Below are 55,802 nucleotides of genomic sequence, written 5' to 3' on the forward strand. Positions count from 1 at the left end.
CGCCGGCGAGCAGGGCGGCCAGGGTCGCGCCCGTCACGGCGTACCGGCGGCGCAGGCGGTGGGGCCGCGGCCCGGCGGCGGCAGGCGGGGTCTCGGGCTCGGCGGCGCGCAGCAGGCGGCGGCGCGTCTCGGCGGCGTCGATGCGCGCGGCGGGATCCTTCTGGAGCAGCCCGTCGAGCACCGGGCGCAGCGCTCCGGCACGCACGGGCGGATCCGGCTCCTCGGTGGCGAGGGCGGTGAGCGTGGCCATGGCGTTGGGCCGCTGGTACGGCGGACGGCCCTCCACGGCGGCGTAGAGCGTCGCGCCCAGCGACCACAGGTCCGACGCCTCGAGCGCCTTGCCGTCCTTGGCCCGCTCCGGCGACATGTAGCTGGGCGAGCCGAGCACCGGCTCGTGGCTGGTCGTGATGACGCTGTCGCCCTCGATCGACGCGATGCCGAAGTCGGTGAGCACGACCCGGCCGTCGTCGCCGAGCAGCACGTTGGCGGGCTTGACGTCGCGGTGCCGTACGCCGGCGCGGTGGGCCGCCTCGAGCGCGCCGAGCACCTCCAGGCCCAGCACGGCCACGTCGCGCGGGTCGAGCGGCCCGTCGGTGCGGATCGCCTCCTGCAGCGAGCGCGACGGCACGTACTCCATGACGATCCACGCGCGCCCGTCGTCCTCGATGACGTCGTAGACCTGGGCGACGTTCGGATGGCTCAGCTGCGCGGCGGCGCGGGCCTCCTGCACGGTCCGCCGGTGCACCGAGTCCCGCTCGCCCTCGACCAGGTCGGGCGGCAGCAGGATCTCCTTGACGGCGACGTCCCGCTGCAGGATCCCGTCCCGCGCCACCCACACCCGGCCCATGCCACCGGCACCGAGCGTCTCTCCCAGCCGGTAGCGCCCGGCGACCTCGACGGGTCCCGCAGTCATAGCGGCCGATATACCCCGCCGCTCCCCTTTCTAGTCGGGGAGTCTCAGTACGCGCGTCCGGTCAGGCAGATGAGTCGCACGGCCGGGTCGTCGCTGGTGGTGGGCACGGGCGGGGCGATGATGCCGAGACCGTCCCAGCGGGTGACGTTGGCTTGGGCGTACGCCAGGGCACGCTCCACCGCCTCCGGGTCGAACGCCTCGTCCTGGCCGGTGGCGCGGGCGAGATCCCAGCCGTGGACGGTCAGGTCGACGAGCATCTGGTCGGCGTACTCGGTCAGCGGAGCCTCCCCGAACGAGAAGCGAGCCGTGCCGGACAGGTCCGCCTTCTCCCACGCCGGGCGGGAGCGCGCGGCGGCCCGGTCCCAGGCCCCGGCCGGGTCGGACCCGACGAGGTCGCCGTCGTAGCGGTCGCCCACCTGCTCGATGGTCTCGCCGGCCAGCAGGTGCGGCGCCCACGCGTGCTCGCTCACGAGATGGTTGACGAGGTCCCGGACCGTCCACTGGCTGCACGGGGTCGGCGCGTCCCACAGGTCCGCCGGAACCCCGTGCACCAGCGCACCGAAACGATCGATGGCGACGGGGATGCGCGTGATCATCCCGCCACGCTAGCGCGGGGAAAGGCCGGCCAGCCGTTCCGCCTCCTCGCCGCCGATCGCCTCGCCGCGGGCCACCATGCCCGCGACGCCGGACAACGGGATCTCCTTGAGAAGGAGCGCGAGAACGAACGCGACCACCATGAAGGGGATCAGATACCAGAACACCGGTGCGAGCGCGTCGGCATAGGCCGCCACGATGCCCTCGCGGACGTCGGCGGGGAGCCCGCCGAGGACGGCCGGGTCGATGGTCGCCGTCGCCCGGGCCGCCTGGTCCGCGCCGGCGCCGGCGTTCGTGAACACCGCGGTGAGGTTCTCGCTGAGCCGGGAGGTGAAGATCGTGCCGAACACGGCGATGCCCACCGCACCGCCGACCTCGCGGAAGTAGTTGGTGGTCGCCGTGGCGGTGCCGATGTCGTGCGGCGAGACGGCGTTCTGCACCACCAGGACCACGACCTGCAGGATCAGGCCGAGCCCGGCGCCCAGCACCAGGAGGTACGCGCAGATCAGCCAGATCGGCGTCGAGGCGGCCAGGGTGGTCATCGCCGCCATCGCGCCGCCGGTGACGAGGGTGCCCAGGACGGGAGGGATGCGGTAGCGCCCGGTGCGGGTGATCAGGAGGCCGGCCGCGACGGAGGCGCCGAGCAGGCCCACGATCATCGGCAGCATGAGCAGTCCGGAGGCCGCGGCCGAGGTGCCGGCGGACATCTGCAGGAAGGTCGGGATGAAGGCGAGGGCGGAGAACATGCCGATGCCCAGCGCCAGGCCGATCGCCGTCGCGTTGACGAAGACCGGGTTCCGGAACATTGACGGCGGCATGATCGGATCGGCGGCCCGCGCCTCGGTGACGACGAACAGGCTCGCGGAGACGGCGAGCCCGGCGGCCCACGCCCAGGTGCTCCAGGCGGCCCACCCGTGGCCTGCCGAGCCGCCGAAGTCCGCGAGGAAGACGAGGCAGGTGGTCGCGGCGGACAGGAACAGCACGCCCGGCCAGTCGATCGGTTTCCCGCGCTTCTTGTCCGGCAGGGTGAGGGCGAGCATCGCGACCAGGAACGCGGCGATCCCGATGGGAATGTTGATGTAGAAGGCCCACTGCCAGGTGAGGTGGTCGACGAAGAACCCGCCGAGCAGGGGGCCGCCCACGGCGGCCACGCCGAAGATGCCGCCGAGCGGGCCGAGGTACTTCCCGCGCTCGGCGGCGGGCACGATGTCGGCGATGATCGCCTGGGAAAGGATCATCAGGCCGCCGCCGCCCAGTCCCTGAGCGGCCCGGAAGACCACGAAGGTCCAGAAGTCCGGGGCGAGCGCGCAGCCGGCGGAGGCGGTCGTGAAGACGGCGATCGCGAGGAGGAACAGGCGCCGCCGCCCGAGCACGTCGCCGAACTTGCCGTAGACCGGCATCACGATCGTGGTGGCGAGGATGTAGGCCGTGGTGATCCAGGCTTGGGACGAGACGCCGCCCAGCTCCCCGACGATGGTCGGCATCGCGGTCGAGACGATGGTCTGGTCGAGGCTGGCGAGCAGCATGCCGGCGACCAGCGCGGCGAAGATCAGCCATATCCGGCGCTTCGTCAGCAGGATCGGGGCGTTCCTGTCGGTGCCGGTCATCGCCGCTTCCCTCCTTCGAGAACACTGTTCGCGAACACTGTATGCGAAGGGTAGGCTGGTGCAACGGAAGAGGGGTGACATGGACACGGTGCCGGTGTGGCTCCGGACGCAGCGCACGGGCGTGGGCCGGCCCGCCGAGCGGACCCGGGCCGAGGTGACCGCCGCGGCGATCGCCGTCGCCGACCGGGAGGGCCTGGCCGCGGTCTCGATGCGCCGCGTCGCCGCCGAGCTGGGCACCGGCGCGGCCTCGCTCTACCGCTACGTCGGCAGCCGGGACGACCTGCTCGACCTCATGGTCGACGAGGTGGCCGGCGCCTACGAGCTGCCGGAGCCGGGTGGCCCCTGGCTGCCCGGGCTGCTGGAGGTGTGCCGACAGGCGCAGGCGCTGATGCTGCGGCACCGCTGGCTGCCGGAGCTGCTGCTCAACAGCCCGGCGCTCGGCCCGCACGGCACCGACCTGCTGGAGCACGTGCTGGCCGTGCTCGCCGGGCATCCCGCGGACGCGGGCCGCAAGCTGGAGGCATTCGCCGTGATGACCACGCTCACGGCCGCCTTCGTCCTCAACGAGCTCGCCGGCGGCTCGGAGACCCGGCAGCGGCAGGGCGCCTACCTCGCCCACGTGGTCGCGCAGGGCCGGCACACCCATCTGACGGCGGCGCTGACCGGGGGCGGTCCGATGCCGGCGCCGCGCCTCGAGGACACCATGACGCGGGTCCTGCGCGGCCTGCTCGGCGAGTGATCGGCCGGGGGCCGCGCGTCAGGCGGTCAGGGCGGCGATCACGGCGTCGGGGTCGTGGCCGGGGCGCAGCGCCGCGCGCAGGGCGACCGTCGGGTCGGGGTCGAGGAAGCCGCGCAGGGCGGTGGTGAACGCCCCGTAGGTCTCCGGCTCGGCCAGCCAGCTCAGCACCTGCTTGCCGAGGGGTGACTCCGGGGTGATCGGGCCGGCGGCACCGTCGAGCACCGCGGCGAGGCCGGGCGCGCCGGCGACGCCGAGCGAGGCGGCCAGGCGGCGCAGGTGGTCGGCGGCGACGGCCCGGCGGCGCTCGGCGGTGGCCCGCTGGGCGGCCTTGAGCAGCGGGGCGGTGCGCAGGCCGCGGCTGAGCAGGTCGCCGGGGCGCACCCCGCCGACGAACCACGGCTCGAGCCGCGCCGAGAGCCGGGGCCGGGTCAGCGCGTCGGCGGGCACCCGGGCGTTGGTCAGGCGCTGCGCGAGGACCAGGGCCTTCGCCTCGGGGTCGCGCCAGGTCTCGTCGTCCTCGCCGGCCGGCTCGCGCAGCCCGAGGGCCTGCATGAGGTGGCGCAGCAGCTCGGGCTCGGCGCCCCAGGTCAGCTCGGGCGACGGATAGGAGGGGTCGAAGGCGACCGCGGTGACGCCGTCCTTCGCGTACGTGAACCGGGGCGCCGCCGACGCGTCCCGGAACACCGAGACGGCCTCGCTGCCGGCGGACACCGCCTCGAGGAGCACGTGGTCGCCGCCGGAGCCGCCGTCGGGCTCGGCCACGAGCGTCCAGCGGCCGAGGCTCAGCGCTGCGGCGTACGCCCCAGGGGTGTCTCTGACCTGGACCGTGCCGGGCAGCGCGCCCATCCGGGTCAGCGCCTCCTGCTCGGACACGTCCTTGACGAAGGTCAGGCAGAAGCGCGCACCGAGGTCGGCAACGCGGCCGCGGGCGTAGTCGAGATCGTCCACCACAGGAAGCACGACCGAGAGTCTAAACGGGTTGGCGAAAATTGTATAAGTGCTGTTACGTTCCCGGCATGGACCTCCTCGACAGCAACCACTGGTCCGACGTCCACCGCCTCCTGGGCGAGCTGGACCGGGACATCGCCGCGCTCTACACCGAGGCCGGCATCCACGGCATCCGCACCCGGTTCGTCGGCCCGCTGATCGCGCTCGGACGCTTCGGGCCGCTGACCATCCGCGAGCTCGCCGAGCGCCGCAGCGTCAGCCACTCCGCGATGAGCCAGACCGTCACGGCGATGCGGCAGGCCGGGCTGGTCGAGAGCGCGCCGGGCCCCGACGCCCGGACCCGGCTGGTGCAGCTGACCCAGCGCGCCCGCGACGCCGTGCCGTTCATGGAGGCGGAGTGGCGGGCGACGGAGGCGACCACGCGCCAGCTCGACGAGGAACTGCCCTACTCGCTGACCCGGGTCGTCGCCGACATCCGCGCCGCCCTCGAGCGCCGGTCCTTCACCGCCCGCCTCCAGGACAACTTCGCATGAGGGCGCTCGCCGACCTGCGGCCGCTGCGCGAGAGCCCGGCGTTCCGCCGGCTGTGGCTGGGCACGACCGCGTCCGGCTTCGGCGGCCAGATGAGCACGTTCGCCGTGCTCTACTACGTCTGGGAGAGCACCCGCGACGCGGCCGCCGTCGGGCTCGTGGGGCTCGCGGCGGGCGTACCCGTGATCGTCCTGGCGCTGGCCGGGACCGCCTTCCTGGACCACGTCGACCGCAAGCGCCTGGCCCTGGCCTGCTCGGGCATCCCGATCGTGGTGACCTCGCTGATGGCGGTGGTGGCGTTCACCGGCCTCGGCGGCGTGCCCGCCATGCTCACGCTCGTCGCCGTCAACGCGGCGTGCGGGGCGCTGGGCTCACCCGCCCGCCGCACGTTCCTGCCGGCGATCCTGTCCGGCGACCGCCTCGCCGCCGGGCTCGCCCTCAACCACCTGTCCTTCCAGCTCGCGATGCTCGCCGGGCCCGCGCTGGCCGGCCTGCTCACCGCGGCCGCCGGGGTGGCCTGGTGCTTCGTCGCCGACGCGGTGACGTTCGTCGCGGCCCTCGCGGGCATCCGCGGCCTCCCCGGCGGGGTCGCGCCCGGCAGCGGCCGTCCCGGTCCCGCGGCGGTCCTCGCCGGCATCACGTACGCCGTGAGCACCCCCGAAGTCCGCGGCGCCCTCCTCGCCGACCTCGCCGCCACCCTGCTGTCCATGCCGGTCGCGCTGTTCCCGGTCCTCAACGCCGAACGCTTCGACGGCCGCCCCGAGGTACTGGGCCTCTTCACGTCCGCCCTCGCCGTCGGAGGCGTCGTCGCATCGGCGTTCTCGGGCCTCGCCAGCCGCGCCGGCCGCGCCGGCATCATCATGCTGGCCAGTGGCGCGGTGTGGGCCGTGACCCTGGGCGCCGCCGGCCTCGTCACGGCCCTGCCCGCCGTCCTGGCCCTGGTAGCCGTCGCCGGAGCGGCCGACACGTGGTCGGTCGTCGCCCGCGGCACGGTGGTCCAGACGGTGACCCCTCCGGAGTATCAGGGCCGCGTGGCAGCGCTGGAGCACGTGGTCGGCGTCGCCGGCCCCGACCTCGGCAACGTCCGCGCCGGCCTGGTCGCCTCGGCCACCTCGGCGGGCGCCTCCCTGGCGATCGGCGGCGCGGCGGCCCTCGTCGCGACGGGCCTGATCGCGCTGAGCACGCCGGCGCTGCGCCGCTTCCGCACGCTCGCTGCCGCCGAGCGATGATCGCGGTGCCAATCCGTACCCGGCGCCGCCTGGGGAACCGCTCGCCGACGTCCCCGGCCGGAGACGCCGGGACGGCGATCGAGGCTCAGTGGCTGTCTCTCTCCCTGTTTCCCGGCTCTCTCCCCGCCGTCACAGTGACGCCGATTCGCCGCACCGCGCGTTGACGATCCCGGTCAAGTCGGTGGGCGGATCCGCCGAACTGCAGGTAGTGGGCCGGGGGCCGCGCTTCCGTCATAGGTCCACTGCCGCGGCCCCTCCTGCCGGCCGAACCGCCGCTGCCGTGGCAGTGTCCCCTCGCATGACGCACGCATGTGCCGCGATCCCCGCATCCACGGAATGACGGTAGCCCGACGTCAGGCGTGAGCTGTCGCGCCGTCGATGACCGGCTCACGACGGTGACGCCCGGTGCTCCTGACGTTCGCGACGAGAAGGGTGTCGAGGTCTGTCGTGACAATCAGATCTCGACACCCTTGACTGCATCCTCCTAGTCGAAATCGATGAATGCATCGTCCGCGTACGCGTACTCATGACAGTAAGCGCGCGAATAATTGGGAGCCCTCACGACGGGTCCGTTCGCGAAATAGATGTTGCCGTCGTTCTCGTTGCACCGGGCTATCGCGTGGTAGCGGTAGCCGGCGTTGTTGCACCATGCGACGCCGGTCCGCGGAGCCTCCACCCAGGTGCTGCAGGCTGCCTGCGCCGGCCCGGTCAAGGTGACGAGCGCTGCGCCGGTGAGTGTCACCGTGGCGAGCACGATCGAGAGCGCCCTTCGCAGCACTGGACGATTCGTCATCATTCCTCCCCGTTGCTGGAACCCTGATTCCTCCCCTTGCCTGGGGCCCCGACCGTACCGTCCGGCGAGGCGAGTGAATGGCGATCAGCGGCAGGTCTCCGGTGGACGAGTCTTTCCACATATCGACCTCCGACGTTGCGTAAAAGCATTCATCCAGGCAGTTCACGCCTGGACCATGACGGCGGCGATCGCAATCTTCTCGTCGAGGTCGCGCCCGGGCAGACGCGGGCGGCGGCAGGTCACCGAGCCGCTCGGGCTCTGACGGCGGCGGCCGGGCGGGTGGTGGCGCCGGCGGCGGCTGCGGTCACCAGGATCAGGGCGGCGATGGGGAGGGTGCCGAGGCGCTGGCCGAGCAGGAGCAGGCCGGCGAGCGCCGCCGCGGCCGGCTGGAGGCTCATCAGGATGCCGAAGACGCGGGTGGACATGCGGCGCAGGGCGATCAACTCCATCGCGTACGGCACCACCGACGACAGGACGGCCACCACCACCGCCCCGGCGAGCAGCAGCGGGTCCCGCAGGGCCCGGCCCGCGCCCGCCGCACCGAAGGGCAGCACCAGTGCCGCGGCGACCATGAAGGACACCGCGAGGCCGCCGAAGCCGGGCAGCACCCCGCCGAGCCGCGCACTGCACCAGATGTAGCCGGCGCCGCACCCGCCCGCGGCCAGCGCCGCCAGCAGCCCGGCGACCGGCACGTCGACGCCGGTGCGCAGGCCGAGCAGCGCCACCCCGGCGCCCGCTGTCACCGCCCACGCCAGGTCCACCGGCCGCCGGGTCTGGACCAGCGCCAGCACCAGCGGCCCGGCGAACGACGCCGTCACCACGACCCCCTGCGGCGCGACGTCCAGGGCCACGTAGCTCAGCCCGTTGAGCCCGGCCGAGCACACCCCGAGCAGCACCGCCGCCCGCCACGCCGCCGGCGGCCACCCCCGGACCCGCGGCCGCACGGCAAGCCCGAACACCAGCGCCGCGACGGTCAGGCGCAGCAGGAGCACCCCGGCGGGCCCGGCCGGGTCGAACATCAGCCGGGCGACCGCACCACCGGACTGCGCACAAGCGACCGACCCCAGAACGCACAGCGTCGCTCTCTCCACACCGGCAACCTACGAGCGCCGCCGGCACCGGTGGTGCGGACCCGTACCACCGGTCGTGCGGTCAGGGAACCGGCTCGGGCGAGGGTGCGGCCGAGGCCGCGGCGATGATCTCGCGGTCCTCGTCGCGGTTGCGGCGGTACTGCTGGATCGAGTACGCCAGGGCCGCCACCCACACCACGTAGATCACCGCGTAGACGGGGTAGCGGACCGGGTCGGCGGCGTCGATCCAGTCGCTGCGCAGCAGGGTGCGGACGTTGGTGAGGATGATGACGCCGCCGACCGCGGCGCCCAGGACGCGGGGTGGGACGTGGCGGACCAGCCAGGCGGCGATCGGGGCGGCGATGATGCCGCCGGCCAGCAGGGCGATCGCCCAGCCGGCGTCGACGCCCTCGCCGCCCAGGCCGACGAGGAAGCCGAGGCTGGCGGCCACGGCGACCAGGAACTCGCTGGTGTCGATGGAGCCGATCGTCTTGCGGGGCTCCAGGCGGCCGCTCGCGAGGATCGCCGGGGTGCCGACCGGGCCCCAGCCCCCGCCGCCGCTGGCGTCGACGAAGCCGGCGACGATGCCCAGCGGGGCGAGGAAGCGGGCGTACAACGGCTTGCCGAGGTTGCCCTTGGGCAGGCCCTGGAAGGTGAAGCGCACGAACACGTAGAGGCCCAGGGCGAGCAGGATGAGCGACATCAGCGGGGCGGCGGCCTCGGTGGACAGGCTGGACAGGAAGGTCGCGCCGGCGAAGGCGCCGAGGGCGCCGGGTACGCCGATCTTGAGGACGACCTTCCAGTCGACGTTGCCGAAGCGCCAGTGCGACAGGCCGCTGACCAGGGTGGTGCCGATCTCGGCCAGGTGCACGGTGGCGGAGGCCGCGGCGGGGTTGGTGCCGATGGCCAGCAGCAGGGTGGTGGAGGTGACGCCGTAGGCCATGCCGAGGCTGCCGTCGACCAGCTGCGCGCCGAGGCCGACCAGGGCCAGCAGGATCAGCTTACGCATCGGTGGGCCCCTGCGGGACGTCGCCGCGCAGCGTGATGCGGTGCATGACGCGGCGGTCCGTACCGTAGTCGCGGTTGGCGTAGTGGGCGGTGCTGCGGTTGTCCCACATGGCCACGTCGCCCGGGCGCCAGCGGTGGCGCACGATGTGCTCGGGCTTGGTCAGATGCGCGTACAGAAGGCTGAGGATGGCCTCGCTCTCGAAGGCGGAGACCCCCTCGATGTGCGAGGTGAAGCCCGGGTTGACGAAGAGCCCGCGCCGGCCGGTCTCGGGATGCACCCGGACCACGGGGTGGGACACCGGGTCGAGGCGGGTGACGATCTCGCCGTCCCACTCGTTGCCCTGCCCGCCCCGGCGCTGCGCCAGGTAGTAGCCGAACTCGCGGGTCCCGTCGTGCACGGCGGTCAGCCCGTCGACGAGCGTACGGACGGCGGGGGCCAGGGACTCGTACGCCAGCTGGCTGTCCGCCCAGTTGGTGTCCCCGCCGGTCGGGGGCAGCGTGACCGCGCGCAGGATCGTGCCGAGCGGCGGCCGGCGCATGAACGTCACGTCGGTGTGCCACACGTCGGCGAAGCCGTTGTCGGTGCTGTCGAGGGCGTACACCTCGGGGTGGGCCGCGTCGACGCCGCCGATCACCGGGTGCGAGGCGGTGAGCTCGCCGATGCGCCGGCCGAGCTCGACCTGGCTGTCGTCGTCGAGGCTCTGGTCGCGGAAGAACAGCACCTTGCGGTCCACGAGCGCGGCGCGGACGGCGGCGATCTCGGCGTCGGAGGCGGCGGCCAGGTCGAGGCCGTGCACGATCGAGCCGAAGTGCCGGCCGAGCGGTTCGAGGGTGAGATCGACAGCGGTCGAGGTCATGCGAACTCCTTGTCAGCGGCGGCGGAGCGGACGGCCTGGCCGATCTCGGCCCGGTAGGCGGCGAAGGCGGGGAGGGAGCGGACGTCGCCGGTGCGCGGCAGGTCCACCGGGAGGTCCAGGGCGATGCGGCCGGGCCGGGCGGTCAGGACGACCACGCGGCTGCCGAGGAAGACGGCCTCCTCGACGCTGTGGGTGACGAAGACGCACGTACGGCCGGTGCGCGCCGACACCTCGCGCAGGTCCTCCTGCAGCCGCTCGCGGGTCAGCGCGTCCAGTGCCGCGAACGGCTCGTCGAGCAGGAGCAGCGGGTTGTCCACGGCGAGCGCCCGCGCGATCGCGACGCGCTGCTGCTGGCCGCCGGAGATCTGCCACGTGCGCCGGTGGGCGACGTCGTGCAGCCCGACCGAGGCGAGCAGCTCGCCGACGCGGTCGGTGGGCAGGCCGGCGTACTTGAGGGCGAGCGCGACGTTGCCGCCCACCGTGCGCCACGGGAACAGCCGGGGCTGCTGGAAGACGAGCCCCGCACCGCGCCCGGGCACGGGAGCCTCTCCGGCGGTCCGGATCGTCCCGTGCGTCGGCTGCTCGAACCCGGCGATCAGGCGCAGCAGCGTGCTCTTGCCGCACCCGGACGCACCCACCAGGACCAGAAACTCACCCGGGGGTACGACAAGGTCGACGGGACCGACGGCGGTGACGTCACCGTAGTCGTGGCGCACACCGTCCAGCGTGATGGCGTCAGCCGAGGACATCGGGCAGGCCCTTCACGTAGACGGACTTCTGCACGGTGGCCAGGTCGGGCACAGCGTCGATCTTCTGCTGGTCCTTGAGGAACTGCGCGGCGCTGACCAGGTTCTCGGCGAGCTTGCCCACCTTGGCCTCGGTGCCCAGCCACTCGTCGGAGGCGAGGTCCGCGGGCTTGAGGAAGACGCCCTGGCTCAGCTGGTGTTCCGCGTCGGACGGGCTGATGTTGAGCTCCTGGCCGACGGCCTTCGCGGCGGCGGCCCGGTCGGTGGCGATGAGGTCGAGCGCCTGCGCCTCGGCCTTGCGCCACGCGTCGACCGCCTCGGGGTGCGCCTGGGCGAAGGCGGTGGAGACGACGCCGAGGTCGAGGGTGGGCTTGCCGGCCGTGGCGAGCTGCCGGCTGGCGATGAGCACCTTGCCGGTCTTGCGCAGGTCGTCCAGCGAGGGCAGCCACGAGTACGCGGCGTCGAGGTCACCGCGCGTCCACGCCGCCAGGATGTCCTGCGGCTCGAGGTCCACGATGGTCAGCTCGGACTCCTTGACGCCGGCCTGGTCGAGCGCGGCCAGCAGGCTGTAGTGGGCGGTCGAGGCGAACGGCACGCCGACCTTCCTGCCGCGCAGCCCGGCCACGTCGTCGATCCCGGTGCCGTTGCGGGCGACCAGGGCCTCGTTGTCGCCGGCGACGTCGAGGACGAAGGCGACCTGGTAGGGGATGTTCAGCGGCGCCGACAGCCCGCGCGCGACCGGGCTCGACCCGATGGCGGCGATGTCGACGCTGCCCGCCACGAAGGCGGTGTTGATGCTGGCGCCGGAGTCGAACTTCGTCCACGTGATCCTGTAGTCCGGCAGCGCCTTCTCGAGCAGCCCCTGGTTCTTCACGATCAGGTCCCCGCTCGGGAAGGCCTGATAGGCGAGCCGGATCGTCTTCGCGTCCCCGGTCGTTCCGCCGGAGGCGGCGCCGTTCCCGCAGCCCGCGAGGGCGAGCAGCAGCACGGCGGCGGTGGCGATGAGCTTCTTCATGGGATCCTTCAACTCCGGCCGCGCCACGGGATCAGCCGGTTTTCGGCGGTCCGCAGCAGGGCGTCGATGAGCAGGCCGGACAGGCCGATGGCGAAGAGGCCGAGCACGACCACGTCGGTCTGCGAGTAGCGCTGGGCGTCGCGGATCATGCCGCCGATGCCCGGCACGCCGTTGATGGTCTCGGCGGCGACCACCGAGGAGTACGCGACCCCGACCGCCAGCCGGATGCCGGTGCCGATCTCGGGCAGCGCGCTGGGCAGCACCACGTCGCGCACGGTCGCCCAGCGGCTCGCCCCCAGGGCGCGCGCGGCCTCGATCAGCCCGGCGGGCGCGGAGAGCACGGCCGCGGCGGTGGCGACGGCCACCGGCGGCAGCGCGGCGATCGACAGCAGCCACAGCTTGGGCGTCTCGTCGATGCCGAACCAGATGATGAAGAGGCTGAAGTACGCCAGCGGGGGCAGCGCCCGCACGAACGTGACCACCGGCTCGACGACGATGCGCAGCACGCCGATCGTGCCCATGAGCAGCCCGAGCACCAGTCCCCCGGCGACGCCGACGACCGAGCCGATGAGGATGCGCCGCAGGCTGACGCCGAGGTGCTCGATCAGCAGGTGCCCGCTGTAGCCGCGGATGCCGTCGTGGGTCGTGGACGTGACGATCAGCTGGTGCCAGACGGCGGCCGGCGAGGGGATGAACGCGGGGTTGCGCGTGGTGCGGGCGGCGAGCTCCCAGAGCAGGTAGAGCACGACCAGTGCGACGAGGCGCAGCAGGACGCGCCGGCGCCGGGCCGCTCGCACCCCGGTGTCACGCCGATCCGGGACCGGCGGCGGCGCCGGGGCGACCGCGGGATCCACAGTCGATGCGGGAAGGGTCACGGATCCTCCGGGAGAACGCTCGTCGATGTGTCGCGCTCTCATTTCCTACCTTGCCGATAGGTCTCATGGCAACTCCCGCGCCTGCTCCTCCCGCCTGCTGGACCCCGAGCCGCGACGAGGCCGGAAACGCGGAAACGCCCGTGGCACAGGGCCACGGGCGTTTCGCTACTTCGGAGGGCGGTGTCAGTCCTCGCAGTCGGCGTCGCCGCCGGAGCCACCGCGGCCGCCGTCGCCGCCGATGACGGCGCTGAGCAGGCTGTCGAGGCCGAGGGCGTTGCCGCCGTCGCCGCCGTTGCCGCCGTCGCCACCGTCGCAGTCGAAGTAGTCGTTGTCCTGGACGACGATGTTGTCGTCGCCGTAGACACCGTCGCCGTCACCGTGGCCGCCGGCCATGGCCGGGGCACCGAAGGCGAACACAGCCGCGGCCGACGCCGCGGTCATGACCAGGACGGTCTTCAGAGACTTCATGTGATTCATCGGCCCTTCACGAAACGAGTGTGCTTACTCGGTCGAGATCACCATAGGGGTCCGTTTCGTGGCTTTTTGGCGAAACGGCCGAACTTTTCGACCGTTTCGTCCGGTAATTCGCCTGCTCGGGTCATCTTTTCGGATCAGAACGCGGCGAGGACGGATCCCTGGTATTTGTCCTCGATGAACTTCTTGACCTCGGGCGAGTGCAGCAGCGTCTCGAGCTTCGTGATGCGCGGGTCGCTCTCGTCGCCGGTGCGCACGACGACCAGGTTCGCGTACGGGTTGTCCTTGCCCTCCTCCAGCGCCAGCGCGTCCTTGGCGGGGCTGAGCCCGGTCTCGATCGCGTAGTTGCCGTTGATCACCGACAGCGCCGTGTCGTCGAGGCTGCGCGGCAGCTGGGCGGCCTCGAGCGCGGAGAACTTGAGGTTCTTCGGGTTGCCCGTGATGTCCTTCTCGGTCGCCTTGACGCCCACGCCCTCCTTGAGGGTGATGAGCCCGTTCTTGGCGAGCAGGTTCAGCGCACGGCCCGAGTTGGACGGGTCGTTCGGCACCGCGACCGTGCCGCCGTCGGGCACCTCCGCGAGGCTCTTGACCTTCTTGGAGTAGACGCCCAGCGGCTCGATGTGGACCGGCTTGAGCGGCGTGAACTTGTAGCCCTTCGACGCGACCTCCTCCTCCAGGTACGGGATGTGCTGGAAGTAGTTCGCGTCGAGCTGCTTCTCCTGCAGGGCCACGTTGGGCTGGATGTAGTCGTTGAACTCGACGATGTCCAGCTTCAGGCCCTCCTTGGCCGCGAGGTTGTCCGCGACGTACTTGAGGATCTCGCCGTGCGGCACGGGGCTGACGCCGACCTTGAGCGTGTCGCTGGACGACGAGGACGCGTCGTCGTCCGAGCCGCCGCAGCCGGCCAGTCCGAGCAGGAGGCCGGTGGCGGCGACGATGGCGGCGAGGGTGTGGCGGCGGCGCATGAGTGGTGCCTTTCTCATCGGTGGGACAGCCGGCGGACGAGGATGTCGCCGAGCATCTGAACGAGTTGGACGAGGACGACCAGGACGACGACCGTGGCGATCATGACCTCGGTCTCGAAGCGCTGGTAGCCGTAGCGGATGGCCAGGTCGCCGAGCCCACCGCCGCCGACCACGCCGGCCATGGCGGAGTAGCCGACCAGCGCGATCACGGTGACGGTCAGGCCCGCGACGAGCCCGGAGCGGGCCTCGCGCAGCAGGACCTTGCCGACGATCTGGGCCCGCGACGAGCCCATGGCCACGGCGGCGGCCACCACGTCGGCGGGTACCTCCCGCAGCGCGGTCTCGACCAGCCGGGCGTAGAACGGGATGGCACCGATCGCGAGCGGCACGATCGCGGCGGTGGTGCCGATGGTCGTGCCGACCAGCGCCCGGGTGAACGGGATGACCGCGACCAGCAGGATGATGAACGGCAGCGACCGGCCGACGTTGACGACCAGGCCGAGCAGCGCGTTGACCGGCCGGGCCGGCAGCAGCCCGCCGCGGTCGGTGAGCACCAGCAGCACGCCGATCAGCAGCCCGCCCACCACGGTGACCAGCGTCGCGACGCCGACCATCCAGAGGGTCTCCTTGAGCCCCTCCCAGAGCAGCTCGGTGAGTTCCTCGGCCGTCATGCCGCCACCCCCGCACCGCGGGCGCGCAGGAACTCGGCCGCCTCGGCGCGCCGGCCGGAGACCGCCAGGCGCAGCCGCCCGGCCCGGCCGGTGGCCAGGGTCTCCACGCCGCCGTCGATCAGGCGGACGTCGATGCCGAGCTCGCGGGCCAGCGACGACAGCAGCGGCGCGTCGGCCGCCTCGCCGCTGACCAGCACGTCGAGCACCTCCTCGCCGTCGCGCGCCGGCGCCTGCGAGGGCGGGAAGAGGCCGCGGGCCAGCTCGGACTCCGGCTTGGCCAGCAGCTCGGTCACCGGGCCGGACTCGACGAACCGGCCGTCGCGCATCACGGCCGCCGAGTGGCAGATCCGCTTGACGACCTCCATCTCGTGGGTGATGAGCAGGATGGTCAGCCCGAGCCGGCGGTTGAGGTCGAGCAGCAGATCGAGGACCGAGCGGGTGGTCTCCGGGTCGAGCGCCGAGGTGGCCTCGTCGGAGAGCAGCACCTTCGGGTCCGCGGCCAGCGCGCGGGCGATGCCGACGCGCTGCTTCTGCCCGCCGGACAGCTGCGCCGGGTACGCCCCCGCGCGGTCGGCCAGCCCGACCAGCTCCAGCAGCTCGGCGACCCGCCGGGTGCGCTCGGCGCGGGGCACGCCGGCCACCTCGAGGGCGTACGCGACGTTGCCCGCCGCCGTCCGCGAGCCGAGCAGCGCGAAGTGCTGGTGCACCATGCCGAGGCGCCGGCGCTGCTCGCGCAGCCGGCGCTCCCCCAGCCCGGTCAGCTCGACGCCGTCCACCTCGACCGTGCCCGCGTCGGGCCGCTCGAGCAGGTTGACGCAGCGCAGCAGGGTGCTCTTGCCGGCGCCGCTGCGCCCGAGCACCCCGAAGATCTCGCCGGGCCGGACCCGCAGGTCCACCCCGTCCACGGCGACGACCTCACGGCGCCGCGCGCGGTACGTCTTGCGAAGTCCCTCGATCCGTATCAACTGTTAAAATCCTATAAACTAGGTAGGCATTGCGTGCCCGAGACCGTAACCCAGCCGTCATGCCCAGCGCGCGCCGGTGTAACCACCGTCACCGGTCTCGTTCCGGACGGGCACGATCTGCTACAAGTCGGCGATGGACCTTCCCGAGGACGAGGTCGTCGCGCTGGCGAGCGAGCTGATCAGGATCGACACCACCAACCCCGGCACGTACGGCGGCCCGGGTCCCGAGCGCGCGGCCGCCGAATGGGTCGCCGCGCGGCTGGCCGAGGCCGGTTACGAGCCTTCGTACGTCGAGTCCGGGGCGCCCGGCCGGGGCAACGTGATCGCGCGGCTGCCCGGCGCCGACCCGTCCCGCGGCGCGCTGCTGATCCACGGGCACCTCGACGTCGTGCCCGCCGACCCCGGCGAGTGGACGGTCCACCCGTTCGGCGGGGAGGTTCGCGACGGGTACGTGTGGGGGCGCGGCGCCGTCGACATGAAGGGCATGCTGGCGATGACCCTGGCCGTCGCGCGGCACCTCAAGCGCTCCGGCGTCGTACCGGCAAGGGATCTGATCTTCGCGTTTCTGGCCGACGAGGAAGCCGGCGGTGTCGTCGGCGCCCAGTGGCTCGTCACCCACCGCCCCGAGCTGTTCGCGGGCGCGACCGAGGCGATCAGCGAGGTCGGCGGCTTCTCCGTGCAGCTCGGCGACGGGCCGCGGGCGTACCTGGTGGAGACCGCCGAGAAGGGCTCGATGTGGCTGCGCCTGGCCGCCCGCGGCACCAGCGGGCACGGCTCCCTGCTGCACACCGACAACCCGATCGCCACGCTGGCCCGGGCCCTCGACCGGCTCGACCGGCACCGCTTCCCGGTGGTGCTGACCGACCCGGTGCGCTCGTTCCTGACCCTGTCCGGGGTTCCCTTCGACGAGCGGGACCCCGAGGCGGCGCTGCAGCACCTCGGGCACCTGCGGCGGCTGATCGAGGCGACGCTGCGCGACACGGCAACCGTGACGATCGTCTCGGCGGGCACCAAGTCGAACGTGGTGCCGTCGGTCGCGCGCGCCGAGCTGGACGGGCGGACGCTGCCGGGGCGCGACGAGGAGTTCCGCGCCGAGCTCGGCCGGGTGCTCGGCCCGGAGATCGAGGTCGAGTGGGACAGCCTGCCCGCCGTCTCCACGACGTTCGACGGTGACCTGGTGGCGGCCATCGGCGCCGCGGTCGCCGCCGAGGATCCGGGCGCGCGGCTGCTGCCGTACATGCTGGCGGCCGGGACCGACGCCAAGGCCTTCGCGCGGCTCGGGATCCGGCACTTCGGCTTCGCGCCGCTGCGGCTGCCTCCCGAGCTGGACTTCACCGCGCTGTTCCACGGCGTCGACGAGCGGGTGCCGATCGAGGCGCTGCGCTTCGGGACACGGGTCCTCGATCGGCTCTTGCGCACCGCCTGACGGGTTCTGCTACCGTCGATCCCGGTCATGAGTGCCAGCGCGTAGCCCCGGCTTGCTGGCCGGCAACCCTTCCTCCGCGATGGGGTGCCCCGGGTGAGGACCAGGCTCGTGCCGGACCCGGTGCGGGCAAGCGCGGACCTCCACGGGTGGGGTCCCCTACCCACGGGAGATCACCGTGACCTCAGCACCTGCCACCGTCGGCTCGCTGTCCCAGGAGCAGGGCCGCGGCCTCGACATCGTGGGCGACGACCTCAAGGCCGAGCTGCCCAGCGGCGAGGTCGTCCGCTTCGCGCACCTCGACTACGCGGCGTCGGCGCCCTGCTGCCGGGCCGCCGCCGACGCGGTCGCGGCCGTGCTGCCGTACTCGGGAAGCGTCCACCGCGGCACGGGAGCGCGCTCGGCCGCCTCCACCCGCGCCTACGAGCAGGCCCGCGAGCGGGTCGCCGAGTTCGCCGGCGCCCGCCCCGGCGACCACGTCGTCTTCACCCGCAACACCACCGACGCGCTCAACCTGCTGGCCCGCGCCCTGCCCGAGGGCACCACGACGGTCGTGTTCGCCGGCGAGCACCACGCCAACCTGCTGCCCTGGCCGAAGCAGCTGCGCCTTCCCGTGACGGGCGACCCCGTCGCCGCCGCCGAAGCCGCTCTCCGGTCGATCGACGGCCCCGCCGTCCTGACGGTGACCGGCGCAAGCAACGTGACCGGCGAGGTGTGGCCGCTGCGGGAGCTGGCCGCGGTGGCCCACGCGCACGAGGCCCGGTTCGTGGTCGACGCCGCCCAGCTCGCCCCGCACGCCCCGATCTCGCTCGACGATCTCGGGGCCGACTACATCGCGTTCTCCGGCCACAAGCTGTACGCGCCGTTCGGGGCGGGCGCCCTGATCGGGCGGGCCGACTGGCTCGACGCGGCCGAGCCCTACCTGGCCGGAGGCGGCGCCAGCGCGGCCGTCGGCGAGACGCCCGGCGAGGTCGTCTGGGCCACCGGCCCGGCGCGGCACGAGGGCGGCACCCCCAACCTGCCCGGCGCGGTCGCCCTCGGCGCCGCCTGCCACGCCCTGCTGCACGCCGACCGCGACGCCCTGCACGACCGCGAGCAGGAGCTCCTCGCCCGGCTGCGCGCCGGGCTCGCGGCGGTGCCCGGCGTGACCGAGGTCAGCGTGTTCGGCCCGGACAGCCCGCGGGTCGGCATCGTGGCGCTGGCCGTCCCCGGGCACGACCCGGCCGCGATCGCCGCGGCCCTGGACGATCAGTACGCGATCGGGGTGCGCGCCGGGCAGTTCTGCGCGCACCCGCTGACCCGCCACCTGACCGGTCGCACGGCCGCGGCGACGTGCGACGACGCGTCCACCGGACTGCTGCGGATCAGTTTCGGTCTCGGCACCCGCGACGACGACGTCGACCGCCTGCTCGGCGCGCTGGCCGAGCTCACCCGACCTTGATGGTGTTGGTCACGCGGACCTCGGAGCCGTCGGCGGCGGTGCCCCGCACGGTCAGCTTGCCGGAGGCGGCCGACTGCACCGGGCGTACCAGGCGGATCCCGGCCCCGGACCGGCTCACCTTCGCCCGGCCCAGCGCGACCGTCTTGCTGATGAAGACGTTCCTGCGCGCGTAGCGGTAGGTCTCCAGCACGGTCACGGTGGTGTTCGGCTTGAAGCCGGTCACCCGCACGGTGATCGAGGACCGCTTGGCCACGGCGAGGGTGGAGAGGGTCACGGTCGGGACCTCGTCCGACACCAGGGCGTACGGGTCCACGACGCCGGCCCCGTACGCGGCGTCCACGCCCGGGTCGCCCGCGTCGTCGGCCGTGGCGGCGAGCGCCTGGCGGGTCTGCACCACCGTGGCGCCCGCGTGCGACGCCCGGTAGAGCGCCACCGAGGCGGAGACCAGCGGCGCGGCCATCGAGGTGCCGGACCGGGTGACGTACCCGCCGGTCAGCGCGTCGAGGCCGGGGATGTCGCTGCCCGGGGCCGCGATGTCGGCGACGCCGCTGGTGTTGGAGTAGGGCGCCAGGCCGCCGTCGGGCTCGGTGGCGGCGACCGCGATCGTGCCCGGCGACGACGCCGGCCACAGCGCCTGGTTGCCCTCGCCGCCGTTGTTGCCGGCGGCCGCCACGACGGGCACGTCCCTCGCGGTGGCGTAGGCGACGGCCTGGTCGTACACCGCGGAGTACGCCCCGGCGGCCGACACGTTGATCACCGTGGCGCCGTGGTCGACGGCGTACACGATGCCGTTGGCGATGTTCGTGGAGGTGCCCGCGCCCTGGGCGTTCATCACGCGTACGGGCAGGATCTCCAGCCCCGACGCCAGGCTGGCGACGCCCTTGCCGTTGTTCGTGGCGGCCGCGGCGATCCCGGCGACGTGCGTGCCGTGCCCCTCGGGGTCGGTGCACCCGTTCCCGCCGCTCACGAAGTCCCTGCCCAGGTCGCAGCGCACCTGCCCCGCCGCGAAGTCCTCGTGCGCCGCGTCGACCCCGGTGTCCACGATCGCGACCAGCTGCCCGGTCAGGTCGACCGCGGGCAGGCTGTCGGCGCGCAGGCGGTCCAGCGACCACTGGTCCGGGCGCCGCGGGTCGTCCGGCGTGGCGGCCACCGTGGCAGTCGTCTCGACCGCGTGACCGACGCTGCCCGGCAGGCTGTCCGCGAGGCGGCGCTCCTCGGCCGCCGTACGGGCACTGACCTCCACGAACGTCGGGCGCCCGGCCTGGTCCACGACGCGCGCGACCGTGGTGACCGCGGCGCCGTCGGCCGCGTACGCGGGGGTGGCCCACAGTCCCGAGGCCGCCACGACCGGCACCAACCACCACTTGCGCACCACGGCTTTCCTCCCCCGGTTCGGTGTTCGCAGGGGAACCATCGGCGTCACACAGCGACTCCCTGAGGGGTCCCCGGAGAGCAAGTCGGGTAAGACTGGGCGGCATGACAGATGAATCACCCATCCAGACCGAGGTCCCGCCGTCCGGCACGGGCTGCGCCGAGTGCCTGGAGAAGGGCGGCTGGTGGTTCCACCTGCGGCGCTGCGCCCAGTGCGGGCACATCGGCTGCTGCGACACCTCGCCCGCCCAGCACGCCACCGCCCACTGGCAGACCACCGGGCACCCGGTGATCCAGTCGTTCGAGCCCGGGGAGGACTGGTACTGGGACTTCTCGACCTCGGAGTCCGGCTCCGGCCCCGAGCTGGCGCCGCCCACCCACCGGCCGCTCGACCAGACCGTCCCCGGACCCGCGGGCTCGGTGCCGGCCGACTGGAAGTCCCAGCTGAATTAGGGGTCCGTCTCCGGGCGTCGCCTGATGCTCGCCGGGGTGCCGCTGCGCCACCCTTGAGTGGTCAGCACGGCACTCCGGCGAAGGGCACCGACCATGGCCACCACATTCTCCGACTCGATGACCCGCCAGGGCCTCACCCGCCCCCGCCAGGGCCGGCTGCTCGCCGGTGTGTGCGCCGGACTCGCGCGCCGCTTCGGCGTCGACCCGTGGCTCTTCCGGCTGCTGTTCGTCCTGGTGCTGCTGGTCATCCCGGGCAGCCAGCTGCTCGTCTACCCGCTGCTGTGGATCCTGATGCCGGCCGAGCGCCCGGCCTGACCCCTGGCCGGCGAGGCCGGGTTGCCCGGCCTGATCCCTGGCATCCCGGCCTGACCCCTGGCCGGCGAGGCCGGGTTGCCCGGCCGGACCCCTAACATCCCGGCCTCCCCTGTCCGGCGAGGCCGGGTTGCATCCGGTACCGGGGTACGGGCTTACCGTCGAGGCATGACGCCCGACGCGTGCACCCTGCCCGCCGCGGACCGCCCGCTGCGGCTCGCGGAGCTCGGCACCCTCATCGCCACGGCGGTCCGCTCCCGGCGCCGGCTGTCCGCCACGGTCCTGCGCTGGGAGCTGGACCCGGCGGCCGAGGCGGAAGCCCGGTCGCTGGCCGCGCGCGAGAGCCGGTGCTGCTCCTTCTTCTCCTTCACGTTCCGTCCCGGCCCGGCGTCGCTGCGGCTCGACATCGAGGTGCCGCCCGCGTACGCCGCCGTGCTGGACCGGCTGTCATGACCGGCCTGCGCAGCGGCGAGGTCGCCGCGCGGGCGGGCGTGAACCCGCAGACCGTGCGCTACTACGAGCGCCGGGGGCTGCTGGCCGAGCCGGCGCGCAGCCTGGGCGGGCACCGGCTCTACCCCGAGTCGGCGGTCACGGTGCTGCGGGTGATCAAGGCGGCGCAGCGGCTCGGCTTCACCCTCGACGAGATCGCCGACCTGCTCGAGAGCCACCGGGAGGGCATGGCCGGGCGGGCCCGCGCCAAGCTCACCGAGATCGAGGCGAAGATCGCCGACCTGCAGGTGATCGCCACGACCCTGCGCGCCGCCGTGGCCGCGGGCTGCGACGACCTGGTCGCCTGCACGGCCCATCCCGCCTGCCCCATCCCCTTCACCGGCCCGCCCACCGGCGCCGCCGGGCCCTGCTGAGCGGGCCGCGCTGCGCCTCATCGCGGTGTCGTCCTTCGCCCTCGCCGCCTACGCGACAGTTGAGTCCGGGCGCGCCCTATTACGCCGGGCCGGACCGGCGTCAGGGCTCCTTGGGCAGGCCGAACACATCGGCGAGACCGGTGACCTGGATCGCCTTGCGCACCGGCTGCGACGGGCGGGTGAGCGTCAGCGTCACGCCGGAGGCCGCGGCCGTGTTGCGGGCGCTGACCAGGGCACCGAGCGCGTAGGAGTCGATGAACCCCAGGTCGCTGACGTCGACGTGCAGATAGCGGACGCCGGCACCCTGGGCGGCGGCGGCGAGGCTGTCCCGCACCTCGTCGGCGCTGTCGAGGTCGAGCTCGCCGGACAGGGAGGCGAGCAGCAGGCCGTCCGTGGTGACCGGCTCGTAGGCGACGGCGGTTGTACCAGACATCTGACGAGAATAGCCGCGATCTTGCCCGCCGTCGCGCCACGCGAGGGGGACCCTTGCCGGCTGCGCTCCGGCTACCGCATACGGGCGAGATCCCGCCGGATGTAGCGCAGGTGTGCCCACTCCTCCTCCAGGATCACGCGGACGCAGTCGCCGACGGTGGGATGCCAGTCGTCGCCGCCCCACGGGTTCGCGCGGTCCTCGGCGAGCAGCTCCGGCGTTGCCGTGGCCAGGAAGTCGGTCACCTGCTGCTGTCGTTCGGCGCGCACCGCGAGGATCTCCGCGTAGGCCGGCGGGTCCGCGCGGAAGATCGACATGTCGAAGCCCGCCTCGGCGGCGCCGGTAAAGATCTGGCCGATCTCGTGGAACGGCTGCTCGATCCGCAGGATCCCCCCGCGCAGCCAGGCGTCGGTCGCCAGGACGAGGTGCCGCAGGGTCTGGGCCAGCGACCACTCGTCGTCGACGCGGGCGTCCACGAGGTCCGGCGGCGTGCTGTCCACCGTCGTCCGCCACGCGGACTGCACGGCGACCCAGCCCTCGCGCAGCCCCTCGGGCGTCTGCGCCTTCTGCAGCTCGCGGCCCGGGAACTGCCGGTTGAGCTCGGCGTCGACGAACGGCACCACGTCGACCCCGTTGACGATCAGGCTGCCGAAGAACAGGTCGTGGCTGTCGATGTCGAGCCCGTTCACATCGACGCCGCGCATCGTCATGCCGCTGACATCGGAGAACCGCACAGTGGCGCCCTTGAAGCTGGCGTTGACGAAGGTCGCGCCCTCGAACTCCTTCGTGCGGGTGTAAGTCGTCATGGCGTCATTATCACGGCCGCGCAGGACCGCCGTACGCCGTCAGCGCCGGTCTGCCGGGCGGGCAGCACGGTCACCGGGCCGATCGCGCCGGACCTGCCCCAGCGGCCGGCCATCTGGCGGGCGATACGAGCGAGACTGTGTCACCACACCGCGAAGACCCGCGCCTGCCCGCCCGAACCCTGCTCGAACGGCAGCAGGCCCACCACCACGGTCGCCCCGCGCGGGGGCAGGCCGGCGAGGTTCGCGAGATTCTCCAGCCCGTACCGGTCGGCGCCGGTCAGGGTCAGGTGCACCGGGAAGTCCTCGGAACGGCCCGGGTCGATGCTCAGCGTGTCCACGCCCAGGCTCCGGATGCGGCGCTCGGCAAGCAGCCACTCGCAGGCGTCCGCGCTGAACCCGGGGAAGTGCAGCACCCCGGCGGCGTCGGTGCCCCGGTAGGCGGCGGGGGAACCGGACCGGGCGCCCCACCCCGAGTGCATGAGAACGGCAGCGTCGCGCGGGATCCGGCCGTACCGTCGCTCGTGGTCCTTGAGGTCGCCCACCGTGACCTCGGCGTCCGGGTCGTGGGCCGCCTTGCCGGCGATGTCCACCACCACGGCCGGGGTGATCAGCTCGTCGAGGCGCAGCTGCGTCGACAGCCGCCCGCCGGGCGTGAAGTGCCCGGGCGCGTCCACGTGGGTGCCGGTGTGCTCGACCAGCACCCACTCCTGCATGTAGTACCCGTCGTCCTCGATGGTGGTGTAGGTGCGCCGCCGCGCCTCCTCACCCGGGGCGAACGCCGGGAACGCGGGCGACACCGGGTAGGTGAGATCCCGCAGCCCGCGCCGGGTGCCGGTCAGCGGGGTCGCGGCCGGTGCGGCCTGCGCCGGGTCGCTCCCCACCGCCGTGTACGCCGCCGCGGCCAGCCCGCCCAGCGCCGCCCGCCGCGACAACCGGGCCGGTTCCTGCCGCAGACACTGCTCGGTACACATCGTCGTGCCCCCTCGCTGCCGGTGACCTTTGTCGCAGGTGACCACACCCGGGCCGCGAGGGCAAGCACCTCCGTCAGGCGGCGCCGCGGTCGACCAGGCTGAAGGCGATGTCGTTCGGGCCGTCGCCGGCCTCCTCGACGTAGATCTCGCGGTCGCGTTCGTTCCACTGCACGATCCCGTACGCGTCGTTGACGATCGCGTAGGTCGGCCGGCCCTGCTCGTCCAGGTGCTCGTTGCGGCTCAGATGGAACAGCGTGGCCTTCGTGACGCCGCAGCCGGTCTCCACCAGGCTCGCCGAGCCCTGCGGGTCGAGCTTGACGCCCAGGCAGCGCGGCGCGCCCTGGTAGTCCGGCACCGCCGAGCGGATGAGGTGGTCGACGCCGCTGGGCACGAGCGTGAAGACCGACTCGGGCGTGGTGCCGCCGCCGGGCTTGGCGCGCTCGGCGACGGGCAGTTCGAGGTCGCGGTCGATGTCCGCGAGATGCAGCAGGATCTTCCGGTCCCCGTTGAGCATGTCCTCCTGCGTGGTGGCCCGGGTGGCGGCCACCGGCGGCGTCTTCCGGTCCGGGGCGGAGGACGAGGCGTAGCTCAGCGCGATGATCCCGCCGCCGGCGGCCAGCCCGAGCAACAGGACCGCGGCGGCGATGGCCCAGCGGCGGCCCCGGCGCGGCCGGGCGACCGGGACGGGGACGGGGACGGGGTCCACGCGTTCCGCGGCGAGCAGCGTGTCGAGCAGCTGCCGCGCGGTGGGACGCGCGGCGGGATCCTTGGCCAGGGCCCGCTCGACGACCGCGCGCAGCGGCCCGTCGAGCCCGGTGAGGTCCGGCGGCTGGGTCATGATCCGCATGGCGGTCGCCGGTGGGGACTCGGCGGCGAAGGGGGTACGCCCGGTGGCCGCATAGGCGACCACGGCGCCCCAGGCGAAGATGTCGGCCGGGAAGCTCACGGTCGCGACGTGCGCCGGGTCGAAGCGCTCCGGCGCCATGTACGCCACCGTGCCGACCATCTGATCCGTCCGCGTGTGGGCGCTCGTGGCCTCCAGCGGCCGCGCGATCCCGAAGTCGATGACCTTCACGCCGCCGGGCGCCACGAGCACATTGGACGGCTTGAGGTCGCGGTGGATGACGCCGGCGCCGTGGATGGCGGTCAGTGCCGTGGCGATGCCGACGGCCACCCCGTGCAACGCGGCGCCCCGCAACGGCCCGCGCTCGCGGATGACGGCGGCGAGGCTGGGTCCCTCGACGTACTCGACGACCAGGTACGGCGGGTCGTGGTCGGGGTCCGCGCCGAGCACCTCGGCCGTGGAGAACGGCGGCACCTGCTGGGCCCGGCGCACCTCGCTGCGGAACCGGCCGCGGAACTCGGGCTCGGCGGCGTACTCGCTGCGCACGACCTTGATGGCGACCGGCCGCTCGTCCTGGCCCCGGCCCAGATAGACGACGCCCATGCCGCCCTCGCCGAGGCGGCCGAGCAGCTCGTAGCCGCCCAGCCGGTCGGGGTCGCCGGGGCGCAGCGGCAGGCTCGTCATGACCCGCGACGCTACCGGGTGCCCGCCACCGCCCGGCGTTCAGGATCTTGCCGTGACGCTCTGGGCGAGGTAGCCGGCGGCGAGAGCCGTGGCGAGGCAGCCGAGCAGCAGGCGCAGCGCCCGGTCGGGCAGCCGCGGCTGCAGTCGCGCCCCGGCGTAGCCGCCCACCAGACCGCCGGCGCCGCAGAGCAGGCCCAGCGCCCAGTACGGCGCGACGTCCCCGCTCGTGACCAGCGCCAGCAGCCCGTACGCCCCGGCGCCCGCGACCGACGTCACGAACGTGCAGGCCAGCGCCGCCGGCGCCACCGCCGTCATGGGCAGACCCCGGCCGGCCAGCACCGGGCCGATCAGCGAGCCGCCCCCGATGCCATAGACGCCGCCGATCGTGCCGGCCACGGCGCCGAGCGCGAGCGTGGTGCGGCGCGACAACGGCGGGCGGGCGGGCAGGTCGCGGTGCAGTGCCCGGACGACGAGCCACAGTCCGAGCGGCAGCAGCACCACGGCGACGATCAGCCGGAAGACGCGGGGTCCGGGCACGGCGAAGACCCGGACGCAGGCGCCCAGCACCACTCCCGGCAGCGCGCCCACCAGCAGCAGCCGGGTCAGCGGCCCGGCGAGCCCGCCGGTGCGCAGGTGGCGGACCAGGGCGCCGGGGCCGGCCACGACGTTGAACAGCAGGTTGGTGGGTGTGACCGCCGGGCTGGGCACGCCGAGCACGCTGAGCTGCACGGGCAGCAAAAACACGGCGCCGGACACCCCGGCGGGCGTGGTGACCAGCGCGATCAGCAGTCCGGCGGCGAACCCGGCGAGCCCGGTGCCCCAGGTCACGCGGCGGCCGTGCGGTCAGGCACGGGCGGCGTTGGCGGCGATCGCGTCGGCCAGCGTGGGCCACAGCTCCCGGGGCAGGTCGTGGCCCATGCCCTCGAGGACGAGCAGCTCGGCACCCGGGATGGCGGCCGCCGTCGCGCGGCCGCCGTCGACGCCGATCAGGGGGTCGGCGGCGCCGTGGACGACCAGCGTGGGAGCGGTGATCGCGCCGAGCGCCGGGGTGCGGTCGGGCGAGGCGAGGACGGCGGCGTACTGGCGGAGTGTGCCCAGCGGCCGGTAGGAGCGGTCGTACTTCGCCGTGGCCCGCCGCAGCCGCTCCTGCTCGTCGATCGGGTAGCCGGGCGACCCGATCACCTTCGCGCCGGCGATGCTCGCGGCGATCGCCTCCTCGCGGCTGCCCACGGGCGGGCGGCCGAGCACCGCCGCGGCCTCGGGGGTGGGCCGCCCGACCGAGCGGTCGCCGGTCATCGACATGATCGAGCACAGGCTGGCGACCCGCTCGGGGAAGTCGATGGTGAGCTGCTGGGCGATCATGCCGCCCAGGGACGCCCCGGCGACGTGCACCCGGTCCAGGCCCAGCTCCTTGATCAGCCCGGCGGCGTCGGCCGCGAGGTCCGCGATCCGGTACGGCGCCGAGGCCGGGTCGCCCGCCATGATCGCGCGCAGGTCGGGCAGCGGGGCGGAGTCGAGCGCGGTGGACAGCCCGGCGTCCCGGTTGTCGAAGGTGATCACCTGGAAGCCGCGCGCCCCGAGCTCGGCGCGGAAGCCCTCGGGCCAGTCGATCAGCTGGGCGCCGAGGCCCATGATCAGCAGCAGCGGCCGGCCGTCAGGGTCGCCCGAGGTCTCGTACGCCAGCTCGATGCCGTTGGTCGTCGCGACGGGCACGCCGTCCCCTTTCCCTCGCACAGGACTGTCGATCCACAGTCTCCCACCTCTTGACCGGAACCCATCGACAGGAGTTGTCTGCCTGGTACAGCCATCAGGCGACGGGAGAGACGAACCATGAGAAACCGGGTGATCGCGGCGCTCGCCGTGAGCACTGTCGTGCTGGGGGCGCTCACTCCCCTGCCGGCCTACGCGGACGGACACGGGCGGCACACGCTCAGCGGCAGCAAGCCCCGCTGGCTCGGCCGCGCCCGGGACGCCGGCGCGCCGCGGGCCGCGGAGACCATCAGCTTCGGCCTGCTGCTCACGATGCGCGACGAGGCCGGCGCGAAGTCCACGCTCGCTCAGGTGTCCGATCCGGACAGCGCGAGCTACGGCAAGTGGCTGACGAGTGACCAATTCCGGTCGCGCTACGCCCCGGCGGCGACGGACGTGCGAGCGGTCACCTCGTGGCTCACCGCCCAGGGCCTGCACCTGCGCGGCACCGTGGCGGGCGGCCTCTACGTCGAGGCGAGCGGCACGACGGCGCAGGTCGACAAGACGTTCGGGACGACCGTGCGCGACTACACGTACGAGGGAAAGAAGGTCCACGCGAACAGCACCGACCTGTCGCTGCCCGCGGACGCCCCGGCGGTGATCTCCGGGGTGGTCGGCATCGACCAGGGCTCGGCGCTCAAGGAGCCCGGCGCCACGCTGCCCCCGCCCGGGGACGGCTTCCGCGCGGCGACGCCCTGCTCCGCCTACTACGGCCAGAAGATCGCCACCACGCTTCCCGCGGCGCCCGACGGGACGAAAGCGCCCTACGTGACGTGCGGCTACACCCCCAAGCAGTACCAGTCCGCGTACGGGGTGAGCAGCGCGATCAAGCGCGGGCTCGACGGGCGTGGGGTGACCGTGGCCGTCACCGACGCGTACGCCTCGCCGACCATCGTGAACGACGTCCAGCGCTACAGCCGGGAGCACGGCCTGCCCGCCCTCAAGCGCGGCCAGTTCCGCCAGATCACGCCCGCCGCCGACGGCTACGGCTACGTCGAGGAGTGCGACGCCGCCGGCTGGTACGGCGAGGAGACGCTCGACATCGAGGCCGTCCACGGCATGGCGCCCGGCGCGGACATCGTCTACGTCGGCGGCAGCGACTGCGTCACCGGCCTCGACGAGGCGTGGGCCGAGACGATCGACGACCACGTGGCGGACATCATCACCAACTCGTGGGGCAGCGGCACCGACGACGTCGAGCTGCTCGGCGCGGAGGCCGTCCGCTTCTACGAGCAGTTCTCCCTCGAGGCGGCCCTGACCGGCATCACCGTCGACTTCTCCAGCGGCGACAGCGGCGACCAGACCGCCGGCGGCACCGACCTGGCGGCCAAGTCGGTGAGCTTCCCGTCCGACCTGCCCTACGTGACCAGCGTCGGCGGCACCAGCGTGGGGATCGACGCCCGGGGCAAGCGCACCTGGGAGTACGGCTGGCAGAGCGCCTACCAGACCCTGGCGAACGGCGCGTGGGGCCCGTCGGCGTACAGCTCCGGCGGAGGCGGCGGCACGAGCATCCTCTTCGCGCAGCCCTGGTACCAGAAGGGCAGGGTCCCGGCGTCCGTCGCGAAGTACTTCGGCGCGACGCCCGCCCGCTCCACCCCGGACATCGCCATGCCCGGCGACCCGAACACCGGCTTCCGCGTCGGCCAGACCCAGCACTTCCCCGACGGCACCTACTACGACGAGTACCGCATCGGCGGCACCAGCCTCGCCTCCCCGCTGCTCGCCGGCCTCCAGGCGGTCGCCAACCAGCAGGCCCGCCACGCCCTGGGCTTCGTCAACCCGCTCTACTACCGCGAGCTGGGCACCGCGGCGCTGACCGACATCAAGGCGCCGCGCAAGCCCGTCTACCAGGCCCGCGCCAACTACGTGAACTCGGTCGACGCGGCGGAGGGCCGCTCGTACCTGCTGCAGCAGGTCGACGTCCAGACCACCACCATCCACACCACCCCCGGCTGGGACGCCGAGACCGGCGTCGGCACGCCCGGCCCGAAGTTCCTGACCGCCGGCCACTGACACCCTCGGGGCCTGCTCGCGCCGCGCCCGGCCTTCCGAGGCCGGGCGCGGGTCGCTACCGTGCGAGACAGGAGGCCGCCATGACTGTGCCCACCGCAGCGCCGCTCGCCCACCTCTCCCCCGCGGCCCAGCGCGCCGTCGTGCTCGCCCGCGCGGCCGCCGAGGACCACCGCAGCCCGGTCGTCGACCGCGACCACCTCATGGCCGCGCTGCTGCGGGTGCGCAGCGGCGTCGCGGCGCGGGTCGCGGCCGCGCTGGGGGCACAGACCCCCGATCTCGTACGCCGGGAGGCCCGCCCGCCGACCCACATCCCCTTCACCCCGGCGCTGCGCCAGGCCGTCACCGACGCCGCCACGGCCGCCGAGCAGCGCGGCGCCGGCAGCATCGGCACCGCCCACCTGCTGCTCGGCGTCCTGCGCGGCGGCGCGCTCGGCGGCCTCACGTACGACGCCGTGGAGGCCGAGCTCGCCCGCCGCCGCTGACCCGTCGCACCCCCGCGTCAGCGCAGGGTGTCGATGTCGATGACGAAGCGATAGCGCACGTCGGACGTGAGCACCCGTTCCCACGCCTCGTTGACCGAGCCCGCGTCGATCAGCTCGATCTCCGGGGCGATGCCGTGCTCGGCGCAGAAGTCGAGCATCTGCTGGGTCTCGGCGATGCTGCCGATGCCCGACCCGGCGAACGACAGCCGGTTGGCGAACAGCGAGAACACCGGCACCGCGAGGGGCTGCGGCGGCGCGCCGACGCTGACCAGAGTGCCGTCGAGGCGCAGCAGCCCCAGGTACGCGGCCATGTCGATCGGCGCGCTGACCGTGTTGATGATCAGGTCGAAGGTGTGCTTGAGCGCCTCGAAGGTCGCCGGGTCGCTGGTGGCGTGGTAGTCCGTGGCGCCGAACGCCAGGCCGTCGCCCTTCTTGCCCAGCGTCTGCGACAGCACGGTCACCTCGGCGCCCATCGCGGCGGCGATCTTCACGGCCAGGTGACCGAGACCGCCCATGCCGACCACGGCCACCTTCTTGCCGGGCCCGGCGTTCCAGTGGGCGAGCGGGCTGTAGGTGGTGATGCCGGCGCACAGCAGCGGGGCGGCCTTCTCGTACGGGATGGCCTCCGGCACCCGCAGCACGAAGTCCTGATCGACGACCACGTGCGTCGAGTAGCCGCCCTGGGTGACAGTGCCGTCGCGGTCGACGCTGCCGTAGGTCTGGGTGTTGCCCTTGAGGCAGTACTGCTCCATGCCGGCCCGGCAGTTGGCGCACTCGCGGCACGAGTTGACCATGCACCCGACGCCGACCCGGTCCCCGACGGCGTGCCGGGTCACCTCGGCGCCCGCCTCGGCGACCACGCCGACGATCTCGTGGCCGACGGTCAGCGGGTACGGCACCGGGCCCCACTCGCCGCGCGCGGCGTGGATGTCGGAGTGGCAGATGCCGGCGTACCGGATCTCGATGAGAACATCGCGCGGCCCGACCCCGCGCCGCTCGATCGTGCTACGCACGAGCGGCTCAGCGGCGGACGGCGCGGCGATGGCATTGACGGTGGCGATGATGCCCTCCGGTGACTGAAGACGATCGGACATCCCAGGTCACCACAGCCGCCGCGGGGCAACGAGTCCCTGTCGAGACGCGTACCGCCAGAGCACCCCACCCGCTCAGCGACCGGCCCCCGCGCCCTTCGCGGGCGGTGGGAAACTCCTCGACCGGCTCGAGGTGGTCGCGACCCGCCGCACCGAGAAGTCCGTACGCAGCCCGGCCGCTGAACACCCCACCCGGCTCGCCGACGGCGGCGGGCAAGCCGTCGCCACCGCGCGAGCACGGGAGGAGGTGTCACCTGGGTTCTTCCCCGTCCGCCGTCCCGCTCCGGGTCGGCCAGCGGCCGGTCTGTGCGGGACGAGTGCACGCGAGGCCGGACTACGCGTCGCGGTGCCGGGGTTCGCCGAACCAGAGAGCCAGGGTGTCGATGAGTGGTGCGGCGCCATCCGGGCCGACGGCGCACGCGATGTAGCCGTCCGGCCGGATGAGAAGGGCGTCGGCCGGTGGTGTCGCCGTGTGGGCGGTGACGAGGCCGACGCGATCGTCCCAGGGCGCGATCAGATCCGCGAAAGGACCGGTGCCCGTGAGGTCCACCAGCAACGGCCGGCCGGGGTGCAGGAGCTCGGCGAGGCGGATGTCCCGGGATGCGATCCGCAGGTCGAGGTCGGGGGCGAACCGGCCGGTGAGCGCGTGCGGCGTGCCGGGGTGCATCGGGTATCGGACGTCCGAGCCGGCCATCAGGTCAGCGATCTGCCGGGTCGCTCCGGGGATCTCGAGCAGCTCGCCGACGACCTGGCGCAGGGCGGTGGTGGCGGGACCGGGTGACATGAGCGCCAGTTGGGCCTGGGTGTGCATGGTGACCCGTTCGGCGGCCGGACGGCGCTCGGCCTGATAGCTGTCGAGCAGCCCGGGCGGGGCCCAGCCGTGCGCCTGGGCGGCGAGTTTCCAGCCGAGGTTGGCGGCGTCCTGCAGCCCGAGGTTGAGCCCGGGGGCGCCGACCGCGGGATGCACGTGGGCGGCGTCGCCGGCCAGAAACACCCGGCCGTGCCGGTAGGAGGACGCGATCCGGGTGTTGGCGACATACCCACGGCGCAGCAGGTGCGGCCCCGGAGCCGGCGGCGCGGCCAGCGGCAGGTCCTGGCCGAGTACCCGGCCGAGGCTGTCGGCCACCTCGTCGATCGTGACCGGGGTGTCGCCGGCGACGGGTGGGCCGTCCCACTCGATCACCGAAGCCATCACCACGCCGGGCGTGTGCGGCACCATCACGTAGGCGCCACGTTCGGTGCGGTGCCAAGCGTACAGGCCGATCCGGTCACCTCCCGGCAGCACAAGTTCGCCGGTCTCGGCGCTCATCGACGACGCCGGCACGGCCACGTGCGCGGCACGCGAGACGATGCTCTGATCGGTGAAGCCGTCGAACGAGACGCCGATCTTCTTCCGCACACCGCTGCGGGCGCCATCGGCTCCGACGAGATATCGGGAGCGCAGCTCGTATTCGCCGTCCGGGCCTTGCACCCGTACGGACACGGCGTGGTCGTCCTGACGCAGTTCCATCAACCGGTGTCCGCGTCGCAGGTCCACGCCGAGATCCCGGGCTCGTTGTTCCAGCAGCGATTCCAGACGGGCCTGCGGAATCGGCAAACCGTAGAGCGGATTGTCCGCCAGGCCGGAGAGATTCAGCACCAGCGCGCCGAACAGAAACGCCGGAGCCGCCTGCGGCCGATGGCCACGGCCGCCGAACGACTGATACAACCCTCGGTGGTCCAGGAAGCGGACCACCTGCCCGATCAGGGCGTTCGCCTTGTACGCGGTGCTGCGCTCGGACAATTGCTCCAGCACGACGGGGCGCACACCGGCGAGCGCCAATTCGCCGGCCAGCAGCAGCCCGACCGGACCGCCACCGACGACAACGACGTCGGTCATCATCACATTCTCTCCTCGGTTCGAGCCTGCCTGTCCGATCGCGTGTCGGATGACCACAGCCGTACCCGCCCAGAGGTCATGAATTTCTCGGCACCGCTGAGCATGCCGGGCACCGTAGCGACAACCGGACAAGCCGAAAGCCACAACCCCGCACTGTCGAAAATGCCGCTCGTGAGATAATGGAAGAGACGCCGAGGGATGCGCAGCCATGGTGAGCAGTCGGTGGTCGTTGGCATTTCTCGGTCGGCGACCGTGCGCTGCTGCCATCCGCGAAGTGCTCCGCGAACCTCGCCGATCGCTGTCGACCCGCGGCCAGTTGACCAGGACGCGCTACTTCGGTGCCGCCGGCCGTGGCGGTGGACCTCCCCGAAGGTGTTCACCTCGACCCAGTCGCGGTGGCTGAGCACCATGGCGTGCAGCCGTGCGGCGTCGAGACTCTGGTCGTCCTTGCTTGCCACTGGGCATCGCCCGCCACGAAGGGTCCGTCGTCGTCGTGGGGCTCAACAGCCTGCGCCTGCACCGCTTCGCCGTCGGGCCGCCGGCCCGCTCCCGAGGCGGGCGGGCGGCGTCAGGCGGGCGTGGCGAGGAGGCGCTCGACGCGGTCCGCGACCGCCAGGAGGTACGGGCCGCGGAGGTGGTCGACCTTGGCGTTCCACGAGGCGGGGCCGTGGCGCAGCAGCATCTCGTCGTGGCGGGCGGCCGCCGTGACGCGTTCGCCCGTCGGGCCCACCGTCTGGTCGGCGTAGGTCAGGGCGTCGGAGAGGGTGTCCTCGTCGTAGCGGTAGACGGCCAGGCGCTCGGCGAGGCCGCGGGCGGCGGCGACGAAGCGGGCGCCGGAGTGGTGGGCGACCATGGCGGCGACGGCGAGGGGCCAGCCGCGGCCGGCGAGGTGGTCGGCGCCGTCGAGGGGGTGGAAACCGGTTGCCGCGATGGGGGCGGCGTAGCCGATGTCGTGCAGCCAGGCGGCGGCGACCAGGACGTCGGGGTCGAGGTCGAGGGCCGTGGCCAGCTCGCCGGCGCGCTCGGCGACCCCGGCGGTGTGACGCCAGCGGTTGCCCATCGTGCCGATGAGACCCCACGCCGTCTCGCGTGCCGCCGTTACGAACGCGTCGGTCCGAACCGTCATGGTCGCATCGTGGTCCGCGCAGGTGAACGGCCGCTTAACGACGCCTGTCCCGGACCTGAATGCGACGCCGGGCCAGAGCCTTTCCCCCGAACGGCCGGAACCGGACATACGATCTTCTTTTTCCCGTCGCCGAGTGCATATGCACGTGCAGGAGAGCTTGCATGTGCCCGCCCGCCTGAGGATGCTGGGTGCTGCATCACGCAGCGTCACCAGGGGTGGAGGACGAATGGAGCGCAATCGGGGCCCGCTCGGGCCGGTCAGCAGTTTCCCGGAGACGGACTACCGGTTCGGCGTCGGCACGCTGCGCATGCGCGTCGAGCGCGTCGACTGGCAGCGGCCTCTGCGCTACGACGACGAGACGTGGTACGAGGTGGTCGGCATGGAGGTCACCGCCGACGGCCGCGACGTGGGGCCCCGGCAGACGCTCGTCCGCGCGCGCAGCCTGGCCGCGCTGCGTGGCAACACGCCACGCCACTGACACGGTACGTTGACGATCATGAGCGTACGTTTCGGATTGTTCGTCCCGCAGGGCTGGAAGATGGACCTGGTCGAGATCGCCGACCCGGTCGAGCAGTACGAGGCGATGACCGCCGTCGCGCGCCTCGCCGACGCCGGCCCGTGGGACTCCGTCTGGGTCTACGACCACTTCCACACCGTGCCCGAGCCCACGATGAACTCGGTCTTCGAGGCGTGGACGGTCAGCGCCACCCTGGCCCGCGACACGAGCAGGGTCAACATCGGCCAGATGGTCGGCTGCAACGGCTACCGCCAGCCCTCCCTGTACGCCAAGATCGCCTCGACCGTCGACGTGGCCAGCAACGGCCGGCTCTACGCGGGGCTCGGCGCCGGCTGGTACGAGCACGAGTGGAAGGCGTACGGCTACGAGTGGAAGGACGTCCCGCAGCGGATGGGCGAGTTCCGCGAGGCCGTGCAGATCGTGCACAAGATGTGGACCGAGGACCGGCCGGTGTTCGAGGGCCGGCACTACCGCATCGACGGTCCGATCAACGAGCCCAAGGGCGTCCGCAAGCCGCACCCGTCGTTCTGGCTGGGCGGCGGCGGCGAGAAGGTGACGCTCAAGCTGGTCGCCCAGTACGCCAACGGCTGCAACGTCGGCAACGGTGACCCGGAGATCATCCGCCACAAGCTCGGCGTCCTGAAGGGCCACTGCGACGCCGTGGGCCGCGACTACGCGAGCATCGCCAAGTCGACGAGCCTGGAGCTGGACCTGTCGTGGTCGCCGGCGCAGACGATCGCCAAGGTGGAGCAGCTCGCCGAGGCCGGCGCCGACTACGTCATCGTGTACGTGCCGCGGGTCGCCTACGACCACGAGCCCGCGCAGCGCCTCGCCGAGGAGGTCATCCCGCAGTTCGCGTGAGCTGCCGGCGGGCCGGGACCACCGGTGCCGCGTGCCTGGCGCGCGGCACCGGCCACGGGCGCAGCCGGGGCGTACGCCGGGCGGCCAGGTCCTCGACCCAGCCCAGCCCGAGCACCGCCGCGACCAGCAGGCTCAGCGCGATCAGCGAGAAGACCAGGTAGATCGCGGCGCCCTGGCGCAGCCCCCACAGCTCCAGCCGGTCGCCGATGAGGATCGCCACGGTGATGGCGACGTTGTGCCACAGATAGATGGTCACCGCCCGGTTGTTGAGCGCGGCGACCAGCCGCTGGACCAGCGGCAGCCGGCTCAGCCAGGCCATCGGCGGGCTCACCCGCAGCAGCGCCAGCACGAAGCCCATCGAGTAGACGGCGTGCGCGAGCGGGAACGGCACGAGGTCCAGCCCCCACGGTCCCGGGTGGGAGATCACCCAGACCAGGCCGGCGACCATGCACACCCCGGCGAGTACGCCGACCAGGGCCGGCCGCATCCGGCGCAGGTCGCCGTCGCGGTGGGCGAAGCCGAGCGCCCAGCACGGCAGGAAGGTCAGCACGTAGCCGGCCGTGCTGACCGCCGCGTTGCCGGTGACGAGCGGCTGGTTGTGCAGGATCGCCAGCGCGACCAGCGGCGCGACGATCGTCAGGACCCGCTGCTTGCGATAGAGCCGCAGCAGCAGGGGCGAGAGCAGCACGAACCACAGGTACGTGGCCAGGTACCACAGCACGCCGGCGCCCTCGGCCGCCACGTCGCCGCCGCCGTGGCTGGCGGGCGGCTGGGCCAGCGGCACGGCCCAGAGCAGCAGCGACGGCCAGGCGGGCCGGTGCACCCAGTCGGTGACGAGCATGACCGGGACCAGGATCAGGCCCATGGCCCAGAGGGCGGGGAGCAGGCGGCGCACGCGGCCCTTGATCACCGTGCGGCCGGCCGAGCGCCCGAGCGAGCTTGCCATCAGCGAACCGCCCAGGGCGAACATCACGCCCATCGAGGGGAAGATCAGGGCGAGCACGGCGTAGTGGAAGGCGTGGTACGCCACGACCCGAACGATGGCAACAGCACGCAGAGTATCGAAATACCCGTCCCGGCTCGACGCCTTCGCGGCTGGCACGCTCGTCACCAGCACCTCCACATGATCGACACAGTTTCACCAAACTCACCGAAGGTAATCGATCATGGGACTTCGCCGGTCGGCCGAACGGGTGGAAACGGCTCGCGGAACAGCCAGGCGCGCCGGCGCTACGCTCGCGCGGTGATCCGCATCCACTTCGGCGACGCCACGATCGACCGCACCCGGATCGCCGTCAGCCCGCTGCTGGAGCTGACCGCCGGGCTCGAGCTCGTCCACCGGCACCCGGCGCGGGCCCCCTGGCCGTACACGGAATGGGCTGCCACCGCCCGCGAGGTGCTGCGCACGGCTCCGGCAACCGCGCCGCTGCGGGTCTACGCCCAGCTGTACGGGACCGAGCACGGCCGCCCCACGCCCGACGTGTTCACGCCCGTGCCGGCGGGATCCCGGCCCGCGCTCGGCGACCAGCTCGCCGCCCTCCGGCGGACCCCGCCCGCGCTCGTGGTGGCGCAGCTCGCGAAGCACTACCCCGAGGGCGTCCCGGAGTTCCTGACGCCCTACCGCGACGACCCCGGGCGGGCGTTCGGCCGGCTCGCCGACGCGTTGCAGGCGTTCGCCGAGCTCGCCCTCGCGCCGTACTGGCCGGCGATGCGGGCGGCGCTGGACGAGGAGGTGCTGCTGCGGGCGCGCACGCTCGCGGCTGCCGGGCCCGAGGAGCTGCTGATCGGCGTCCGCGGCCGGGCGCACTGGGACCGGCCGGTGCTGTCGCTGCCCAAGCGCAACGAGTCGGTGCTCAACGCCCGCGACAAACGGCTGCTGCTGGTGCCCGTCCTCCTGCTCGAGGACAAGATCACCGTGTCCACCGACCACCCCGAGATCGTCATGATCACGTATCAGGCCCGCGGCGCCGCCGTCCTGGCGTCCCGGCCCGGCTCCGGCCGCCGGCCGCGCGACCGCCTCGCCCAGCTGATCGGGCCCGGCCGCGCCGCCGTCCTGCGCGCCCTGGCCGAACCGGCCACCACGACCGGCCTCGCCGCCGCTCTCGGCGTCTCGGCCAGCACCGTCTCGGAGCAGCTCACGGCCCTGCTCGCCACCGGCGCGGTCACCCGCACCCGCAGCGGCCGCCGCGTCCTCTACACCCGCTCGCCCGCGGGCGCGACGCTGGCCGCCCTGTTCGACGATTCGGCTCCGGCCGAAGCCTGGGACTCCCCCGCCGCCGTCTCCTAGCGTCCGGGGTCATGCACCCCCTGCTCGCCGCCACGCTGCGCCGCCGCTCCCGGGCCCTCGCCCTCGCCGGCGCCGCCGCCACCGGGCACCAGGTCTGCGAAGCCCTGGTGCCGCTCGCCATCGGCCTGGCCGTCGACCACGCGGTCGACGGCGGCCCGCCCGGATTCCTCGCCCTGGCCGTGGGCGGTGTCCTCGCCCTCTTCGCGCTGCTGGCCACCGGCGGCGGCACCAACTTCTGGCAGCTCACCGCGGCCACCACCCGGGAGGCCGCCCACCTGCGGGTGAGCACGGCCGCCCACGTCCTCGCCGACCCGGCCGCCGGTGCCGGGCGCCGCCCCGGGGACCTCGCCACGGTGCTGGTCTCCGACGCCAAGGCCGCCGCCGACGTGCTGCGCGCGCTCGTGTACCTCGTCTCGGGCGCCGCCGGCCTGCTCGTGACGGTGGCCGTCCTGCTGTCGGTCGACCCGTGGCTCGGGCTGGGCATCGCCGCCGGCGCCCCGCTGCTCACCCTCGCGGTCAACCGGCTGGGCCCGTGGCTCGAGCACCGCATCGCCGCCGGTCGCCACACCGCCGGGCTGGCCGCGGCGCTCGCCGCCGAGCTGGTCCACGCGATCCGGCCGCTGCGCGGGTTCGGCGGCGTTCCCGAGGCGGTCCGCCGCTACCGGAACGCCAGCCGCACGTCCCTGGACGCGGCGCTGCGCGGGGCGACCGCGTCCGCCGCCGCCGAGGCCGCCGGGGCGCTGGCGACCGGCGTGGTCCTGACCGGCACCGCCGCCGCGGCCGCCGCCCTGACCGCCGCCGGCCGGATCAGCGCCGGCGACCTGGTCACCGTGGTGGCAATGGCGTCCTTCGCCGGCGAGCCCGTCGACCGGATCGCCGCGGGCATCAAGACCCTCGCGACCGCCCGGGCCGGCGCCGGCCGCATCGCCGCCCTGCTCACCTCGTCCGCACGCGGCGGCAAGACCGGCGACCCTGTCCGCCCCGGCGTCGCCGTACGGCCCGGCGAGATGCTCGGCGTCGTCGCCACCGATCCGGCCGTAGCCGCCGACCTCGCCGCATCCTTCGGGCGCCACCGCCGCGACACGCTGGTGGAGCCGCACGCCGTACACCTGCTCGGCCGCACCCTGGCGGAGGTGCTCGACACCGGCCGCGCCGCCGCTGCCGAGGCGACGGCCCGCGCTGTGGCCGCCGCCCAGGCCGGGGACACCGGCACGGCGATCGCCGACGGCGGCGCCAACCTCTCCGGCGGCCAGCGGCAACGGGTGGCGCTCGCCCGGGCGCTCGCCGCCCGCCCGGCGCTGCTGGTGCTGCGCGATCCGCTGACCGCCGTCGACGCCGTGACCGAGGACGCGGCAGCGGCGGGACTGACGGCCCTGCGCCGGGCCGACGGCGGCACCACCGTCGTGATCAGCACCTCACCGGCGCTGCTGTCCCGCTGCGACCGGGTCACCTATGTCGCCGGGTCCCGGCCCCCGGTCGACGGCACCCACGACGACCTCGCCCGGGACCCCGGATACGCCGCGGCGGTGCTGCGATGACCGGACGGCGGACCCACGACGACCCGGCCACGGGACTGCCCGTCGCCACCGGGCGGCAGAGCCTGCGAATCCTGGCCAGGGCCGTGCGCGGACATCGCGGCCAGCTCGCGGCGGCCCTGTCGTGGACAGCCGTGGCCGCCAGCGCGACGGTCGCCGTGCCGCTGCTGCTCGGGCGGCTGGTCGACGCCGCGCGCGCCGGGGGTGCGTACCCGACGGGGGTGATCCTCACGACCGGGACCGTCGTCCTGGCCGCCGCCGCCGGCACGGCCCTGAGCCTGCGCGCCACCGAGCGCCTCGGCGTCACCGTGGCCGCCGGCCTGCGCGAACGCGTCGTCGAGCGCACGCTCACCCTGCGCCCGGCCACCCTGGAGAGCGCCGGCAGCGGGGAGGCCGCCTCGCGCGTCACCGAGGACCTGGAGAACTTCGTCACCGCCGTACCGCTGCTGGCCGACGTCCTGCGCGCCGGCGTGACCGTCGCGCTGTCCGCGGCCGGGTTCGCCACCCTCGACTGGCGGCTGGCGCTGGCCTTCCTGGTCGTCTTCCCCGTGTACGCGATCGGCCTGCGCGCCTATCTGCCGCGCGCCGCCCGCCTGTACGCCGCGGAGCGCCGGCTGGCCGCCGAACGCGGGCGCGTGCTGCTGGAGTCGCTGCACGGGCGCGACACCGTGCACGCGTACGGGATGGCGAAGCTGCAGACCCGCCGGGTGGCCGCGGCCACCGGGGACACCGTCGCGGCGGCGCTGCGGGCGGCTCGCAGCTACCTGTGGTTCAGCAAGAGCATGAACGCGGCCGAGGCGATCGGGCTGTCGGCCGTGCTCATCGCCGGCTACTGGCTGGTGCGCGCGGACCTGGTCACCGTCGGCGCCGTGACGGCCGCCGCGCTGCTGTTCCACCGGTTGTTCACGCCGCTGGGGACACTGCTGCTGTCGTTCGACGACGTGCAGCGGGCGCAGGCGTCGCTGGCGCGCACGGCCGGCGTGCTGCTGGTGCCCGCGCCGGAGCCGGGCGAGCGGCGCGAGGCCCCGGCGTCGGTCACCGTCACCGTGCGCGACGTGCAGCACGCGTACGGGACCGGGCCCGCCGTCCTGCGCGGGGTCGGCCTGGTCGTCCCGGCCGGCACCTCGCTCGCCCTCGTGGGCAGCAGCGGCGCCGGCAAGACGACCCTGGCGAACCTGCTGGCGGGCACCTTCCCGGCCACCGGCGGCGAGGTGGTCCTCACCGGCCCGGACGGGGACATCGCCGTCACCGATCTGGATCCCGGCGTGCTGCGCGACTGGGTCGGCGTCGTCGCCCAGGAGACGCACGTGTTCACCGGATCGCTGCGCGAGGACCTGACGTACGCGGCGCCGGGCAGCGACGACGATCGGATCCTGCGGGCGCTCGCCGCGGTCCGGGCCGGCGCCTGGGTGGACGCCCTGCCCGCCGGGCTGGACACCGCCGTGGGCCCGGGCGGACACGCGCTGACCGCCGCACAGGTGCAGCAGCTGGCCCTCGCCCGGCTGCTGCTGCGCGATCCGCCGGTGGTCGTACTCGACGAGGCCACCGCCGAGGCCGGCAGCGCAGGCGCCCGGGAGCTGGAGACCGCGGCCGCCGCACTGATCCGCGGGCGCACGGCGATCGTCGTCGCGCACCGGCTGACCCAGGCCCGCGCGTGCGACCGGATCGCGGTGCTCGCCGACGGGCGGATCACCGAGACGGGGACGCACGACGAGCTGCTCGCGCGCGGCGGGGCGTACGCCAGGCTGTGGGCCGCCTGGACCACGTCCGGCGTCAGCACGACCGACGCCCGGGAGGCCGGCATCAGCGCGGCCGGCGTCGACGCGGCCGACGCCGGCACGACCGACGTCAGCGCGGCCGGAGTCGGTGGGGCCGGCGAGCGGACCTAGCGGAGGCGGTCGCGGACGGCCCGGACGAAGGCGTCGGCGGAGCCGGGCAGGACATCGAGGGCGTAGCCGGGCTCGAACACCTCGACCTCGATCACCGTGCCCGCGGCGATGTCGATCCGGGCGTACAGGGGAAGCTTGGCGTCGGGGTCCTGCGCCCCGGTGATGTCCGCGATCGCCGCCACCGCCCGCCGCCCGAGTGCGATCTCCTCGTCGTCCGGCGCGCCGAGGGTGATGGTGCTGGTGTAGGTGCCCCCGACGTACGCGCCGCCGGGCAGCAGGATCGGACCCTTGTGGAAGGCGCCGGCATACTCGCCGTTGAAGAAGAACAGCCCGTGCTCGCCGCCCTCGGTCACCGCGTCGAGGGCCGGCTGCACCATCGCGGTCTTCCCGGCGCCGGTGATGCGCCGCCCGAGCCCGGCCGCCGCCGGATCGTCCGCCGCGAACAGCCCGGTGTCCCGCGACCCCGCCGACACCGACGGCTTGACCACGACACGGCCGCCGCCGTGCTCCCGCAGGGCGGCGTCGACCTCGCCGGCCGTCGTGCAGAACGCGGTCGGCACCACGGGCACCCCGGCGGCGGCGAAGTCGTCGAGGTAGCGCTTGTCGATGTTCCACCGGATCAGCTCGGGCGCGTTGAGCACCCGGGCCACCGCCGACACCCGGTCCAGCCACGCCAGGAACTCGGCGTACCGCTCCGAGTAGTCCCACGGCGTCCGGATCACCACCAGGTCGAAGCCCGCCCAGTCCACGCCCGCGTCATGCCAGATCACCACCTGGGCGTCGTGCCCGTCCCGCCGCAACGCCCCGGCGAGCACGCCGGTGTCCGGCTCGGGTGTGCGCAGTCCGGCAGGATCCGTAGTAACTAGTCCGATGCGAGCCACCCCCTTACCCTACCCAGCCGGGCCCGAGCACGAGCAGGCTGTTCGCGGTGCCGGCCCCGGGGGGCTGCGGGGCCGTGAGCGCGGCTCGCTCGCCGGTCGCTAGCGCCGTCCCGCGGGAAGGCCCGCGTGCGCGTCGCTGTGGTGCTCGATCGGCGGGGTGTCCGGGCGTTGCCGGGCGCGGTCGGCGGCCAGGGCCGCGGTGAGGATGCGGCCGAGGAGGGCGAGCAGGGGTTCGGCGCCGGTCAGGCGGCTGTCGCCCGTATGGGCCTGGGGGTCGAGCCCGCAGATGGCGCCGAAGACGCTGCCGTCGGGCTCGCTGATGACCGCGCCCGCGTAGGCGCCGATGTCGATCAGGTCGTTGACGCCCGCCGCCGCGTAGACGGGGATGCCTTGGGCGTCGGGTGCGACGGCCGGGGCCCGCCCGGCGGCCATGTGGACGCAGAAGCTGTCCTCCCACGGGTGGCTGTCGCCCTGGCGCAGGCCGTAGCCGTTGTCGTCGAGGTAGAGGTAGACCTGTCGGCCGTTCTCCACCCGGGTCACGGCCCAGAACGCCAGCGGCAGGTGCTCGTGCAGATAGTCCAGCACCAGCCGGGCGGTCTGCTCGAAGCCTGGGGCGGGCGCCGGCGGTGGCAGGGCGGCCGTCGGGGCGATCGGTGCCGGCGGCGCCTTGACCTCGCGCGGCGGGACGTCCGGGGCGGCGGGCTCGTGGGCCCGCACGGCGACGCCTTCGGCGGGCAGGGTGAACACGAACTGGGAGCCCTGCCCGGCAGGGTTGTCGGCGGCGGTGATGGTGCCGCCGTGCCGTTGCACGATGCGCCGGCAGATGCCGAGTCCGAGGCCGGTGCCGGTGTAGCCGCCGGTGCGGTGGGCGCGGTGGAAGTTGGTGAAGATGCTGGTGTGCTGCCCGGCGGGGATGCCGATGCCGTTGTCGGTGATCGTCACGCGCACCTGGTCGCCCTCGGTGTCGCTGGCGATGCGCAGGCTCGGGACCACGCCGGGGGCGGTGTACTTGATGGAGTTGCTGATCAGGTTGTCCAGCAGCTGGCGTACGAGCACCGGATCGGCCTGGACGGTGTGCAGCTCGCCGATGTCGAAGACCGGCACGGGCGTGTGATTGCTCTGCGCCTGGTCGATGCGGGCGGTGGCGATGTCGGTGACCACCGCGTTCAGGTCCAGGGGGATCGGGGTGATCGACGCGTCGCGGGCGGTGGTGTAGGCGAGCAGGTCGTTGATGAGGTTGCGCATGCGCCCGGCGGCGCGGCGGATGCGCGCGACCCCGTCGGCGGCCTCGGCGGCGGCCGGATGGCCGGGGTCCTCGGCGAAGGCCTCGGCCAGCAACTCGGTCCACCCCTCGACCGTGGCCAGCGGGTTGAGCAGGTCGTGGGCCACCACACCGGCGAAGGAGGCGAGCTCGTCGCGGTGGCGGCGCTCGGCGGTGACGTCGTGGAAGACCGTCACGGCGTAGTGGATGCCGTCGAGCTCGCCGGGGATCGCGCTCGAGCTGACGCTCACGATGCGGCCGTCGGGTACGCCGGGATTGCGGACCAGGATGTCCATCGCTGTCACGGGGTCACCGGCCAGAGCCCGCCGGTAGGGCATCTGGTCGCCCTCCAGCGGGGTGCCGTCGGGGTGGAACAGCCCGTAGTAGCCGGGATCGGCCATCTGCCCGGTGCTGCTCACCACTCCCCCGAGCAACTGGCGGACCGCCGGGTTGCGCAGCAGGAGCCGGCCCTGCCCGTCGACCACGGTCAGGCCCTCGGTCAAGGAGTCGACGATGGCTCTCATGAGCCGGGTCTGGCCCTCCGCCGCCTGCTCCGAGCCGCGCAGCCGGGACACCAGGGCCGTGCGCTCGTCGCGGCCCAGCGCCAGCGCGAGGCCGACCACCGCCACCATCCCGACGAACAGCTGCGCGATGAGCGCCCGGAGCGGATGGGAGTCGATCGCGGCGAACGGGCCGTGCCCGGCCAGGGTGAACAGCACGGCGACCGTGCCGAAGACGATGTCGTGCACGATGACGAACCCGGTGTGCAGCCGCAACCCGGCCCACACCGTCATCACCAGCAGCGGAAACGCCAGCGGCAGCCCCTGCGAGGCACCGAAGGCCAGCACGTAGGCACCGGCCGAGGCCAGCACCAGCGCCCCGTACTCCAGCCGGCGCAGCGACGGCATCGCCGCCCAGGCCGCGCGCGAGCGCGCTCGCAGACTGCCCACGCTGCCGGGCGTACGGGTGTGCAGCAGGTGCCCCAGCCGGATCCCCGCGACGCCGATGAGCAGGATGCTGACGGTGTTGCGGGTCATCCACACCGCGGTGGCCGGCCACGAGTAGAACCCGCTGACGATCATTACCCCGGTCGGGCCGAGCACCGCTCCGCACGCCGTGGCGATGAACGCCGCGGCGACCAGCCGCCACAGCTCCTGCAGCCGGGCCAGCGGCTGCAGCCCGCCGCCACCCCACAGATGCGGCAGCCACCGCCCGAACAGCCAGGCGAACATCATCGCCTGGGCCAGGTTCGCCGCGACGAAGAAGGCCGCGAGCTGCCAGGACGCGCCCGTGGCCGTGTTCACCACCATGGTGACCCCGGCCAGCGCCACCGCGTCCAGCCAGCGCCACCGCGACGCCCGCTGCGCGACGAACCACACCGCCGAGACACCCGCGGCCGGCCACACCAGGCTCAGGTTCGTGGCGTCCATCACCGTCTTGCGGCCCGCGTAGGTGGCCACCACGTACAGGGCCGCGAAGCCCAGCGTCCGCAGGACCGACGACCGTCCGCTCGTCATCCGCCCACCTCGATGCCGGCGCCGCAGCCGGGCAGGCCGAGCATCTGCCGCACGCCGGCCGTCAGCGCCGCCCCGGTGAAGGGCTTGGCCACGAACACGGCCGGCACCTGCCGGGCGCGGTCGTACACGTCGCCGCCCCACAACACCGACAGGATCAGCGCCGGCAGATCCGGGTGCCGCAGCCGCAGCCGCTCGAGCAGCTCGAGACCGTCCATGCCGGGCATGTCCAGGTCCAGCACCACCGCGTCGGGCGGGCCTCCGGCCTCGACCAGCGCCAGCGCCTCCGCCCCGCCGCCGGCCGCCAGCACCGCGTGCCCCTCCTGCACCAGCCGCTTCACCACGAGGTCACGGATGTCCGGCTCGTCGTCGACCACCAGCACCGTCGCCACATCGCCCCCTCACCCCTCCCTTCGGCGGCCGCAGCGATCCGATGAGCCGGAACCCGGCACGGCAGGCGTCGCACCGGCGTGGGCGCCGCGCCGGTCGTGCCGGGTCCGGAGGGGGTCAGCGCGTGTAGCGGTACGCGCGGGTGACGGTCTGGCCGAACGTGCCGCCCGCGCTGTCGGTGGCCCGCACCCGGGTCGACACCCAGCCGCTGCCCTTCGGGTAGACCACCGTCGCCGCCGACCCGGCGATCGGTGCCTTGACCCAGCTCGCGCCGTCGTCGAAGGAGACCTCGAACGTCAGCGCGCGCAGCGTCACCGGGGCCCCGGCCTGCCCGGCCGGCGTCAGCGGGATGCGGTCCCTGGTGCCGGCGCGGGCGGTGTCGGCGGCGTCGAGGTGCGGCTGGTAGCGCACGGCGAACACCGGCAGGTTCACCACCTCGCCGGAGGCGCCCGACGTCCAGGACAGGACGGTGTGCGAGGTGGCGGTGTCGTTCTCGACGCGGTAGCGCGCGGGCTCGGCCGGCAGCCCGTCGGCGTAGGCGCCGCCCGCGTCCGTGGCGATCAGCTCGTCGCCGCGGTAGAGCCGGGTGGTGACGTCCTGGGTCTGGTCGTAGCCGGAGTGCCCGCCGCCGTCGCCGGCCCACGGCACGGTGACCGCCATCTGGTCCTGGTAGCGCTGGAACCACGGGATGCGCCCCTCGAACTGCATGGCCTGCGGCGCGGCGCCCCACGTCTCGGCGAGCTTCTGCCCGGGGCGGTAGGTGCGCGCCGGGGCGTGCAGGACGTTGCCCTCGATGCCGCCCCACTCGCTGGGGCGGCCGATGTTCGCGCCCGCGATCCAGCGCAGGCCGGGGTCGCCGGTGAGATAGCTGACCCGTACGCCGGGAGCCGTCACCCGCGGCGCCCCGGAGACCACGTAGTTGCCGTCCGCGTCGGTGGCCTCGTGCCAGTGGTTGGCCACGGTGTCCGGGCCCCGGCCGCGGAAGGTCTCGGTGACGGCGGCGAAGTCCTTCGTGGTGAAGGCCCTGCGGTAGCCGCCGAGCAGTTCCTCACCCGTCACCGTGTCGCCGGCGAAGTAGGCGTACGGGCTGCCCGCGTGGTCCTCGCCGCTGTCGCGCTGCATCCAGACGCTGCTCACGTGCCCGGTCAGGCCCGCGCCCCCGCCGCCGTCGGAGCGGCCGATGCTCAGGTCGCCGAACGTCGGCGCCGACGCGCTGTAACCCCAGCCCGCTCCGGCGGCACCCGCCTCGGCGACGCGGGTCTCGGCGTCCGGGCGGTCCACGCTCTGGGTCACGCGTACGGCGTCGCGGGCGTCGAAGACCAGCGTGGTGTCCTTGGTCAGCTCCAGTTCGGGCTGGAAGAGGATGCTCACGCCGGCGCCGGCGAACACGTAGGACCCGGCGGTGAAGCGGCCCTTGGGCAGCCGCAGCGTCACGGTCCCGGAGGCGTCCCACGGCGTCCAGAAGTCGCCGCCGTCGCCGGGCGTGTAGATCTGGGTGAAGTAGTCGGCGGCCGCCGCGCCGTCGGCCCCGATGTGCTTGATCGTCAGCTGGTAGCGCTCCGGCTCCTTCTCGATCGCGACCGGGGTGACGACCCGGCTGTCGCCGCTGGTGGCGGCCAGGTGCGCCTGGTGCACGCCGACCGCCAGCGCGCGGGTGTCGGCCGTGACGCTCACCTGGGCCGTACCACCGGCGGGGACCGCGACGGTGTCCGCGCCGAGCCGGAACGCCGGCGAGTCCAGCGCGAGATCGAGGGTGACCGCCGCCGGGCCGAGGTTGCGGTAGGTGACGGTCTTGGTCACCGCGGTGTCGTTGTCGTGCGGCCACAGCTGCGTGCCGTAGGACAGAGACACCGGCTCGGAGACCACGCTCTGCCGCAGCGCGCGGGCGACGTCGACGCGTCCGGCGCCGATCTCGGTGGGGGCGCCGGGCGTGCGCTCGGCGGAGGCGGTCAGGGCGGCCTTGAGCTGGGCGCCGGTCCAGTCCGGGTGGCGCTGCGCGAGCAGGACGGCGGCGCCGGCGACGTGCGGCGTGGCCATCGAGGTGCCGTCGGCCGCGACGTAGGAGCCGGGGAACTGCGCGTCGGGCGTGCCCATCTCCGTGCCGGTCGCGCGGGCGGCGACGATGCCCACGCCGGGTGCGGCGATGTCGGGCTTGACGAACCCGTCGCCCGTACGGGGACCACGGCTGGAGAAGTCCGCGACCGCGTCGTCCCGGTCGACGGCGGCGACCGTCAGCGCGGCGTCCGCGCTGCCCGGCGATCCGACCGTGCCCGCGGCGGGACCGTCGTTGCCGGCGGCGATGACGAACAGGGCGCCGGTCTGCGCGCTGAGCGTGCCGACGGCCTCCTCGAGGGGATCGATCGACGCCGTGTCCGGGCCGCCGAGGCTCAGGTTGATCACCTTGGCGTGCTGCTCGACGGCGGCCCACTGCATGCCGGCGAGGATGGCCGAGTCGTCGCAGCCGGCGCCCGCGCAGACCTTGCCGGACAGGATCCGCGCGCCGGGGGCGACGCCCTTGTACCTGCCGCCCGAGGCGGTGCCGTCGCCGGCGATCGTGGAGGCGACGTGCGTGCCGTGCCCGACGGTGTCGGTCTCGCCGTCGGTGAAGGACCGGGACGTGACGCGGCCCGCGAGGTCGGGGTGCGACTCGTCGACGCCGGTGTCGAGCACGGCGACGGTCATGCCCTCGCCGGTCAGCCCGGCCTGCCAGGCGGCCGGGGCGCCGATCTGAGGGACGCTGCGGTCGAGCAGCGGCTGCCGCTTGCCGTCGAGCCACACGGTCTGCACGGTGCTGTCCTTCAGCGCCGGCCACACCGCCGGGGTGTCCCGCTTCGGCGCCTTCATCGCCACGGACCGCAGGGCCGCGAGGTCGCGGGTCGGCTCGGCGCCCCGGGCGCGCATGGTGGTCGTCACCTTGGGCAGCTGGGCGGCGGTCGCCGAGCGCACGATCAGCGGCACGTCGGGGCGGCGGGCGTCGTCGTAGCCGAGCCGGATCAGCTCGGTGACGTCGAACAGGCGCCGGTCGACCCGCCCGGTACGCACGAGCCGGGCGGCGTCGGAGGGGATCACCCGCAGGTGCCCGCCGGCCGAGGTGGTGGCGAACGTCAGGTGCTCGCGGCCGGGGCCGGGCTGCACGGCGGCGGTGGTGGCGTGCGGGGAGGAGACCTTCACCCGGTCGCCGGTCACGAGCGTCACCTCGTAGGCCTGTCCCGCCGTCGGAGCGGCCTCGGCCCGGCCCGGGGAGGGCAGCACGATCGCGCACGGGGAGAGGACCGCCACGACGGCCACCACCGCCAGCCGCGGTAAAGCATCGAACTTCGTCATACCCCGTACGACTGGATCACCCGGCCGGAAAGTTGCATCAGGCGGCGGTGCCTTGTTGCCGTCGGGGTCGGCGTCGATGCGCGGCACCCTAGCCAGGGTTCCGGACGGTCGGCTTCCGGAACCCTGGACGCGGCTCAGAGGTGCGGGCCGAGCAGGGACAGGTCCGCCGGGGAGAGCCGGTCCCTGGCGGTGGCGGCCTGGTGCCAGTACGGGTAGAGCAGCGGCAGCGCGCTCACCTTGTCCAGCCGTGCCCGCTCCTCCTCGGCGAGCTTCAGCTCGGCGGCGGCGAGGTTGTCGGCGAGCTGCTCGTCCGTGCGCGCGCCGATGACCAGCGACGCGACGGCCGGGCGCCCGAGCAGCCACGCGAGGGCCACCTGAGCCGCGGAGACGCCGTGCGCCTCGCCGATCGCCACCAGCTCCTCGACGGTGTCGTAGAGCTGCTCCTGGTCGCGGACCGGCGGCTCGTTCCAGTCGGTGAGCTGGCGCGACCCGGCCGGCGGCTGCTGGCCCCGGCGGTACTTGCCGGAGAGCAGGCCCCCGGCGAGCGGGCTCCACACCAGGACGCCGAGGCCCTGGTCGACGGCGGCGGGGATCAGCTCGTACTCGGCGTCGCGGGCCTGCAGCGAGTAGTAGATCTGCTCGCTGACGAAGCGCGGGGTGCCGGTGCGGTCGGCGGTGCCCAGTGCCTTGAGCAGCTGCCAGCCGGCGTAGTTGGAGGCGCCGACGTACCGGACCTTGCCCTGCCTGACGAGCAGGTCGAGGGCCTCGAGGGTCTCCTCGACCGGGGTCTGGCCGTCCCACTCGTGGACCTGGTAGAGGTCGATGTGGTCGGTGCGCAGGCGGCGCAGGCTGGCCTCGGCGCCGCGGATGATGTGGTGGCGGGACAGGCCGGCGTCGTTGGGGCCGGCGCCCATGCTCATGCGCACCTTGGTGGCGAGCAGCACGTCCTCGCGGCGGCCCTCGAGCACCTCGCCGATGATCTCCTCGGAGAGCCCGTCGGAGTAGACGTCGGCGGTGTCGATGAGGTTGATGCCCGCGTCGATCGCGCGGTCCACCTGCCGGCGGGCCTCGGCGACGTCGGTGCTGCCGACGTTGGCGAAGTTGCCCTTGCCGCCGAAGGTCATGGTGCCCATGGTGAGGACGGAGACTCTGAGGCCGGAGCGGCCGAGCTGGCGATATTCCATGGTCCCAACCTATGCCCAGGATCGAGTTGCGGAACCCGACCCAGCTCTTCGGCCGATACTTCATCGAACTTCGTCCATGGCTTGGGAAAAGGCCGACACTGAGGGTTCCCCGATCCCCGCGGAGGAATCCCCATGAAGAAGGTGCCCGCCATCCTTGCGGCGCTGCTGGCATCCGCCGGAGCAGTCGCCGTCACCACCGGACCCGCCGAGGCCGCCACGGTCACGGTGCAGGCCGAGGCGTTCGCGGCGCAGTCCGGCGCCGTCGTCGAGGCCACCGCCGACACCGGCGGCGGCCAGAACGTCTCCTATCTCGCCGCCGGCGACTGGCTGCGCTACGACGGCGTGGACCTCGGCGCCGCCGGCACGCTCTCCCTGCAGGCCCGGATCGCCTCGGCGGCCGGCTCCGGCGCGGTCGAGCTGCGCACCGGGTCGGTCACCGGCCCGCTGCTGGCCAGCTTCCCGGTCTCCCCCACCGGCGGCTGGCAGACCTGGGTCACCCGCACGGCCACCGCCGCCGGCCACCCGACCGGCAAGCAGACCGTCTTCGCGGTGCTGCAGAGCACCGGCGGCGGCGATTTCGTCAACCTGAACTGGTTCAAGTTCGGCGACGGCGCCGGCGACACGGCCGGTTGGGTGCCGATGGACCAGGCCCGGTGGAACGCCCAGCTGGCGGCCTACCGCGCACTGCCGATGCACCCGGCGCCGGCCGATGCCGTACGCGTCTCGGAGTTCAACGCGGCGTGTACGTACAGCCACTCCCGGCCCGACGACCCGATCGTCTTCCCCAACATGCCGGGCGCCTCGCACATGCACACGTTCCTCGGCAACACGAGCACCAGTGCCGCCACGACCACGCAGTCGCTGCTGGCCAACGCGGGCACCAGCTGTGCGCCGTCGACGGACCTGTCGGCGTACTGGATCCCCACCCTGTACGAGAACGGCCGCGCGGTCGAGCCGTCCGGGGTGACCGTCTACTACGGATCGCGGCTGCCCGACCCGAGCGCGACCGTGCCGTTCCCGCAGGGCTTCCGGATGATCGCCGGCGACGCCCGGCTGCAGGTGCCCACGCCGAAGGGCTCGGTGAACCAGTTCTTCTGCGCCGGGCCGGGCGGTGAGATCGGGCGCAGCGCCGACGGCAACTGGCCGGTGTGCGCGCCGACGGCGGACCTGGTGTTCCAGCTGGTCTTCCCGGACTGCTGGGACGGCGTGCACCTGGACAGCCCGGACCACAAGTCGCACGTCGCGTACACCTACACCGGCACGTGCAGCGGCGACTACCCGGTGGCGATCCCGAACATCTCGTTCGTGATCGCGTACCGGACCAGCGGGTCGGCGGCGGGCTTCGAGCTGGCCTCCAAGATGGCGTCGTCCATGCACGGCGACGTCTTCCTGGCGTGGAACGACGCCGCGCTCGGCCAGCGGGTCAAGGATTGCGTGGTGCAGCGCGCGAAGTGCAACACCGCGGGCGGGTTCTAACAGGATGAGCCGGTGGCGCAGGCCCGGAGCAGCTCCAGGGCCTGCGCCACCGGCGGGTTCTGCGCGACGGCGTTCTGGACCACCGCATGCACCGCGCGTACGGGGGTCGGCGCGACCAGGCCCACGACGGCGACCCCCTCGGGCAGGTGGGCCGCGCCGAGGCGGGGCAGCACGGTGATGCCGATGCCCGCGTCGACGAAGGCGATCGCCGTCGGATAGTCGTGCGCCTCGACCCGGAACGACGGGTGGAAGCCGGCCGACTCGCACGCGTCGAGCAGGTTGCGCCGGCACCAGCCCCGGGCGAAGTCGTTGTCGATCCAGCGCTCCGCCGCGAGGCTCGCCAGCTCGACCTCGGTGCGGCCGGCGAGCTCGTGGGAGCGGGGCACGACGGCCACGTACGGGTCGTCGTGCAGGTGGTGGGCGCGGGCGGTGCCCGTACCCCGGAAGCCGGGCGGGGCGACGGTGACCTGAAGGTCGGGCAGCTTGCCCGGCCCCGCGCTCAGCTCGTCGCGCAGCTCGAGGTCGAGGCGCAGGCCGGGAAAGGCGGCGAGCAGCCCGCGGGCGACGGCCGGCAGCCAGGCCGCGCCGACCGACGGGAAGTAGGCGATCGACAGGGACCCGGTGCGCCCGGCGCGCAGATCGGCGACCAGCGCCTCGACGTCGCCGAGGCTGGCGAGCACCCCGTCCACCTGCCGCGCGAGGGCGAGCCCGACGGCGGTGGGCTCGACGCCGCGGCCGCTGCGGGCCAGCAGGACCAGGCCGGTCTCGCGTTGCAGTGCCGTCACGTGCTGGCTGATGGCGGACGGCGTGTAGCCCAGCGCGGCGGCGGCCGCGTGCACGGAACCGCCGGCCACGACGGCCCGGAAGACGCGCAGCCGGTGCAGATCGAGCATGCCCCGACCGTACAGTCCGGCTTAACAATACGAAAGATCTACTCGCTTGTGCTAACGACTTCCTCCGGCCAGAGTCGGCGGAGTGAACCAACGGACCCTTCCCCTGCTCGCCGCCGGCGTGACCATGCTGCTCTGGGCGTCGGCCTTCATCGTGATCCGCTCGGTGGGCCCGCACATCAGCCCGGGCGCGCTCGCGCTGGGCCGCCTGCTGACCGGCACGATCGCCCTGGGCGCGGTCGCGCTGGTGCGGCGGCGGCCGGTCCCGCGCGGGCGGCCGTTGCTGCTGGTCCTCGGGTACGGCGTGCTCTGGTTCGGCATCTACGCGGTGCTGGTCAACGCCGCCGAGCAGCACCTGGACGCCGGGACGACCGCGCTGGTGGTCAACCTCGGGCCCATCCTGATCGCCGTGCTGGCCGGGCTGTTCCTCGGCGAGGGCTTCCCGCGGCCGCTGCTCGCCGGGCTCGCGGTCGCCTTCGCCGGCGTGGCGATCATCGCGGCGGCCACCTCGACCGGGCGGCACGACACCGCCGGGGTGCTGTTCGCGCTGGGCGCCGCGGCCCTCTACGCCGTCGGCGTGCTGCTGCAGAAGCAGGCCCTGGCGACGGTCGACCCGTTCACCGCGACGTGGCTGGGCTGCGCGGCCGGGGCGGCGGCGTGCCTGCCGTTCGCCGGGGACCTGGTGCACGACCTCGGCTCCGCCTCCGGGGGCACCGTGGCGGGCATGGTCTACCTGGGCCTGTTCCCCACCGCGATCGCGTTCGCCACCTGGGCGTACGCGCTGGGGCGCATGAGCGCGGGCCGGCTGAGCGTCTCGTCGTACCTGGTCCCGGCGTTCACCGTGCTGCTGTCCTGGCTGGCACTCGGCGAGGTGCCGACGGCGCTGGCGCTGGCCGGAGGGGCTCTGTGCCTGGCCGGGGTGGCGGTCACCCGCCTGCCGTCGAGAGTCAGATCTTGAACAGTGACTGCCCGTGAGGCATCGACTCCGGTACTCTGCGCCGCCTAGGTTCGTGACGCCATTACTTAGAGCAGTGTCGATGCACAAACGCGATCAGGAGGCGGGATGAGCACGGGTGACCAATCGAGGACCGTGACCACCCGTTACATCTGGATTCCGCACGGTGGCAGCGGCGGCTGGCTGCTCGTGCACCGCAGCATCGCCGGCACCGTGCCCGGCGGCGACGGCGGGCGCAGCTCCGAGGAGTTCTGGGTCACCGGCGAGATCGCCCCCGAGGACGCGACCGACGTGCTCCGGGAGTCCGGCGACGCGTGGCGGCCCATGGTGCTCGGCGAGCCGGTCAACTTCCTGCTCTGGCCGTATGTGCTGACCGCCGTCACCGGGCGCCAGCTGCGCCGCGTCCGCGAGCAGGTGCTGCTCACCCCGATCCGCCCGCTCGCCGACATCCGCGTCCAGGTCACCGAGACCCCGGACGGCCCGGTGGTCGCCGCGCCCGCCCTGGTGACCGTGGCCGACGACCCGTACGCCCCGCGGACCGCCGACCTCGCCCTCGACGACGGCTGGGAGACCGGCGGCCTCGACCCGGCCCGCCGCCGCGAGGTGCTGCTGGCCGCCCTCGACCGCCGCGTCGAGCTGCCCGTCGCGAGCCCGGCCTGCGTGGTGCACATCAACCGCTTCGTCGGCTCCCACGACGAGCCGCCCCTCGACCGGCGCGGCGTCCGGGCCGCCGTGGCGGCGGTGCTGGCCGACCCGGCCGACCCCGGCCCGCGCGAGCGCCTCGTCGACGAGCTGGCCGGCCACGGCTGGAGCTGCACCGCCGAGCCGCTCGTGCTGCGCGGCATGCCCAAGCCGGCCTTCCTCGACCGCATCGCACTGTTCCTGACGCGCGAGGGCGACCGGGCGGCGTACCGGATCGTCGCGCCGCCCGCCGTCGCCGAGGTCATCGCCCAGGACGAGGAGCTGGCCACCGAGCTGGCCGCCTTCCTCGCCCCGCTCGAGCCGGCGCTGCGCCCGTCCGACGTGACGTTCCTCGAGCTGCTGCCGGGCATGTGGGACGTCCCCCGCGAACGCGCCATGTCGCTGGCCCCGCCGGCCTGGGACGAGGTCGTCGCGCTGCCGGAGGGCGGCACGGTCACGGTCGGCAAGCCGCCGGTCCTCGACATCCGCCACGTCGAGCTCTTCGACAGCCAGGGCCTGCCGAGCGGCACGTTCGACCTGTCGTCCATCCCGATGCAGACCACGGGCGGCAGCGCCATGGAACGGTCCTCCGGGCTCGACCCGCGTGGACGTCGCTGATCCCTACCGGGCCCGGCCGTGCCCGGCTCAACGCACCGGACAGGCGGCGGCTGACCCGCGGACGCACCGCATCACCGCTGATGTCGCCGAGGCCCGGGCTGCCGTCACCGCGGTCGCGGCGGTCGACCGGAAGCTCGTCGGCCTCGACCGGCTCGCCGCCCAGGAGGCCTCGGCACCGGTCGTCCGGGGCTACCGCTCCTGGCCGATGCGTCGCACCTGCCCGGCGTGGACATCGCTGACCCACTCCCAGCCGGGTGCGGCCCGCGGGCCGATGCGGGGGTCGTCCGGCGCCGTCCCCCGCCGGAGATGGTGCAGGTAGGCCCGGTCGCGATCGATGCGTTCCTTCGTGTCGTGCCCGGCCGAGCCGTGCCCGGGGACGACGACATCCCCGTCCTGGTCCGCCAGCAGGTCCAGCGCCGCGAGGTAGTCCCCGATCGGGTCGGCGGCCTCCGCGTCGAGCATCGGGATCAGCACATCGGACAGCATGTCGCCGGCGACCAGCACCCCGCGGTCCTCGATGACCAGGGCCGCGTGGCCGGGCGCGTGGGCCCGGTGCTCGGCGATCCGCACCGCGGGCCCGTCCCAGGGGACGTGCACGGTGCCGGCGGGCAGGCCGGTGATCTCCCCGTACAGGTCGAGCGACATGTGCTCGGCGATGCCCGTACCGTCGAGGTGCTCGATGACGGCGGCCTTGGTCTCCGGATCGTTCTCGACCGCGGCCGCGCACCGGGCCGTCCCGTAGCGAGGGGCCACGCCGAGGCGCGCGTGCCACAGCAGGTGGTCCCAGTCCGGGTGCGTCGAGAAGCCGGCCGCGACGGTCCAGCCCTCGCGGGCAAGGTCGTCCGCGAGGCAGGTCAGCTCGTGCTCCTGCAGCCCGGGATCGATGAGCAACACACGGTTGCCGCTCCCCCGCACGACGACGGTGTTGCTCATCAGGAAGTCGCTCCGGTGGAGGTGAACGCCCTCCGCGATCGGCGTCAACATACCGAGTACCGCCGCATGGTCACTCCCCGCTCGAAGGACTTCTGCTCGACAAGCTCGAGCTCGACCGTCCCATCATGCCCGTCGAACAAGGGCCGGCCCGCGCCGAGGATCACCGGATGGGTGAAGAGCAGCACCTCGTCGAGCAGCCCGGCCGTGAGCAGTTGCGTGGCGAGGGTCGCGCCGCCGACCCCGATGAGGCCGTCGGTCTGCTCGCGCACGGCGGCGAGTTCGCCGAGGTCGCTGACGATCCGCGTGTTGTGCTCGGCGCTGGTGCGGGTGCGGGAGACGAGGACCTTGGGCTTGGCGGTCCAGATCTCGCCGTACTCCCGCAGGTAGTCCGGCAGCGAGGCATCCCCGGCGGCCTGCGGCCAGAAGGACTCCATCGTCTCGTGGATGATCCGGCCCTGCACCATCATGGACAGCGCCCGCGCCCGGTCATTGAACTCCCGATGCAGCTCCTCGCCGATCCGCATCCACTCGCCGCCGCCGTTCTCCCCGGGCGTCCGCTCGATCCGCAGATCAAGAGAAACATTCATCCAGTACGCGAATCGTCCCGCCATGCGCCCATCCTGGCCCATGGCGCCCCGGCCCGCGGGCCGACGCGCTCAGTGATCGGCG

54 protein-coding genes and 1 riboswitch (1 of these 55 running past the window's edge) are annotated in these 55,802 nt (G+C 73.7%); of the genes, 19 read left to right on the plus strand and 35 right to left on the minus strand.

What is annotated here, in order from left to right; all coding sequences use genetic code 11:
• The 3 genes from RBH18_RS09360 to RBH18_RS09370 all read right to left on the minus strand — a co-directional run.
• The coding region (locus RBH18_RS09360; protein WP_306205812.1) for a serine/threonine-protein kinase at window positions 1–913 on the minus strand (913 nt) is incomplete at its 3' end.
• 44 nt (window positions 914–957) lie between these two features.
• Window positions 958–1,509, minus strand: a complete 552-nt coding sequence (locus RBH18_RS09365) for a TIGR03086 family metal-binding protein (RefSeq protein ID WP_306205813.1) — start codon at window positions 1,507–1,509, stop codon at window positions 958–960.
• 9 nt (window positions 1,510–1,518) lie between these two features.
• Window positions 1,519–3,114, minus strand: coding sequence for a DHA2 family efflux MFS transporter permease subunit (locus RBH18_RS09370; protein ID WP_306205816.1), 1,596 nt, complete (start codon window positions 3,112–3,114; stop codon window positions 1,519–1,521).
• A 79-nt stretch (window positions 3,115–3,193) separates the two neighbouring features.
• Here RBH18_RS09370 and RBH18_RS09375 point away from each other — a divergent pair, with 79 nt between their 5' ends.
• Window positions 3,194–3,853 (plus strand): TetR/AcrR family transcriptional regulator, encoded by a 660-nt coding sequence (locus tag RBH18_RS09375; RefSeq protein ID WP_306205818.1) that lies wholly within the window; start codon window positions 3,194–3,196, stop codon window positions 3,851–3,853.
• Between the two features lie 18 nt (window positions 3,854–3,871).
• On the opposite strand, the gene RBH18_RS09380 is transcribed toward RBH18_RS09375, so the two are convergent.
• Window positions 3,872–4,813 carry a DUF6461 domain-containing protein gene (locus RBH18_RS09380; protein WP_306205820.1) on the minus strand — a complete coding sequence of 314 codons (942 nt, stop codon included), beginning with the start codon at window positions 4,811–4,813 and terminating at the stop codon, window positions 3,872–3,874.
• A 56-nt stretch (window positions 4,814–4,869) separates the two neighbouring features.
• Here RBH18_RS09380 and RBH18_RS09385 point away from each other — a divergent pair, with 56 nt between their 5' ends.
• Both RBH18_RS09385 and RBH18_RS09390 read left to right on the plus strand, forming a co-directional pair.
• On the plus strand, window positions 4,870–5,334 hold the full coding sequence (locus tag RBH18_RS09385) for a MarR family winged helix-turn-helix transcriptional regulator (protein ID WP_306205822.1): 465 nt from the start codon (window positions 4,870–4,872) through the stop codon (window positions 5,332–5,334).
• A complete protein-coding gene (locus tag RBH18_RS09390; protein ID WP_306205824.1) occupies window positions 5,331–6,560 on the plus strand; it encodes an MFS transporter in 1,230 nt (409 codons plus the stop codon). Before RBH18_RS09385 ends, RBH18_RS09390 begins: the two co-directional genes overlap by 4 nt.
• Before the next feature lie 484 nt (window positions 6,561–7,044).
• Here RBH18_RS09390 and RBH18_RS09395 read toward each other — a convergent pair whose 3' ends face one another.
• From RBH18_RS09395 to RBH18_RS09445, 11 genes are all read right to left on the minus strand, one after another.
• Window positions 7,045–7,353, minus strand: coding sequence for a hypothetical protein (locus RBH18_RS09395; RefSeq protein ID WP_306205826.1), 309 nt, complete (start codon window positions 7,351–7,353; stop codon window positions 7,045–7,047).
• A 239-nt stretch (window positions 7,354–7,592) separates the two neighbouring features.
• The gene (locus RBH18_RS09400; RefSeq protein WP_306205828.1) at window positions 7,593–8,444 is read right to left on the minus strand and encodes an EamA family transporter; all 852 of its coding nucleotides are present in this window, start codon (window positions 8,442–8,444) and stop codon (window positions 7,593–7,595) included.
• Between the two features lie 61 nt (window positions 8,445–8,505).
• Window positions 8,506–9,432 (minus strand): sulfite exporter TauE/SafE family protein, encoded by a 927-nt coding sequence (locus tag RBH18_RS09405; protein ID WP_306205830.1) that lies wholly within the window; start codon window positions 9,430–9,432, stop codon window positions 8,506–8,508.
• Window positions 9,425–10,288, minus strand: a complete 864-nt coding sequence (locus RBH18_RS09410) for a TauD/TfdA dioxygenase family protein (RefSeq protein WP_306205832.1) — start codon at window positions 10,286–10,288, stop codon at window positions 9,425–9,427. Before RBH18_RS09410 ends, RBH18_RS09405 begins: the two co-directional genes overlap by 8 nt.
• A complete protein-coding gene (locus RBH18_RS09415) occupies window positions 10,285–11,037 on the minus strand; it encodes an ABC transporter ATP-binding protein (RefSeq protein ID WP_306205834.1) in 753 nt (250 codons plus the stop codon). Before RBH18_RS09415 ends, RBH18_RS09410 begins: the two co-directional genes overlap by 4 nt.
• Window positions 11,024–12,049 (minus strand): taurine ABC transporter substrate-binding protein, encoded by a 1,026-nt coding sequence (locus RBH18_RS09420; protein ID WP_306205836.1) that lies wholly within the window; start codon window positions 12,047–12,049, stop codon window positions 11,024–11,026. The genes RBH18_RS09415 and RBH18_RS09420 overlap by 14 nt, the downstream gene beginning before the upstream one ends.
• 8 nt (window positions 12,050–12,057) lie before the next feature.
• The gene (locus tag RBH18_RS09425; protein WP_306205838.1) at window positions 12,058–12,924 is read right to left on the minus strand and encodes an ABC transporter permease; all 867 of its coding nucleotides are present in this window, start codon (window positions 12,922–12,924) and stop codon (window positions 12,058–12,060) included.
• 183 nt (window positions 12,925–13,107) lie between these two features.
• Complete coding sequence (locus RBH18_RS09430) at window positions 13,108–13,392, minus strand: hypothetical protein (protein WP_306205840.1); 285 nt, start codon at window positions 13,390–13,392, stop codon at window positions 13,108–13,110.
• Between the two features lie 143 nt (window positions 13,393–13,535).
• Window positions 13,536–14,381 (minus strand): MetQ/NlpA family ABC transporter substrate-binding protein, encoded by an 846-nt coding sequence (locus RBH18_RS09435; protein WP_306205842.1) that lies wholly within the window; start codon window positions 14,379–14,381, stop codon window positions 13,536–13,538.
• Window positions 14,378–15,034: a methionine ABC transporter permease gene (locus RBH18_RS09440; protein WP_306205844.1), complete on the minus strand. Its 657-nt coding sequence runs from the start codon at window positions 15,032–15,034 to the stop codon at window positions 14,378–14,380. Before RBH18_RS09440 ends, RBH18_RS09435 begins: the two co-directional genes overlap by 4 nt.
• Window positions 15,031–15,999, minus strand: a complete 969-nt coding sequence (locus RBH18_RS09445; RefSeq protein ID WP_306205845.1) for a methionine ABC transporter ATP-binding protein — start codon at window positions 15,997–15,999, stop codon at window positions 15,031–15,033. The genes RBH18_RS09440 and RBH18_RS09445 overlap by 4 nt, the downstream gene beginning before the upstream one ends.
• A 133-nt stretch (window positions 16,000–16,132) precedes the next feature.
• Here RBH18_RS09445 and RBH18_RS09450 point away from each other — a divergent pair, with 133 nt between their 5' ends.
• Both RBH18_RS09450 and RBH18_RS09455 read left to right on the plus strand, forming a co-directional pair.
• Window positions 16,133–17,425 (plus strand): M20/M25/M40 family metallo-hydrolase, encoded by a 1,293-nt coding sequence (locus tag RBH18_RS09450; RefSeq protein ID WP_306205847.1) that lies wholly within the window; start codon window positions 16,133–16,135, stop codon window positions 17,423–17,425.
• A gap of 23 nt (window positions 17,426–17,448) precedes the next feature.
• A riboswitch (SAM riboswitch) is annotated at window positions 17,449–17,564 on the plus strand.
• 96 nt (window positions 17,565–17,660) lie between these two features.
• Window positions 17,661–18,863 carry an aminotransferase class V-fold PLP-dependent enzyme gene (locus RBH18_RS09455; protein WP_306205951.1) on the plus strand — a complete coding sequence of 401 codons (1,203 nt, stop codon included), beginning with the start codon at window positions 17,661–17,663 and terminating at the stop codon, window positions 18,861–18,863.
• Here RBH18_RS09455 and RBH18_RS09460 read toward each other — a convergent pair.
• A complete protein-coding gene (locus RBH18_RS09460; protein ID WP_306205849.1) occupies window positions 18,850–20,238 on the minus strand; it encodes a S8 family serine peptidase in 1,389 nt (462 codons plus the stop codon). The genes RBH18_RS09455 and RBH18_RS09460 overlap by 14 nt on opposite strands.
• Window positions 20,239–20,339: 101 nt before the next feature.
• On the opposite strand from RBH18_RS09460, the gene RBH18_RS09465 reads away from it, so the two are divergent.
• The 4 genes from RBH18_RS09465 (at window position 20,340) to RBH18_RS09480 (ending at window position 21,862) form a co-directional block, all read left to right on the plus strand.
• Window positions 20,340–20,687, plus strand: a complete 348-nt coding sequence (locus tag RBH18_RS09465; RefSeq protein WP_306205851.1) for a UBP-type zinc finger domain-containing protein — start codon at window positions 20,340–20,342, stop codon at window positions 20,685–20,687.
• A gap of 93 nt (window positions 20,688–20,780) precedes the next feature.
• Complete coding sequence (locus RBH18_RS09470) at window positions 20,781–21,002, plus strand: PspC domain-containing protein (RefSeq protein ID WP_306205853.1); 222 nt, start codon at window positions 20,781–20,783, stop codon at window positions 21,000–21,002.
• Between the two features lie 165 nt (window positions 21,003–21,167).
• A complete protein-coding gene (locus RBH18_RS09475) occupies window positions 21,168–21,452 on the plus strand; it encodes a hypothetical protein (protein WP_306205855.1) in 285 nt (94 codons plus the stop codon).
• Window positions 21,449–21,862 (plus strand): MerR family transcriptional regulator, encoded by a 414-nt coding sequence (locus RBH18_RS09480; protein WP_306205857.1) that lies wholly within the window; start codon window positions 21,449–21,451, stop codon window positions 21,860–21,862. Before RBH18_RS09475 ends, RBH18_RS09480 begins: the two co-directional genes overlap by 4 nt.
• A gap of 100 nt (window positions 21,863–21,962) precedes the next feature.
• On the opposite strand, the gene RBH18_RS09490 is transcribed toward RBH18_RS09480, so the two are convergent.
• The 6 genes from RBH18_RS09490 to RBH18_RS09515 form a co-directional block, all read right to left on the minus strand.
• Window positions 21,963–22,295: an STAS domain-containing protein gene (locus RBH18_RS09490; protein WP_306205859.1), complete on the minus strand. Its 333-nt coding sequence runs from the start codon at window positions 22,293–22,295 to the stop codon at window positions 21,963–21,965.
• A gap of 71 nt (window positions 22,296–22,366) precedes the next feature.
• Window positions 22,367–23,098, minus strand: coding sequence for a DinB family protein (locus tag RBH18_RS09495; RefSeq protein ID WP_306205861.1), 732 nt, complete (start codon window positions 23,096–23,098; stop codon window positions 22,367–22,369).
• A gap of 140 nt (window positions 23,099–23,238) precedes the next feature.
• On the minus strand, window positions 23,239–24,069 hold the full coding sequence (locus RBH18_RS09500; RefSeq protein ID WP_306205863.1) for a cyclase family protein: 831 nt from the start codon (window positions 24,067–24,069) through the stop codon (window positions 23,239–23,241).
• Between the two features lie 73 nt (window positions 24,070–24,142).
• Window positions 24,143–25,597 carry a serine/threonine-protein kinase gene (locus RBH18_RS09505; RefSeq protein WP_306205865.1) on the minus strand — a complete coding sequence of 485 codons (1,455 nt, stop codon included), beginning with the start codon at window positions 25,595–25,597 and terminating at the stop codon, window positions 24,143–24,145.
• A 39-nt stretch (window positions 25,598–25,636) separates the two neighbouring features.
• The gene (locus RBH18_RS09510; RefSeq protein WP_306205867.1) at window positions 25,637–26,425 is read right to left on the minus strand and encodes a sulfite exporter TauE/SafE family protein; all 789 of its coding nucleotides are present in this window, start codon (window positions 26,423–26,425) and stop codon (window positions 25,637–25,639) included.
• A 15-nt stretch (window positions 26,426–26,440) separates the two neighbouring features.
• Window positions 26,441–27,310 (minus strand): alpha/beta fold hydrolase, encoded by an 870-nt coding sequence (locus RBH18_RS09515; RefSeq protein ID WP_306205869.1) that lies wholly within the window; start codon window positions 27,308–27,310, stop codon window positions 26,441–26,443.
• Between the two features lie 117 nt (window positions 27,311–27,427).
• Between RBH18_RS09515 and RBH18_RS09520 the strand changes: the two genes are divergently transcribed.
• The gene (locus RBH18_RS09520) at window positions 27,428–29,359 is read left to right on the plus strand and encodes a S53 family peptidase (protein WP_306205871.1); all 1,932 of its coding nucleotides are present in this window, start codon (window positions 27,428–27,430) and stop codon (window positions 29,357–29,359) included.
• Window positions 29,360–29,439: 80 nt separating this feature from the next.
• Window positions 29,440–29,841, plus strand: a complete 402-nt coding sequence (locus RBH18_RS09525; RefSeq protein ID WP_306205873.1) for a Clp protease N-terminal domain-containing protein — start codon at window positions 29,440–29,442, stop codon at window positions 29,839–29,841.
• Between the two features lie 17 nt (window positions 29,842–29,858).
• On the opposite strand, the gene RBH18_RS09530 is transcribed toward RBH18_RS09525, so the two are convergent.
• The 3 genes from RBH18_RS09530 to RBH18_RS09540 form a co-directional block, all read right to left on the minus strand.
• The gene (locus RBH18_RS09530) at window positions 29,859–30,902 is read right to left on the minus strand and encodes an NAD(P)-dependent alcohol dehydrogenase (RefSeq protein WP_306205952.1); all 1,044 of its coding nucleotides are present in this window, start codon (window positions 30,900–30,902) and stop codon (window positions 29,859–29,861) included.
• 364 nt (window positions 30,903–31,266) lie between these two features.
• Window positions 31,267–33,021, minus strand: coding sequence for an FAD-dependent monooxygenase (locus RBH18_RS09535; RefSeq protein ID WP_306205876.1), 1,755 nt, complete (start codon window positions 33,019–33,021; stop codon window positions 31,267–31,269).
• A 358-nt stretch (window positions 33,022–33,379) separates the two neighbouring features.
• Entirely contained in the window at window positions 33,380–33,937 is a 558-nt protein-coding gene (locus tag RBH18_RS09540; protein ID WP_306205878.1) for an HD domain-containing protein, read from the minus strand.
• A 226-nt stretch (window positions 33,938–34,163) separates the two neighbouring features.
• On the opposite strand from RBH18_RS09540, the gene RBH18_RS09545 reads away from it, so the two are divergent.
• Window positions 34,164–34,415, plus strand: coding sequence for a hypothetical protein (locus RBH18_RS09545; protein WP_306205880.1), 252 nt, complete (start codon window positions 34,164–34,166; stop codon window positions 34,413–34,415).
• A gap of 18 nt (window positions 34,416–34,433) precedes the next feature.
• Entirely contained in the window at window positions 34,434–35,315 is an 882-nt protein-coding gene (locus RBH18_RS09550; protein ID WP_306205882.1) for an LLM class F420-dependent oxidoreductase, read from the plus strand.
• On the opposite strand, the gene RBH18_RS09555 is transcribed toward RBH18_RS09550, so the two are convergent.
• On the minus strand, window positions 35,296–36,438 hold the full coding sequence (locus tag RBH18_RS09555; RefSeq protein WP_306205884.1) for an acyltransferase family protein: 1,143 nt from the start codon (window positions 36,436–36,438) through the stop codon (window positions 35,296–35,298). The genes RBH18_RS09550 and RBH18_RS09555 overlap by 20 nt on opposite strands.
• 120 nt (window positions 36,439–36,558) lie before the next feature.
• Here RBH18_RS09555 and RBH18_RS09560 point away from each other — a divergent pair, with 120 nt between their 5' ends.
• Genes RBH18_RS09560 through RBH18_RS09570 form a run of 3 tightly spaced genes read left to right on the plus strand, consistent with a single transcriptional unit; the run spans window position 36,559 to window position 41,026 of the window.
• The gene (locus RBH18_RS09560; protein ID WP_306205886.1) at window positions 36,559–37,602 is read left to right on the plus strand and encodes an ArsR/SmtB family transcription factor; all 1,044 of its coding nucleotides are present in this window, start codon (window positions 36,559–36,561) and stop codon (window positions 37,600–37,602) included.
• 11 nt (window positions 37,603–37,613) lie between these two features.
• On the plus strand, window positions 37,614–39,140 hold the full coding sequence (locus tag RBH18_RS09565; protein WP_306205888.1) for an ABC transporter transmembrane domain-containing protein: 1,527 nt from the start codon (window positions 37,614–37,616) through the stop codon (window positions 39,138–39,140).
• Entirely contained in the window at window positions 39,137–41,026 is a 1,890-nt protein-coding gene (locus RBH18_RS09570; RefSeq protein WP_306205891.1) for an ABC transporter ATP-binding protein, read from the plus strand. The genes RBH18_RS09565 and RBH18_RS09570 overlap by 4 nt, the downstream gene beginning before the upstream one ends.
• Here the strand turns inward: RBH18_RS09570 and RBH18_RS09575 are convergent.
• The 5 genes from RBH18_RS09575 to RBH18_RS09595 all read right to left on the minus strand — a co-directional run bounded on the left by RBH18_RS09575 (window position 41,023) and on the right by RBH18_RS09595 (window position 49,580).
• The gene (locus RBH18_RS09575; protein ID WP_306205893.1) at window positions 41,023–41,907 is read right to left on the minus strand and encodes an ATP-grasp domain-containing protein; all 885 of its coding nucleotides are present in this window, start codon (window positions 41,905–41,907) and stop codon (window positions 41,023–41,025) included. The two genes, RBH18_RS09570 and RBH18_RS09575, sit on opposite strands and share 4 nt — an antisense overlap.
• A gap of 99 nt (window positions 41,908–42,006) precedes the next feature.
• Entirely contained in the window at window positions 42,007–44,685 is a 2,679-nt protein-coding gene (locus RBH18_RS09580; protein WP_306205895.1) for an ATP-binding protein, read from the minus strand.
• Window positions 44,682–45,074: a response regulator gene (locus RBH18_RS09585; RefSeq protein WP_306205897.1), complete on the minus strand. Its 393-nt coding sequence runs from the start codon at window positions 45,072–45,074 to the stop codon at window positions 44,682–44,684. The genes RBH18_RS09580 and RBH18_RS09585 overlap by 4 nt, the downstream gene beginning before the upstream one ends.
• A gap of 115 nt (window positions 45,075–45,189) precedes the next feature.
• On the minus strand, window positions 45,190–48,396 hold the full coding sequence (locus RBH18_RS09590) for a S8 family peptidase (RefSeq protein ID WP_306205899.1): 3,207 nt from the start codon (window positions 48,394–48,396) through the stop codon (window positions 45,190–45,192).
• Window positions 48,397–48,530: 134 nt separating this feature from the next.
• The gene (locus tag RBH18_RS09595; RefSeq protein WP_306205900.1) at window positions 48,531–49,580 is read right to left on the minus strand and encodes an aldo/keto reductase; all 1,050 of its coding nucleotides are present in this window, start codon (window positions 49,578–49,580) and stop codon (window positions 48,531–48,533) included.
• A gap of 132 nt (window positions 49,581–49,712) precedes the next feature.
• On the opposite strand from RBH18_RS09595, the gene RBH18_RS09600 reads away from it, so the two are divergent.
• A complete protein-coding gene (locus RBH18_RS09600; RefSeq protein ID WP_306205901.1) occupies window positions 49,713–51,056 on the plus strand; it encodes a DUF1996 domain-containing protein in 1,344 nt (447 codons plus the stop codon).
• On the opposite strand, the gene RBH18_RS09605 is transcribed toward RBH18_RS09600, so the two are convergent.
• The gene (locus RBH18_RS09605) at window positions 51,053–51,949 is read right to left on the minus strand and encodes a LysR family transcriptional regulator (RefSeq protein ID WP_306205903.1); all 897 of its coding nucleotides are present in this window, start codon (window positions 51,947–51,949) and stop codon (window positions 51,053–51,055) included. The genes RBH18_RS09600 and RBH18_RS09605 overlap by 4 nt on opposite strands.
• An 82-nt stretch (window positions 51,950–52,031) precedes the next feature.
• Here RBH18_RS09605 and RBH18_RS09610 point away from each other — a divergent pair, with 82 nt between their 5' ends.
• Complete coding sequence (locus tag RBH18_RS09610) at window positions 52,032–52,904, plus strand: DMT family transporter (RefSeq protein ID WP_306205905.1); 873 nt, start codon at window positions 52,032–52,034, stop codon at window positions 52,902–52,904.
• 132 nt (window positions 52,905–53,036) lie between these two features.
• The gene (locus RBH18_RS09615; protein ID WP_306205906.1) at window positions 53,037–54,200 is read left to right on the plus strand and encodes a hypothetical protein; all 1,164 of its coding nucleotides are present in this window, start codon (window positions 53,037–53,039) and stop codon (window positions 54,198–54,200) included.
• A gap of 189 nt (window positions 54,201–54,389) precedes the next feature.
• Here the strand turns inward: RBH18_RS09615 and RBH18_RS09620 are convergent, their stop codons facing one another.
• The 3 genes in view from RBH18_RS09620 to RBH18_RS09630 are tightly spaced (at most 45 nt apart) and all read right to left on the minus strand, a layout consistent with a single transcriptional unit that may run on beyond the window.
• Window positions 54,390–55,133 (minus strand): MBL fold metallo-hydrolase, encoded by a 744-nt coding sequence (locus tag RBH18_RS09620; protein WP_306205908.1) that lies wholly within the window; start codon window positions 55,131–55,133, stop codon window positions 54,390–54,392.
• A 44-nt stretch (window positions 55,134–55,177) separates the two neighbouring features.
• Window positions 55,178–55,744 (minus strand): dihydrofolate reductase family protein, encoded by a 567-nt coding sequence (locus RBH18_RS09625; RefSeq protein ID WP_306205910.1) that lies wholly within the window; start codon window positions 55,742–55,744, stop codon window positions 55,178–55,180.
• 45 nt (window positions 55,745–55,789) lie between these two features.
• Window positions 55,790–55,802, minus strand: the final stretch of a protein-coding gene (locus tag RBH18_RS09630; RefSeq protein WP_306205912.1) for an aminoglycoside phosphotransferase family protein. 698 nt of this gene lie beyond the right edge of the window; the window shows 13 of its 711 coding nt (coding positions 699–711); its start codon lies beyond the right edge, outside the window — the gene reads right to left on this strand; its stop codon occupies window positions 55,790–55,792.

Origin of the sequence: Actinoplanes oryzae, assembly GCF_030757795.1 — a bacterium.
Taxonomy (GTDB): Bacteria; Actinomycetota; Actinomycetes; order Mycobacteriales; family Micromonosporaceae; genus Actinoplanes.

Coding starts and splice junctions, on each gene's coding strand:
- RBH18_RS09475 (WP_306205855.1), top strand. CDS start 21,168: ATGACGCCCGACGCGTGCACCCTGCCCGCCGCGGACCGCCCGCTGCGG.
- RBH18_RS09600 (WP_306205901.1), top strand. CDS start 49,713: ATGAAGAAGGTGCCCGCCATCCTTGCGGCGCTGCTGGCATCCGCCGGA.
- RBH18_RS09435 (WP_306205842.1), bottom strand. CDS start 14,381: ATGAGAAAGGCACCACTCATGCGCCGCCGCCACACCCTCGCCGCCATC.
- RBH18_RS09490 (WP_306205859.1), bottom strand. CDS start 22,295: ATGTCTGGTACAACCGCCGTCGCCTACGAGCCGGTCACCACGGACGGC.
- RBH18_RS09430 (WP_306205840.1), bottom strand. CDS start 13,392: ATGAAGTCTCTGAAGACCGTCCTGGTCATGACCGCGGCGTCGGCCGCG.
- RBH18_RS09375 (WP_306205818.1), top strand. CDS start 3,194: ATGGACACGGTGCCGGTGTGGCTCCGGACGCAGCGCACGGGCGTGGGC.
- RBH18_RS09480 (WP_306205857.1), top strand. CDS start 21,449: ATGACCGGCCTGCGCAGCGGCGAGGTCGCCGCGCGGGCGGGCGTGAAC.
- RBH18_RS09470 (WP_306205853.1), top strand. CDS start 20,781: ATGGCCACCACATTCTCCGACTCGATGACCCGCCAGGGCCTCACCCGC.
- RBH18_RS09620 (WP_306205908.1), bottom strand. CDS start 55,133: ATGAGCAACACCGTCGTCGTGCGGGGGAGCGGCAACCGTGTGTTGCTC.
- RBH18_RS09495 (WP_306205861.1), bottom strand. CDS start 23,098: ATGACGACTTACACCCGCACGAAGGAGTTCGAGGGCGCGACCTTCGTC.
- RBH18_RS09545 (WP_306205880.1), top strand. CDS start 34,164: ATGGAGCGCAATCGGGGCCCGCTCGGGCCGGTCAGCAGTTTCCCGGAG.
- RBH18_RS09590 (WP_306205899.1), bottom strand. CDS start 48,396: ATGACGAAGTTCGATGCTTTACCGCGGCTGGCGGTGGTGGCCGTCGTG.
- RBH18_RS09540 (WP_306205878.1), bottom strand. CDS start 33,937: ATGACGGTTCGGACCGACGCGTTCGTAACGGCGGCACGCGAGACGGCG.
- RBH18_RS09625 (WP_306205910.1), bottom strand. CDS start 55,744: ATGGCGGGACGATTCGCGTACTGGATGAATGTTTCTCTTGATCTGCGG.
- RBH18_RS09500 (WP_306205863.1), bottom strand. CDS start 24,069: ATGTGTACCGAGCAGTGTCTGCGGCAGGAACCGGCCCGGTTGTCGCGG.
- RBH18_RS09440 (WP_306205844.1), bottom strand. CDS start 15,034: ATGACGGCCGAGGAACTCACCGAGCTGCTCTGGGAGGGGCTCAAGGAG.
- RBH18_RS09550 (WP_306205882.1), top strand. CDS start 34,434: ATGAGCGTACGTTTCGGATTGTTCGTCCCGCAGGGCTGGAAGATGGAC.
- RBH18_RS09505 (WP_306205865.1), bottom strand. CDS start 25,597: ATGACGAGCCTGCCGCTGCGCCCCGGCGACCCCGACCGGCTGGGCGGC.
- RBH18_RS09465 (WP_306205851.1), top strand. CDS start 20,340: ATGACAGATGAATCACCCATCCAGACCGAGGTCCCGCCGTCCGGCACG.
- RBH18_RS09520 (WP_306205871.1), top strand. CDS start 27,428: ATGAGAAACCGGGTGATCGCGGCGCTCGCCGTGAGCACTGTCGTGCTG.
- RBH18_RS09595 (WP_306205900.1), bottom strand. CDS start 49,580: ATGGAATATCGCCAGCTCGGCCGCTCCGGCCTCAGAGTCTCCGTCCTC.
- RBH18_RS09385 (WP_306205822.1), top strand. CDS start 4,870: ATGGACCTCCTCGACAGCAACCACTGGTCCGACGTCCACCGCCTCCTG.
- RBH18_RS09415 (WP_306205834.1), bottom strand. CDS start 11,037: ATGTCCTCGGCTGACGCCATCACGCTGGACGGTGTGCGCCACGACTAC.
- RBH18_RS09395 (WP_306205826.1), bottom strand. CDS start 7,353: ATGACGAATCGTCCAGTGCTGCGAAGGGCGCTCTCGATCGTGCTCGCC.
- RBH18_RS09365 (WP_306205813.1), bottom strand. CDS start 1,509: ATGATCACGCGCATCCCCGTCGCCATCGATCGTTTCGGTGCGCTGGTG.
- RBH18_RS09410 (WP_306205832.1), bottom strand. CDS start 10,288: ATGACCTCGACCGCTGTCGATCTCACCCTCGAACCGCTCGGCCGGCAC.
- RBH18_RS09390 (WP_306205824.1), top strand. CDS start 5,331: ATGAGGGCGCTCGCCGACCTGCGGCCGCTGCGCGAGAGCCCGGCGTTC.
- RBH18_RS09565 (WP_306205888.1), top strand. CDS start 37,614: ATGCACCCCCTGCTCGCCGCCACGCTGCGCCGCCGCTCCCGGGCCCTC.
- RBH18_RS09580 (WP_306205895.1), bottom strand. CDS start 44,685: ATGACGAGCGGACGGTCGTCGGTCCTGCGGACGCTGGGCTTCGCGGCC.
- RBH18_RS09525 (WP_306205873.1), top strand. CDS start 29,440: ATGACTGTGCCCACCGCAGCGCCGCTCGCCCACCTCTCCCCCGCGGCC.
- RBH18_RS09535 (WP_306205876.1), bottom strand. CDS start 33,021: ATGGCTGCGCATCCCTCGGCGTCTCTTCCATTATCTCACGAGCGGCAT.
- RBH18_RS09370 (WP_306205816.1), bottom strand. CDS start 3,114: ATGACCGGCACCGACAGGAACGCCCCGATCCTGCTGACGAAGCGCCGG.
- RBH18_RS09405 (WP_306205830.1), bottom strand. CDS start 9,432: ATGCGTAAGCTGATCCTGCTGGCCCTGGTCGGCCTCGGCGCGCAGCTG.
- RBH18_RS09420 (WP_306205836.1), bottom strand. CDS start 12,049: ATGAAGAAGCTCATCGCCACCGCCGCCGTGCTGCTGCTCGCCCTCGCG.
- RBH18_RS09450 (WP_306205847.1), top strand. CDS start 16,133: ATGGACCTTCCCGAGGACGAGGTCGTCGCGCTGGCGAGCGAGCTGATC.
- RBH18_RS09570 (WP_306205891.1), top strand. CDS start 39,137: ATGACCGGACGGCGGACCCACGACGACCCGGCCACGGGACTGCCCGTC.
- RBH18_RS09605 (WP_306205903.1), bottom strand. CDS start 51,949: ATGCTCGATCTGCACCGGCTGCGCGTCTTCCGGGCCGTCGTGGCCGGC.